Raw genomic sequence first — 57,671 nt, 5'->3', positions numbered from 1 at the left:
TAACAATCCTTTGCAAGACATTGATACAAGTTTGCTAAAAGTTGAAATAAATAAAGAAGTTAAATCCAATTCTAATGTTTTATCAATATCTAGGACAACGGATAATAATAACTTTTCTTTTATTGAGATTAAAGTTGAATATCTTTTTGATGGTTTAGGGTTTATTAAGATTCCTCCATTAAAAGTAATTTATAAAGGTGATTCCTATGTATCTTCAGAGGCTGAAGTTAGTGTGCTAAGAGCTGATGAAATAAATTCTTTCGGTTTGCCAGTTGATTTGTATTGGGATCTTGATAAAAGAGAGGTTTATGAATATCAAAGTATTGGTCTTGTTTTGCGTTCAAATTGGCTTTTAGATAGCAATTCTAATAAAATTTCTGGATTTTTGCCTGCTATTAAGGATGCAATGATTGAAAAGATGCCTATATTTGGGGATATTAAATATAGAACTTTTAATAATAAAGAAATTTTAGATGTACCTTTTTATAACTTTGTACTAACTCCTCTTAAGGGCTCAAAAAATGTTTTGATTCCCAGCTTTTCTTTTAATATTGATTCTGGTCTTGTTAGGGAAGCTCCGGAGCTTTTATTAAAAGTTAAGCCGATTCCCAAAGAGGTTAAATCTTTAGCAGTGGGAATTTTTAGAATTGATTATGAGACCCCTACTTATTCTGCAATTGAACAAGATATATTTACTATTTTAATAAAAATTACAGGTCAAGGGAATTTTCCGCATTTTTACTTTCCAGAGATTGAAACTTATAATTCTAAAATTCTTAATAAAAGGAAAAATTATAGTTTTAAGCCCTCTAAAGATGGGTACAAGGGCAGTATTTCTCAAATTTATACAGTTAAGCCTGGCACTAAAGGTAGTGTATTTTTAAATATTGGTGATTTTAGTTATTTAAATCCAGATAATGGAACAGTTTATACTCTTAAAGGGAAAAAATTGAAGTACGAATATTCGGGAGAGTTTGATAGCATAAACAAAATACATAACAATGTAGATTCTGATTTTAAACTGCTATCTTATACTGATATTTTGAATTACAAAAATAAAACTTTTTTATTTTTTGTTCCATACTATTATTTACTTTTGATTCCAGGGTTTTTATTATCTTTGGCCATTTTAATTAACTATAAAAAATTTTTTGCAGCATCAAGTTTTGGACTGGTTATTTTAATATTGGCTGTTGGCATTAGTTTAAATGCTGTAAATGATAGTTTATTGTCAGAAAAAAATATAAATGATTTGATTGAAAACTATAATGCTAAAAATTATGATGCTGCACTTATCAAGATTGATAATATTCTTAAAAAATATCCAAATTATTCAGGACTTTGGTTAAATAGAGCTCTTGTTTTAAGTAAAATGGATAGGGATTTTGATGCTATTTATTCAGCCTATAAGGCATTTTTAGCTTCTCCAAATAATGACGCCCCCTATAAGGTTATTGGTTTAATTGAAGCTAAAAATGGAGTTACAGATAATATTCGTAACAATAGTTTTATTTTTGCTAATATTTTTTTTATTATTAGCTTATTTTTGATAAATTTTTTAGTCATATCTATTTCTTATAAATTTTTGGCAAAAAATTTAAAAAAAATAATTATATTTTTACTTTTTTCTGCGATTTGTTTTACTATGTTTGAAACATATTATTTTTATTCTGAACAACAATCTGAGGTGGGAATAATTAAAGGTGATTTAGTTTCTCTTTACAAGGTTCCTGACAACTTTTCAAGGAGTTGGAGATTTTTAAAAGGAAATGCGAGTGTTTATATCCTTGACAGCAAAGACGATTTTGTTCTTATTGAAACAAGTTATGGACTTCAAGGCTGGATTCACAAGAATTTTGTTGTATCCTTAAAAGATAATTTGATCTAAAAAATAAATATTTAAAATACTTAAAAGTTTTTAAAAAGTTTTAATTTTATTTTTCCCTGTATACTATTCTACCTTTTGTAAGGTCATAAGGAGATAGTTCAACTTTTACTTTATCACCAGGAACGATTTTAATGAAATGTTTTCTCATCTTGCCAGATAGATGGGCAAGTACAATGTGCTTGTTTTTAAGTTCTACTCTAAACATGGTATTTGGAAGGGATTCTTTTACAATTCCTTCGGTTTCAATAGCTTCTTCTTTAATATTCAAGACAACCTCCGCATTTTTCTCTGATAGGATAAATTTTACATGATTAAACATATCATTTCAATTATTCTTTTTAAGAATAAAAGCATTATTGTTTGTTTACATTATAAGAAATTGTGTATATAATTACACGAAGTTTTTTAAAAATGTAATTTATAGGGAGGTATCATGCAAAAAGCTAGTTCTGAGCATGAGTTTATTGAAGAGATAAAAAAATTTCTTTCAGCTGAAAAAAGAGAAATATTAGATTCTATTAAGTCTGTAGAAAATAGCAAAAAGGAAATAATTAATAATGATATGTATCCAAAGGATGTTGTTGATATTGCTTTTGATAATATGGATGGAAATAATCTTGAAGCGTTAGGTTTTGTTGAAAAAAGAAAGTTGAATTTAATAAATCAAGCTCTTTATAGAATTTCTCAAAATTCTTATGGTAAGTGCTTGGCTTGTGAAAAAGAGATTGCTAGAGAGAGACTTTTAGCGATTCCTTATGCTTTTTTATGTATTAGTTGCCAGACAAAAAAAGAAAAAAAGAGCAAAAGATGATACATCTTAAGTTAGTTATTTAATATTGTAATTTCTACTCGTCTATTTTTAGCCTTTAATGGGGACGATTTAGGATATTTTGGTTTTTGAGATCCCCATCCTTTAAATAGTATTTGATCTTTGTTTTTTACTTTCATTTTTATCAAATAATTTCCAATTGTACGAGCTCTTTTTTCAGAGAGCTCGTACATCTCTTCTTCTAATCCAAATTGTTCAGTATGTCCTTCTATTAGAATGTTATTTTTTTTAAATTTTTCAAGAAGTTTAGCTATAAGGTCAAGTTTTTTATATTCTTTTTGTAGTATTTGGAATGAGTCAGGATAAAATTCAATATCGAAGCTTAAATTAATACCTTTATTATTTTTTTCAACGCCAATATCTTTTATTTTTTTTTCTTGAATGTAATTTTCAACTTCAGTTTCAATGAAATTATCATTTGGAAGTTCAATTGAAACTATTCTGCCAAGGGAGTTTCCAATCATTTTAAAATGTTGGTTGTTATTCTGCTTTATTTCAAATATATATTCGTCATTGTATTTATATGTATTACCAATTTCATTGTCAAAATAAATTTTTTGTTCTACTTTTTGATAGAAAGAGATGTTTTTTATATCATATTGTGATTCATAATTCGAAAGAATTATGTGGTAATGTTTACCGTTGTTCTCTTCCTTGCCTTTATATTCGTAGTTAACATTAAATTTTACAACAAAATCTTTTATGCTGTTGTCTATTTTTGACGCTTCTATGTACTCTTCTGCGGGATATGTCCATTTTTCATTTATTTTGATAGGTGTTTTTGGAAATCTTGGAATGCCTCTAACAGAGGGTCTTTTTTGATTTGCTCCTATTATATATTCTCCTTGTTTATTTACACCGAAGGTTTCTTCGAACTCTTCATTTAATAGATAAGGTTCATTAATGTTTTCTCTTTTTAAGATTCTAAAAAAAGCTTTAATGTTTGCAAATTTTTCTTTTGTGTCTTTTATTTCACTTGAAATTTGAATATTTGTTGTAGAACTTGAATTGTAATGGCCGTTGAAATAAACTTTTTGATTATCTTTGCCTTCTAATCTAAACTTTGTACCTTTAATGTATTTGAATTCAAAGATTTCAGAAGACAAAGCTAAGCTTTGGACTAAAAATAATAGCAACAATAGCATGGCTGCTTTTATATTCATTAATAGATTTTATCATAAAAGCATTTAATTTCTAAATTTTTCTTAAAATTGCTATTTGATATTTTGTTCTGATCTAATATTTATTATAATTTATAACACAATAGGCAATTATTTAAATTATTAATTAATAGGGGTTTTTGTATGAAATATAAAAAAATAAGAATTAATTTAAATTTAAAAAGAAAAAGTGGTATTTTGCTTAACATAAGTTCTTTGCCATCTAAATATGGTATTGGAGATTTGGGTAAAGGGGCTTATAAATTTATAGACTTTTTGTTTGCATCTTCGCAAAGCTATTGGCAAATGTTTGCTTATTCTCCTATTGATTTTACAAGATCTCCTCCCTATTCAATTTTTTCGGCTTTTGCTGGCAATGTTTATTATATTGATTTAGAGGCTCTTGACAAATTTATAGATTCAGATTTAAACCTTTTAAAGGAAAATGAAACAAGATACTCTGATTTAAAAAAATTAAGCTTTAAAGATAAATTTCTTAAAGAAGCTGCTTTAAATTTTATTAATAGAGCTTCGGTTGATGAGGTTAGAAGCTTTGAAAAATTTAAAAAAAAGTCTTCTTATTGGCTTTTAGATTTTGCAAGTTTTGTTGCATTTAAAGAATATTTTTTAAAAGATTCAAGGGATGCTTTTAATGTTCTTTTTGATAGAGGAATTCTTATAAGAAATGAAAAAGACTTATTTAAATTGAGAAATATCCTCTCAAAAGAGATTAAAGTGCAAGAGGTGTTGCAGTATTTCTTTTTTTCACAGTTTCAAGCTTTAAAGCGTTATGCAAATGATAAAGGAATTGAGCTAGTTATGAACTTGCCTCTTTTTATAGCGTATGATTCTGCTGATGTTTGGGCGCATCAAAAATATTTTAAGTTAAGATTTGATGCAAGCAAAGATAAGGTTGCAGGAATTTCCCCAGATTATTTTTTAGAGCAAGAGCAAGCTTGGGATAGTCCAGCTTATAGCTGGAATGTTTTAAAGAATGTTAAGTATGAATGGTGGGCAAAAAGGATTGGAATTTTAAGAAAGTATATAGATGTAATTAAAATTGATCATTTCAGAGGTTTTGTTTCTACTTGGGAAGTTGGTGTTGGTGAGGCTTATGCTTTTAATGGGTTGTGGGTAAAGTCACCAGGACGAGATTTTTTTAATTTTATTTTAAATGAAATTAAAGATTTAAAAATTTGGGTTGAAGATTTTGAAAATGATCTTGAAGATGTTTCAAGATTAAGAGATTTTTTTAATTTTCCAGGAATGAGAATAATGAAGCTTGCTTTTGATTTTGATTCGGACAATCAGAATCTTCCTCATAATTATATTAAAAATTGTATAGTTTACACAGGAATTGGCGATAATAGCACAATACGAGAATTTGTTAATTCTTTAGATGATTTGCATAAAAAGTATATTTTTGATTATTTAAATACAAATGAAGATTTTGTTGTTTGGGACATGATAAGAAGTGCTATGAGTAGCGTTTCTGATAGTGTAATAATACCGATGCAAGATTATATTAATTTAGGAAATGAATTCAGGGCAAATATTCCAAAAAACACTTTAAACAATTGGATTTTTAGATTATTAGAAAGTGATTTAGATGCTACTTTGAGCAAAAATATAAGTTTTATTACAAGGCTTTATGGTAGGACTTAAGATTTTTAAGAAAACACTTGTTATAATATTTTTAAATTTAATTGATATTCAATTAGTTAAATAAAAATCATTGTTATTTAATATTTTTTGATTTGCAAGTATTATGTATTAATGTATATGAAAATTTTTATCTATTGGATAGTTATTTTCTTCTTTTTTATTTATAAAGTTTTTAGTATATATTCATTAACTGATGAAGAATTTTTTAAAAAATATAGTTTATTTTTTGTTCATAAAGGATTTTTGAGCAAAAATATTAATGGGAAAATAACTAAAGTTCAAGTTAATGGGATAGATTCCAGGTGGGTTTATCCTTTCCGTAAGCTTGTTCCTAGTCGAATTACCTCGATTTATGAAGATATTTATTCTTCAAGTTCATTTTTAACTACAAGTGATAATCTTTATGTTTCTTATGATTATTCAAAGAATTTTAGAAAATTAGTGGGAATTAATAAATTTAACAGTAGTGCGTATATTACATCGAGCGCCTTTTCTCAAGGAGAGTATAAGCGTATTGCTATTGGAACCGCGATTCATGGCATTTATCTTAGTGTTAATGGAGCTGCTAGTTTTAAAAATTTAAATCATTTAATTCCTCAGATTTATCTGGGTGCAGGGTATTACGACATTATTAGCGCTGTTGAATTTTCAAGAGAAGATACAAATAATTTATATTTTTCTTCTGGAGTTTATGGAGATATTTTTTTAATTAGTCAGGAAAGTGGATTTATTAAAAAAATTTCTTTTCCTTTTAAAAAGCAAATAGTACGTATTTTAGATTTATCTAGCAAGAATGTGAAAAAAATTTTAGTTAGAACATATGATAATCATTTTTATTCTTATTTTAATGAGCAATGGTTATTTATTGGAAAATTATCTTTGCAAGATCAGGATTTTGTTGAAAAATCACAAAGAATGCAGCTTGCTAAAAATAAAGGGTCTATTTATTTAACAGCGCATACATTGAGTAATAACAGGGCAGTTGATGAAAGATTTAAATTTATTAAAGATACAGGCATGAATGCTGTTGTGATTGATTTTAAAGATGATAATGGTAATTTAACTTATTCTAGCAAGCTTTCTTTGCCCAATAGATTAGGATCTATTAAAAACTTAATTGATGTTTCTTATATTCTTAAAAAAGCTAGAGAACTTGGAATTTATGTTATTGCTAGATGTGTTGTATTTAAAGATGCAAAATTGTATTATTATAATAATTTTAAGCATGCTCTTTGGAATAAACGGACGAATAAACCTTGGGCTCATTTTATTAAAAAAGTTGATTCTAGTGGTCTTGTGAAATATATGCAAGTAGAACATTGGGTAGATATTTTTTCTCCTGCCATTTGGGAGTATAATCTTTCTATTGCAAAGGAAATACAATCTTTTGGAGTTGATGAGATACAGTTTGATTATATTAGATTTCCATCAGATGGTCCTATATATTTTGCAACCTCAAAAATGAATAAGTATGAGATGCGCCCCGTTGATGCTCTTGAGTCTTTTTTGATTATGGCAAGAGAACAGCTTTATATTCCTATTTCTGTTGATATTTATGGGTACAATGGTTGGTTTCCTACTAATAGCATTGGGCAAAATATTGCAATGTTGTCAGATTATGTTGACGTCATATCTCCTATGTTTTATCCTTCGCACTATACTAATGATTTTTTGCCAAGCAATTTTTATTATACAAAAAGAGCTTATAAAATTTATAAAGAGGGGAGTGATAGAACATTTATGTTTTCTTTAGATGGGGTTGTCATTAGGCCTTACGTTCAAGCTTTTTTATTGGGAAAAGAAAGGTTTGTGGATGATGAGGTTTATTTAAAGTATTTAAAGTTTCAGCTTAAAGGAGTTAAAGAGTCGCTTGGTAGTGGCTTTAGTCTTTGGAACGCATCTAATGTTTATTATATGGTTAAAGGTAATTTAAAAGAATATTTAAATTCTTTTTAATTGTTCTTTCTTGTAAAGGAGATTTATTTGGAACATTTAATTCATTTTTTTTATGTAGGATTTGGTATTTTTTTATTGTATCTTGGTGGTAATTTACTTTTAAAAAGTTCAGTTAGTATTGCTACTTATTTAAAAGTTCCAACACTTTTAATAGGAGTTACAATAGTATCTTTTTCAACAAGCGCTCCAGAGCTTTTTACAAGCTTAGTGGCGGCTTTTAAGGGTAAAAACGAAATTGTTGTTTCTAATGTTATTGGTAGCAATATTATTAACATGTTACTCGCTCTGCCTTTAGCGGGATTATTTTTAAGGATTAAGGCAGATTTTAAAAGGCTTAAGCTTTCTTTTATGTTTTTGTTTTTATTAATGCTTCTTCTTTTGCTGCTTTCATTTGATTTTAGATCTTACTCTTTTTTTGCAGCACCTTATAATCGTCTTAGCTCATTAAGTATCTTAATTTTGTTTTTATCATATCTTTTATTCTTTTACAAAGAAGAAAAAGCGCATTTCAGCTTGGAAAATCCTTCTCAAGAAGGTGCAAGCAATTTAAATCAGAGTTTAAATTTTATATTTTTTAATACGTTAAGCTTTTTTATTAGCATGTATTTTCTTTATTTGGGATCGAAATTATTGGTGGATGGGGCTCTTTATATTGCCAACAATGTTTTTAATGTTAGTGAAAAGTTGATTGGAATTATAGTTGTAGCTTTCGGGACAAGCGTTCCCGAGCTTGTTGTATCTCTTTTTGCAATAATTAGAAAAGAGTCAGATATTGCGTTTGGAAACATTATTGGTAGTAATATTTTTAATATTGGGTTTATTTTAGCTAGTAGTAGCTTTTTCAAACCTATCTTGTTGCAAGATATTTATATTTTAGATTTTAGTATAATGGTGTTTATAACTTTAGTTTTATTCTTAGTGGTTAAATTTAAAGGGGTTTTTAGCAGAGGTATTTCTTTGATTTTTTTGCTTTTATATGTTTTTTATAATTTAATGTTATTTAACTTTTATTGATTATGTGATCTTAATTTTAGCTTATTAATATATTTTTAATGTAATATGTTTTATTATTTAAATGTAATAAAAGGAACAATATGAAAAAATTACCAGAAATTTTTTATATGAGTGGCAAAGAAGTAGATATTTTGATTTCTCAGCTAGGAATATCTTCTGATACCCAAAAATCAATTTTGAAAACGATTTTGTCTTATAAAAAGGATGCTATAGATTATTTTTCTTTTATAGAAGAACATTCTGTAAGAATACGAGGTTTAAAAGGGGAGCTTGATTTTTTATTTCGCAAACTTTATGAAGTTAAAAGAGGAATAGTTACTAATAAAATAGTAGCGGATGGAGAATTTTTGCCAGATAGCATAATTTTGACCGATGAGGCCAGTTATGATTTTTATTATTATTCTATTGACGATTTATTTTTGAAAACTTATGTAGGAATAGAGCTTTTTAGTTTTTTGCTTACTGTTAAGAATATAGAATCTAGTTTATTGGTTTTCCAGAATGAATTTATAACTATTATAGATTCAGATATTAACTACAAATTTTTTGAAACAAAATCACAATTTAAGGAAATATTAGTTTGGAGATCATTAATAATTCCATCGAGCAGGGCTTTATATTTTATTGAGTTTGTTAAAAAAATATTTTTTAATATTGCTTCTAATAATATTGTAAAAGATGTTTTCGTTAGAATAAAAGGATTAAAGCTTGGTGATTATGAGAGAGCCTTAGAAGAGGGTAAGAATATTATTGGTGCTATTGCTAAAATTCTCTCTGGCATTATTGAAATTAAGGATGAAGTTCTTGGCAAGAAAGGAATCACTTTTTCAAAAAATTATTTTATTTTTTTGGAATTTCTTAATCTTTTTATTAAAAATGAAAAAGACTTAGAAGAGCTTAAGACTGTAGAAGCTATTAAAATTGACGAATCTTTAAAAGCAATTGAAAAGACTTTGGAATTTAAAAAAGGTCCAATTGATAGAGAAGAGTTTTCTAGTATTCTAAAAGTTTATTCTGAAGGTCTTAACGATCCTGAAAATTTTTTATTAGTTGCTAATATGTACTTTTTTGAATCTAAAATTCATGATATTTTGCCAAAAATATTTCAAGTAAAAGAAAATTTTTATTTGTATAAACCTTTTGCATATGAGTTTTTTCTAGAAGAATATGAAAAGGTTTTACAATTTCTTAATAGTGAATTGAGGACCAGTATATTTAAAATTCTTAGTTTTGGGGATGATCCTTCTTCTATTTTTACAGAAGAGGGCTTAGAAGAAGTTATATCTAGATTAGTATCTAGATATATTATGAATGAGTATTGCTTAAAAAATAAAGTCAAATTTCTTGACCTTATTGTTTCTCATTACAGAAGAATTTATAAAACACAAAATGTTCAAGTCCATCTTAAAGATTTGATTAAAGTTGAAGCAGCAAAATATTTTAAGAATAGTAACGAATTACTACCTTTGTATAAAATATATAAACTTGATTTATATTCACTTTTGAATGCTGCTTACAAAGATTTAAGTTTGTTTAAAAGAATTGTTTTGTTTTTGACAGGTAAACATCAAAGCTATAAAGAGGCCTTGTCTAGATTGGATTTTAGAGCTGGTTTAAATAAAAATGGAAGTGGTCTTTTTGATTCAAACGAAAGAGTTAAAAGACAATTGGAAAAAATTAGAAAACAAAGAGAGGAAATAAAAGCGCAAGTTAGAAATTCTTTTCCCAAAAAAGGTGCAACGTCTAAGCAGGCAGTAAATAAGAACTACACAAAACAAGAGCAAGATGAAGCATGGGTCAAATTTAGTGATAGGATACAAAAAAAATAGTCTTTATAAGTTGGTGGATTTATTTATTAAAATAAATCCTTTGGCTTTCTTGCTGTATTTTTTGAAGTTTGACATTCTGCATAATGTCTTATTTTCCCATTTTCAAATTTTGATTTCATTACAATTTTTCCTCCCCATCGGCTTATTAGTTCTTTTGAACCCACTCTTTGAGCGTTTTTAGAAATTTTTGCCATTTTGAAGCTCCTTTTGATAGATTTATTGTATAATAAAATTTATCAAAATAAGGTTGATTTATCAAGGAATTTATTCATGTTATTTATAATATTTTTTATAAGCTCTTCTCTTTTTGCAAAAGAAGTTTACTATAGGTTTGCAGATTATTCTATTAATTACAACATAGTAGGTAAATATAAGATTACAAAAGAAGAGTCTGAGGAAGAGTTTGGATATAAATTTACTTATGATCGCAATAATAATCTTATTTTAGTTGATTATATTGGTAAGCTTAGCATTTTAATGCCTTCTTTTTTTAATGCAAACCAAATTAAAATAGAAAGATCTAAGAACAGCGAAAAGCGCATATTCCTAAATAGGGGACTTGCTTTTAAAAATAATAATGGTGTTTACATTGAGCATATAGAATATATGAATGATGGCAGGATTAAAAATATTTTTAATTATAATAGATCTAATGAAATGGTTAGGGATAGATATGATGTTTCTTATTATCATTTTTTATACGATAATGAGAGAGAGTTTAGTGTTTATAGATTTAATGAATCAGGAATTCAAATTAAAGATTTAAATAATGTGTATTTTACAAAGATTAGTTATGATCATTCCAAGCTTGTTAAAACGGCTTTGTATTACGATGAGAATGGTTATATTGCAAGATCAAAAAACGGTACTTGTGGGTTTAGATTGACTTATGATGCGAATCATAACCTTATTAAAGAGGAATATCTTGATAAATCAGCTTACACTGTTTCAAATCCATTTTCTGTAGCTACTAAAATATATCATTACGATGTTGATGGAAAAGTTATTGAGATTTTAAATTATGATATTAATAACAATTTAACCCCTGATGAAAATAATGTAGCAATTTATCGTTATGAATATTATTTTAAAAATAAAGATTGTTATTATAAAGAATATAATTATGACAATAATAATAATTTAACAATCAGTCAAAATGGTTATGCCATGAAGAAGACTATTTTTTATATCCAAAATAATGAAAAAAGGATAATAAACTATAGTAACAAAATCAATAAAAACTATAATAGAGACATTCCAACTGTTTATGAAGAGAAGTATGAAATAATGGATAATTTTAAAGGCATTGCTATTTATAGTTATAAATATGATGACAAGTTTTATCTAATAGAAAATATTTTTTTTGATAAAAATTTTAATTTAATAGCCGATTTAAAAGGTGTAATGATTTACAGATACTCTTACGACAAAGAAGGATTTTTGATTGCTCAAGAGCATTTTGGCGGTGATTTTATTAATCCAATAGATGATTTTGAAGGAGTTTCAAAGTATAAATTTAGTTACGATTCTAATGGCAATATGATTTCAAAGAAAAATTACTCTAAGGATGGAGCTTTGGTTGCTGATTGTAATTTTGTTTTTGAATATTTATATGAATATGATAAACAAAATAGACTTATTTCTCAAAAAAATTTTGGCAGCTTAGGACAATTGCAGGATGATATTCATGGAGTTAGTGTCTATAAATATGAATACAATAAATTTGGGAAAATATCAAAGCAGTCAAATCATGGTCCAGATTTGAGATTAAGAGATGATGTTGGGGGATTTTCAATTTATAAGTGGATTTATGATACTAGAGGCAATTTAATAGATTTCCAAAAATTTGATTCTTTGGGCAATTTAATCTAAGTATTTTCTTTTCTCATATTTTCCTATATTACATAGTAATTCATAATGACTTCTTTTAGAAAATTTACTCATTTTATCTATACTTAATTTTTCTGATACAATTTCTACTTTTGAACCTATTCTAACTTTTAAGTTTTTAGGAATTTCTACTATTGTTAGGTTCATGCAGACCTTTCCCTTTATTTTACATTTTTGATTGTTTATTAAAAAATAAAAATTATTATTTATATTTTGAGGTATTCCATCAAAATATCCGATTGGAATAATTCCTATTTTCATATCCTCTTTGGCTTGAAATATGCCCGAATATGAAATTTTTTCCCCTTTTTTTACATTTTTGATAAATATTACTTTTGAAAATAAATTTAATACGGGTTTGAAATTTAGGGTAGTTTTTTTGTTTTTTAGTGATTGACAATAACCGTAAAGAATAAGACCCGGTCTTACCATATTAAATTGTGGATTTAGTTTGTAGTTGATAATGTGCCCCGAATTAGAAATATGGATAAATTTTGGATTTATATTTTTTTGTTTAAGTGTTTCCAAAACCAATAAAAATTTTTCTATTTGTTTTTGTGTAGTTTTAAAGTTTTCTGTTGCCGGAAGATGTGAGCAGATCCCTTCTAGTTCTAGAAATTGTGAATTTTGAATATATGTAGCTATTTCAAGGGCACTATCTATTCTTATTCCATATCTATTCATGCCAATATCAATTTTTAAGTGAACTTTTATTTTCTTTTTTTGGAATGCACATTCTTTTTCTATTAAAAATAGATATTCAAAATCTGCAACAAATGGTAATAACTCAAGTTTAATCAAATTTTTAATTTCTTTTTTATCTACTTTAATGTACATCAATATTTTTATATTTTTATCAATTTTTTTAAGTGTTTTAGCATCTTCAATATTAGAAAGTCCAAAATAATTTATTTTTTTTTCTTTAAAAAATTTAAAGATATTTATAAGTCCGTGACCATATGCGTCGCCTTTTAGGGTAGCCACTATTTCTTTTTCACCAATTTTATTTTTAATTAAATTTAAGTTATGTTCTAAATTATTTAAATTTATTATTATTGTTTTGTTACTACTCATTTTTTTATTATCATATATTTAGCTCTCTTAGAGAAGTAAGAATCTTTTTTCTATTGATTTGTGATTTATTCTATAATGGGTATTGGGAATTTTTTTATTTGGGTGCCTTTAAAATGTAATCTCAATTGTTTTTGGAAATCATTATATATTTTAGGGTTAATTCTAATTTCATATATTTTAGTTTCTTTATTTATATTATTTTCTACTGTTATTGCTGCCAAAATATAATACCAGTTGTTATTCTTGTAATATTCTGCAATTGTTTTTGAGAGAGATTCAGTTCTTAATGTACCAAATGAATAAGCATCTTTTGCGAGCTCTTTTTTTGATTGCTGCTTTCCACTGGTGAGGCTGCTTAGATAATTAATAAAATTGCCTTTATCTGGACTTAAAAATTTTAATTTTGTAATTTTATATTTCCTAGAAGCTTCGTTTGATAGGTCAAACGAAATAATAGCAGAAGATCCAATTTTTGAAAATGCATTTATAAATGAATAGCTAACCCCAATGAGTTCTTTTATTGGGGCTCCATTTAAATCTACTAATTCCATGTAAGGCTGGCTAACGGCGATATCAACAGATGCAAGTAAAAAACTTTGTTTTAATTTTTTAATCCTTGGTTTTATATTTTCTTTTACAATATAATTTTCATTTTCGAAGATATTAATTTCGTTTTGAGAAAAAATATTTTTAGCTAGAGAAAGAATTATTACAGTTAAAATAAATTTTTTAATGATCATAAAATATTTCCTTTCGTTTATATTTATATATCTTCAAATAGATCTCCATTTGTCTCTTTTAAGATGGGATTTTCTTTTAATACTTCTTTTACAAAGTCAATAATTAATTTTGAATTAAGAGAAATTTTATAAATTTCAGTCTTTTGAGTAATCTTGTTTTTAACGGTTAAATTTGCAAGCATATAATTCCAATGACCATTTTGATATGTTAATTGAAAAGCTTTTCTAAGTTCTTCGTCCATCAAGATTCCAAATGGGTATGCAGTAACATATCCTTCTTCTTGTGAATTTTCAACAACTAGAAGAGGATTTTTAAGTTCTAGGTTGGAACCAGCTGTTATAAGTTTAATATCCTCAATTTCATATTCTTTATCTCCATTTTCAGTTGTTTCAAAAAGTATTAATAGTGATGTGAAACTACTATATTCATCATTCATTTTTATAGGAGATAGTATATAAGAATATCCAAATTTGTTTTTAAATTCTGGCATTGCTTGTCCATATTCATCTAAGATTGTCATTGCCTTTGTTTTTATCCAAGTTACGTCATGATTTTCATTTACTACTGGCAATTTTTTATTCAAAATTTTGCCTGATAGTAAATGTAATTTTCCATCGTTTAAGGGCAATTTTTCATCGCTTATTTGTTTTCCAATCTCGCCGTCTTGTTGTACAGGTTGTGGCTTTTTAAAAAAAGCGCAACTCAGCATTAACATAAGCACTGCCATTAATTTTAAACGTTTATTTATTCTAAATGTCATTATATCTTCTTCCTTTATACCATTTTATGGTTTTTATTGAGCGGTAATTAAAACCATATTAAATTGTAATAATAATATAGAATACTTATGTCAAAGTCAAGTTGCTTTTTAGTATTTTTATTCTTTAAAAATTATATTTGCAATATTACAATAAAGGTATTTCTGCTGCTAAAAAATGAATTATTCCTATAATGATTGATATAATGCCAATTAACTGTTGATTATTTTCAAGTATTGATTGAAATTTGCCATATTTGTTATTATTTTGAACTTCTGTAGGCAATTTTTGTTTTAAAAACAAGATAAATCCAATTAAAAATAAACTTATAGCTGGAATTAAATTTCCAATTATTGGCAATTTGTAGGGCTTGATTATTTCAAGAGCGCTAGTTATTAAAAATAATAATCCAAAAATGCTTTTTACCTTTTTGTTATCGTTTATTAAATTTACAAAATCTTCAAAAATTTTAAAAAATTTTATTTTTTCTATTAACATTGGGAATGCAAGTATTATTCCTCCCAAGATGTTAAGCAAAACAGATATGAAGTATATTTGCATCATATTTTATCCCCTAGGTTTTATTCTTTTGTTATAAAAAATATTTTTATTACTATTGCTCTTTAGTATTATACTTAATAAACTTTCATTTTGATAGATTATATTAGCATATGTTGTGAAGTTTTTACTGCTTATGTAAAGCATATTGCTTTCAATTAATCTATTGTCCAGATAAATATCTAGCTTGGCTTTTCCTAGGTTGGAGATTTTTTGTGTTTTTATGTTTATTTTTAGCGATAATTTACTTTTATCTTGTTTATAGCTTATTGTCATTTTGATATTGTTTTTATTATTTTCGAGATTTTGAATTCTAGGAATTAGTAAAATTTTAAAAAATAAAAGAATTATAACAAAGATTAATCCAACAATGATATGTTTTTTCATTTTTTTTTGGTATTCAATTTCTAGTTGTTGATTGCAATTAATCTTTTTCATTATATTTGCAAATTTAACCTTTTTATAATTATTATTTTAATAATGTATTTAAATTCCACCAGTAAACACTAACACCAGTTTTCCCTCCGTAAAGTATGCTAAGTATTCCATCTTTAGATAAACTTTCAGAGAGAAATATTAAATTTGGAGGCTCAATTAAAGCTATTTGATTTTTAATTGAGCCTTTATTGTCTAATTTCCATATTAAATTGTTAGATAAATTTTTCATGTTAGTAGATGCTATTATTTTATCTTTTTGTATTTTTATAATATTTATAAAGCTTTCCTGTTTATCATCTAGTAAGTTCTTAGGAAGAGCAATTTTACTTATTACTTCAAATTCTTTGTTTTTTTTAAAACTCATTTTATAGATATATTGATCTTTAATTTTAATTCCAAGATCGTTTATATTTTCATTGTCGCCAATGTTTTCATAGTAGGTGATTTTTACATAAAGAGTTTTTTTGTTAACTTCAAAAAAAACCTTGTCTATTGAGATATTGTATTTTTTCTTTTGATTGTCTATTGTTTTTAGTAGGTTTTCATTGACGTAAATTTTATAAAGCGGAGAAAGTTCTTTATTATAAGAATATATTATATAGCCTTCGCTATATATTGATATTATTGCAATGTTGCCATTTTCATCAACGTTAACATCGTAAATTTGTGGAAATGGCGTTCCGTTTAAACCTTCTTGACCCAAAATTTCTACAGACGAGTTTTTGTTTAGTATTAGTATTCTCATGAAGTATGCAATATTTTCTTTTTGATTAAATTTTGATTTTTTATTATTTAGTTTGTCTGCAACAATAATAAAATCGTTTAGCGGATATATTGCTTCAATTCCTTCAAAATCTATTTTTTTTATTTTTAAATCGGGATTTGTTTTAAATATTCCATTTTGATAAGTTTGTATTAGTTTTCCGTATGAGTTAAAAATCATTAATTTATTTGTTTTTATTTCTGCAATGTAAACTAGTCCATTATACGTTTTGATATCAAATTTTGAATTTGTAAATTTGTTATCCAGGGGCATTATTGCACCAGGAAGTGTTCCAAATGGTATTTTGAATTGCTCTTCTCCTAGTTCGTTTAAAGTTTTAGTATTACATGATATAATTGTAAAAAGTAAGCTTAATGTAAGAGAATTATAGTATTTTTTCATATTTTTATATAATCATTTAAAATGAAAAATGACTTTAAGTCAATTATTTAGGAGAATTAATACCTATCATGTTAAAAGCAGTACTTGAGCCAGCCATTGGCTCAAAAAGTAAAAGAGATTTAAAAGATTATCTTCCAACTTTAAGGAATATTAATAAGCTTGAGCGTTGGGCATTATTGTTAGCGGATGAAGATTTTTCAAAAGAGACTCAAAAGCTTAAATATGAATTAAAATCGGGTAATTCTTTAGAGAATATTTTAGAGCGAGCTTTTACTCTGTCTAGAGAAGCTGCTAGAAGGCGTCTTAAAGAAAGGCCTTATGATGTGCAAATTATTGCGGGGCTTGCTCTTCACGAAGGTAAAATAATAGAGATGAAAACGGGGGAAGGAAAAACTCTTTCGTCAGTTCAGGCAGCTTATTTAAATAGTTTGACAGGAGATGGAGTTATTATTGTTACTGTTAATGACTATCTTGCGGAACGTGATTCTAATTGGATGAAGCCAGTTTTTGATCTTTTGGGTGTTACTGTGGGGGTTGTTCTCTCTAATATGGATTATGAGCGAAGAAAAGATCAATATGCCAAAGATATTACTTATGTTACAAATAATGAACTTGGATTTGATTACTTAAGAGATAATATGCGTTATGACTTAAATGAAAAATGTTTAAGAAAGTTTAATTATTGCATTATTGATGAGATCGATTCTATTTTGATCGATGAGGCAAGAACCCCTCTTATTATTTCAGGGCCTACTGAGGGCAATACCAATGCTTATCTTGAGGTTAATTCTCTTGTGTCGTTTTTAAAAGAGTGTTCTAAAGATTCCAAGTCAGGCGATTATCCTTTAGAAATAGACGATCTTGATGGTGATTATACTATTGATGAAAAAGCAAAAAGAATTTCTTTTACTGCTAAAGGACTTAATAATCTTGAGCAGCTTTTAGTTTCTAAAGGCATTATTAGTGGGTCTCTGTATACTGATTCAAATTTTAATTATGTTCATTATATGACTCAAGCTTTGAAAGCTCATTTGCTTTTTTTTAAAAATAGAGAATATATTGTCGGTGATTCTGGAGTTGAGATTGTAGATGAATTTACTGGTAGAGTTTTAACAGGACGAAGATATTCCGATGGGCTTCATCAAGCTATTGAGGCTAAAGAAGAGGTTAGGGTTGCTAATGAAAATAAGACTATGGCAACCATTACTTTTCAAAATCTCTTTAGAATGTTTGATAAAATTTCTGGTATGACGGGTACAGCTGATACAGAAGCCAAGGAATTTCATAAAATATATAATCTTGATGTAGTTGTGGTTCCAACAAATAGATTGTTAGCACGAATAGATGAAGAGGATACTATTTATTATACGGAAGAATTTAAGTTTCATGCTATTACAGATGAGGTTTATAAAACTTACAAGAAGGGGCAGCCAGTTTTAGTAGGAACTGCTTCTATTGAAAAATCTGAGATTTTATCAGCTATGTTTAAAAATAGAGGTATTAAGCATGAAGTTCTTAATGCAAAAAATCATTCTCGGGAAGCATTTATTATTGCTGAGGCTGGAGCGAAACATGCGGTTACAATAGCAACAAATATGGCTGGTCGTGGTACGGATATTAAACTTGGAGGCAATATTGAGCACAGGGTTAGGAAAAAAATTGGAACTAATGTAAGCCTTGAAGAATTTCAAGAGGCTGTTAAAAATGAAAGAGAAAATTACTTAAAAGACTATAATGAGGTTAAAAGTCTTGGTGGGCTTTATGTTATTGGTAGTGAACGTCACGAATCAAGGCGAATAGACAATCAGCTTCGTGGGCGTAGCGGTAGACAAGGTGATCCTGGACGCTCAAGATTTTATGTGTCGCTTGAGGACGATTTAATGCGTCTTTTTGCTGGAGACAGCCTAAGGTCATTAATGGGTAAGCTTGGAATGGCAACTGGAGAACCTATTACACATTCTCTTTTAACCAAATCTTTGATTAATGCCCAAAAAAGAGTAGAAGACAGAAATTTTGAAATTAGAAAGCATTTATTAGAGTATGACGATGTTATTACAAAGCAGAGAGATTTTATCTATGCTCAGAGAAATTCTATTCTTGAAGATACAGCTATTAAGGATCGTATTCTTATTGCTTTAGAAGAATATCTTAGTTTTTTGCTTGAGGGGACAAAAGGCGGCTCAGTTTCAAGTGTTTTTTTAAATGAAATAAATTTAATTTTTGCCTATATGCTTGAGAGTCTTGGTTCTATTGAAAATATTAATTCCCTTGATTTAAAGGCTAAGCTAATGCAAATAGCAAGGGCAAATTTAGATGAAAAGGAAAATTTGATCGGCAGGGATCTTTTTAATGGATTTTTAAGATATGAATATTTGAAAAATATTGATTTTAAATTTCAAGAGCATCTTGCAAATTTAGACTCTTTAAGAGAGGCTGTTTATCTAAGGTCTTATGCTAATAAAAATCCAATTACAGAGTACAAAGAAGAGGGGTTTTTAATATTTAGCGAGCTTATTAAAGACATTAAAGTTTCTACCATAAGGCGTGTTCTTCAGTTGAAATTGGACAGCAATTCTTCCGATTTTAAGTCAGTAAAGAAGTCTAAAAATGTTAATTCAATTCATAAAGAACTTTCAGGAATTCTTATTAATGAAAATAAAAATGTTTCTAATGTTCAAGTGGTTAGAAGTTCTCCTAAAATAGGCAGAAATGAGCCTTGTTATTGTGGAAGTGGGAAGAAATATAAAAATTGTCATGGCAAAAGTTAGAATAGGAGGTTTTTATGTTTAAACTGCCAGAACTTGGTTATAATTACGATGCTGTTGAGCCTTATATTGATGCTAAAACTATGGAAATTCATCATAGCAAGCACCATAATGGTTTTGTAATGAATTTGAATTCTATTTTTGAAAAAATGGGAAAAAGTTATTTAAAAGACGTGTCAAGCATATTAAAAAATATTCATGATTTTCCAGATGAATTTCAAACCCCAATAAGAAATAATGCTGGGGGCTATTCGAACCACACTTTATATTTTAGAAGTTTGAAACCAGGAAACAAGAGCAATCTTTTAGAAAAGTTTGAAAATGATGTTAATACAGCTTTTGGAAGCCCGGATGTTCTTAAGGCTAGCTTGAAAGATACCGCAATGAAAATTTTTGGAAGTGGTTGGGCATGGTTAGTATTGTGTCCTGATAGTGGGCTTAAAGTGATTTCAATGCCCAATCAGGACAGTCCTTTAATGAAGTCTTATAAGCCGATTTTAGGTATTGATGTTTGGGAACATGCCTATTATCTTAAATATCAAAATAGAAGAATTGAATATGTTGATGCATTTTTAAAGGCTTTAAATTGGGAAGAAGTTTCAAAAATTTACAATGAAGCTAACAATTAGCTTTACTTTATAAAGATAAAATTTTTAATTTTAGAGCCAGTATTTTATTCTAAAATGTTAAGTAATTTATTTTAAATCATTATTAAAGTTTTCTCTTTCTATGTCGTTAAAGTATTCTACCGTTCCGATTTTTAATTCATAAGTTGCCTTTTTGTCAGATACTATGATTGTATTTTTGTGTAATTGAAGCGCGCTAATTGTCCACATATGATTAACACCTTTTTCAATAGCATGCTTTAATGCTCTTGCTTTATTGTGTCCATTTACTATTATTAAAATTTCTTGTGAATCCATAATTGTTCCAACTCCAACAGTTAGAGCACTTTTAGGAACTTTGTTCACATTGCCTTCAAAAAATCTTGAATTAGCAATGATTGTATCTTGAGTTAAAGTTTTAATTCTTGTTCTTGATGTCAAGGAGGAGCCTGGTTCGTTAAAAGCGATGTGTCCATCAGGCCCTATTCCACCCACAAAAAGCATGATTCCCCCAAAAGATTTGATTTTTTTTTCATACTCTTCACATTCTTTTTTAAGATTTAAAGCATTTCCATTTAGTATGTTTATGTTTTCTTTTTTAATATCAATGTGAGAAAAAAAATTTTTCCACATAAACGAATGGTAGCTTTCGGGATGATTTTTTTCAATTCCTATGTATTCATCCATGTTAAAGGTTATGACATTTTGAAATGAAATTTTTTCATCTTTATATAATTTAATTAAATTCTTGTACATGCCGATTGGAGAACTTCCTGTTGGAAGTCCAAGGATAAATGGCTTTTCTCTTGTTGGAGAAAATTCTTTAATTTTTTGTGCTACGTGATTGGCTGCCCACTTCGATATGTCTTCATAAGTAGGTCTGATTATTAATCTCATTGCGATCTCCTTAAAATGGGTTAAAGTTAGAGATTGTTAAAAATTATTTTAGATTCTATCATTGTTAATTTTAAATTGAAATCTTTATCTAAGACATTGATGTTTGCATCATATCCATGGCATATTAATCCCTTTTTATCAATATTAAGAATTCTTGTTGGATTGTAAGAGCTTGCTTGAACAGCATCACTTAAACTGTAGCCGAATTCTACTAAATTTTTAAGACCTTGTATCATTGTAAGCGTTGATCCAGCTATTGTGTTGCTTTTCACACTGTGGAATAAGCCATCCTCTGCAATATAAACTTCATCTCCGTTTGCAATTAGTTTTCCAGAAGTTTGAAAATTTGGAGTAAGTCCGTCAGTTACAAGGACTATTTTACTTATATCTTTAAGCTTTCTCATCATTAAAACTAATTTTGGGTGTATATGATGACCATCTGCAATAATTTCACAAGAAACATCACCATGTATTAATACTGCTCCTATTGCATTTGGATTTCTGTGGTCAAGTTTTGACATTGCGTTGAAAAAATGGGTCGTATGAAGTATTCCAACTTGAAATCCTTCGATCATATTTTCATATGTTGCGTTTGTGTGTCCTGCTTGAAGGTTTATATTGTTTTCAAGGCAAAACATTGCAAGTTCTCTCATTCCTTTAAGCTCGGGAGCAACAGTCATTGTGCTTATATGTGTTTTTTTTTGGCCGTTTGATCCTGTAAATATTCCACCAGCTGCATCTATTAGTTTTTGCATAACTTTAATGCTCGGTTCGTGAAGATAAGAAACAGGGTGTGCGCCTCTTTTTTCAGGGGAGAAAAATGGCCCTTCAAGGTGAAGTCCTAAAATTTTAGCACCCTTTTCCTTGCCAATTGCTGCTGTACAAGCTTTTATTGTTTGAATCATTTCATCTATTGGTCTTGGATAAAGAGTTGGTAAAAATCCTACGACACCGTATTGTGCCAAATGCTCTGACATTTTAAGTATTGATTCTGTTGAGCACTGGTCTGTCCCATAACCGTGAAATCCATGAATATGGCTGTCGTAAAGTCCAGGAGTTATATAGTTGCATTTTGCATCAATCATTTGATATTCCCTGAGATCCATTTTTTTAAGTCTATCAGATGTTACAATATCAAAAATTTCATTATCTTTAATAAGGACCGCTGAATTATCTAGTTTGTCGTTTCCAGTTAAAACGGATTTTGAGTTGAATAAGCAAAAATTTGGCATTTTCATATTCCTTTTAATTTATTTTACTATAAACATTAACCTTTTTTAAAGTTTTTGCTTTTTTATATTTTTCTATTTTTAAGCTCTTTGATGCTTAAAGTTTATGTTTTTAAATTTATATTTTATTTTCAATTTTATTAATGATATAATGTGCTCTGGAGGATGTCATTATGGCATCAGGATTTTTTGTTCCTGGACTTGAGAGTAAATATAATACTAAAGAAATTCGTGAATCTATGCTTAAGCCCGATAGAGCTAAAATTGATTCTTCTTTTAAGAAACTTGAATCTTTAGAACAAGAAAAAAGCGCTTGGCAGTTAATTAATAGAAAAATCTCTGCTTTAAATTCTCTTGCAAAAGAAATTACGTCACTTAACAGTCCTTTTAATCTAATGTCAGGGAATTCTAGTAATAGCGAAGTTTTAACCTTGTCTACTCGGTATGGATCCAAGAATGAGACTCATAAATTAATTGTTGATCAAATAGCGTCAGCTGATGTGTTTTTATCTTCAAATTTTGATCCTAAAAAAGTTACAATCCCAGAAGGAGATTATATATTTTTAGTTGGGAAGAAGGAAATTAATGTAAAAAGTAATGGCAACATTGATTTGCTTGTTAAGGATATTAATAACAAGGGAAAGGGCTTTTTATCTGCAAAAATAGTAAAAAGTGATAAAAATGGGAATAGTCGTTTTATTTTGCAGTCCTTAAAGGAAGGCAAAGAGAATAAACTTGTTATCAAAGGGGAAGGATTGTCTTTTGCTAAGCAAATTGGCATTTTAAGTGAACTTAAAACTAATTTTAATCCTACCTTTTCAGATATTGTTGTAAATCAATCTAGTAGTAATAATAGACTTGTTTTTGAAAACAATAGCCTTGTTTTAAATCCGCTTTCAGAGGTGTCGATTGAAATTCCTGAAGATATTGAAATTACATCTAGGAGTAAAATTAAATTTAAAGTCAAGTATTTTGATACAGGTTTAGAAGAGCCTGACAGTAAGATTATTTTTAATCCCGGAGAAGCTACATTTAAGGATGCAAAAGTTGACAGTGAATATAGTGTAGTTGATCTTGGATCTGATTTAAAAACTCCTTTGGAAAAAAAATATATTCAAATGAATATGGTTAAAATATGCAATATAGAGGGTTCTCTAGAGCTTCCTTCAATAAATATTTCAAATAACTTTGAAGAAGTTGAAGCTGATGTTGGAGCTTTTTCTAATTTACAAGAAATAAATATTGAAATTACAGCAAATAATAAAGTAATTGTGATTAGCAATGTCGAAGTTTTTGATCCCAAAAATAGAGATGGCCATTTACCAATAAATGCTAAAAGTTTTGCCGAGAATGCAAAAATTATATTTGATGGAGTACATGTTGAGAGAGATTTAAATGTTATTAATGATTTAATTCCAAATGTGACATTAAGTTTAAAAAAAGCTTCAAGTGATATGGTTGAGGCTAAAGTTGAACCTGATTACGAGGGAATTAAGAGAGTCCTTTTAGATTTTATTGGTGCTTATAATGAGGTTATTGCTGAGATTAATATTGTAAGTTCCAATGAAGATCAACTTGGAAATCAAAAGTCCAATATAGTTGAAGAGCTGACTTATCTTAGTGAATCTCAAAAAGAAGAGGCTTATAAAAATTTAGGTGTTCTAAGGTCTGAATTTTTATTGAAAAATCTTAAATCTAGACTAGAATCAATAATTTTTAAGCCTTATGTTACTAGTGATCCTAATTTTTCAATAATTAATCAGATGGGAGTGTTTACCAACTCTATTTCTTCTTCTGGGGGACTTTCCAGATATTTGAGACTTGATGAGAAAAAGTTTGATGAATCGATTCGCAACAACATTGATAATGTTAGAGAACTTTTTTTATTTGACCTTAATGGCGACAGAGTCTATGATAATGGGATTGCCAAAATGCTAGGAGATTGTTTAGCGCCTCTTGTGACTTCTGGAGGAGTTATTTATAATAAAATAAAAAATTACGATCTTAAAATTGTTAATCAAAAAAATAAAGTTGAAGATTATAAAAAAAAGTACGATGATAGAGAGAGAAAAGTAGAAGGCGAGCTTAATATCTTAGATTTTACCGTTAAGCGAATGAAAGATCAGGAAAATACATTAAAGGCTTTTGATTTTAATCAAAGAAATAGATAATAACAATTATTTTTAATGCTATTGTTATCTGCGTTTCTTTTTTTTAATTTTTTGTGCTATTCTTTTTAACAGGTAAAAGGATTTGCCAAAAATAAATAATTAAACTTTATCATGGAGGAATGATATATGATTATAAATCATAATACATCAGCTATTAATGCTTCAAGAAATAATAGTATTAATGCTGCTAATCTTAGTAAAACTCAAGAGAAGCTTTCTAGTGGTTACAGAATTAATAGAGCTTCTGATGATGCTGCTGGTATGGGGGTTTCTGGGAAGATTAATGCTCAAATAAGAGGTTTATCACAAGCTTCTAGAAACACTTCAAAAGCTATTAATTTTATTCAGACAACAGAGGGAAATTTGAATGAAGTAGAAAAAGTTTTAGTAAGAATGAAAGAATTAGCAGTTCAATCAGGTAACGGTACATATTCAGACGCAGACAGAGGTTCTATACAAATTGAAATAGAGCAACTTACAGACGAAATTAATAGAATTGCTGATCAAGCTCAATATAACCAAATGCACATGTTATCAAACAAATCTGCTTCCCAGAATGTAAGAACAGCTGAAGAACTTGGAATGCAACCTGCAAAAATCAACACACCAGCGTCACTTTCAGGATCTCAAGCTTCTTGGACCTTAAGAGTTCATGTAGGAGCAAATCAAGATGAAGCGATTGCTGTAAATATTTATGCTGCTAATGTTGCAAATCTATTCTCTGGCGAAGGATCTCAGGCTGCTCAGACTGCACCTGTTCAAGAAGGTGCTCAACAAGAAGGAGCTCAACAGCCAGCACCTGCTACAGCGCCTTCTCAGGGTGGAGTTAATTCTCCTGTTAATGTTACAACTACAGTTGACGCTAATACATCTCTTGCTAAAATAGAAAATGCTATTAGAATGATAAGTGATCAAAGAGCAAATTTAGGTGCTTTCCAAAATAGACTTGAGTCTATAAAGGATAGTACTGAGTATGCTATTGAAAACCTAAAAGCATCTTATGCTCAAATAAAAGATGCTACAATGACAGATGAGGTTGTAGCATCTACAACTAATAGTATTTTGACACAATCTGCAATGGCAATGATTGCGCAAGCTAATCAAGTTCCCCAATATGTTTTGTCATTACTTAGATAAAATTTTGATTTAATTAGTAAAAATTATTAACAAAAGATCCTTGTAAAGGATCTTTTGTTTTTTATTTAGGATCGGCAAAAATTTAATAATTTTAGTATAATTTATGATAATGTGTTATTAAGTATAATGCAGGCTTATTGAGGAGTTTGCTTTGAGTAGGGTTACTGTTAAAATTAAAGATTGTTATAAAGTATTTTCTTATTATGTTGGCAAAAAGCAGATAATTCAAGCTATAAAAGATTATGAAGATGGTAAAGATAGAATGCAAATTTACAAAGAATCTTCTATTTTTATTGCAAATGCCAATATTAATCTTGATGTTTATGAAAATGAAATTTTAGTTATTATGGGAATGTCAGGTTGTGGCAAGTCTACTTTAGTTAGGTGCTTAAATGGTATTTACAAAATAGATTCAGGATCTATTTTGGTAAATAACATGGAAATGAATGCTATAAATCGCAAAGATCTTTCTAATTTAAGAAAAGATAAATTTGCAATGGTTTTTCAAAACTTTGGACTTTTTCCTCATATGAATGTATTGAGAAACGTTACTTATGGACTTGAGGTCAAGCATATCCCTAGGAAGATTAGAGAAGAACGTGCTATTGAGGTATTAAATCTTGTAGGACTTGAAGATTCAAAGTATAAGTATATTAATGAACTTTCTGGAGGGATGAAACAAAGAGTAGGAATAGCAAGGGCATTAGTAGTTAATCCTGATATTCTTTTAATGGATGAAGCTTTTTCGGCGCTTGATCCTTTAATTAAAGGAGAAATGCAGGAAGAACTTTTAAGGTTAGTAGCTAAACTTAAAAAAACAGTTGTGTTTATTACCCACGATTTAATTGAAGCTTTTAAATTGGGACACAGAATTGCTTTCATGAGAGATGGAAAAATTATTCAAGTTGGTAAACCTTTGGAAATTTTAGCTAATCCTAGTACAGATTTTATATCTCATTTTATTAAAAATTTACCTGTTTTAAATATTTTAAAAATAAAAGATATTTTAAAAGATGATTTTGATTTAAACTCTGGCAGTGATAATGGTTTAAATGTTGTTATTAAGTATCAAGGTGAAAATTTTAGTTTATATGATAAAGTTCTTAATAAAAAATATGAAAATCTTGTGTCATTAGATTTAGAGCTAAATGACGAGATAAAAAAAATTGTTGAATACTTGAATAAGCAAGACTATTTAATAATAAAAGAAAAGGGAGCTATTGTCGGATATATTAATTTAAATGAAATTTCCGATTTATTGTCAAGATAGGAATTTATGAGTAAAGATTTTTTTATATTAAAAATAGATAATTTTTTTGATTTTTTGGTTGATAATTTTTCAACTTCTGATGGGGTAGGGTTTTCTAAAAGTATAATTTTTTTATATGAAAGTTTAAAAAATTTATTTCTTTTTGTTAATCCCATTATTTTTATTTTGACTGCATGTTTACTAAGTTTGGTTTTCTTGAAAAAGAGATTAGTATTTTTAATTTTGCCCGGATTCTTTTTTATTTTGTATTTTGATCTTTGGGAAGCTTCAATGGATACAATAGCTATTATATTTGTTTCTGTATTTGTTTCTGTTATTTTGGGAATTCCTATAGGTATTTTGGGGGGATATTTTCCAAGATTTTATGTTTTTTTAAAACCCATTCTAGACTTAATGCAAGCCATGCCCCCGTTTATTTACTTGATTCCCGCCATACCTTTTTTTGGAATGGGTACAGCTTCTGCTATTTTTGCTACAATAATTTTTGCCATGCCTCCTGTTATTAGATATACAAGGCTAGGGATTGTTCAAGTTTCAGATGAAGTAATAGAAGCTGCCAAGTCTTTTGGCAGTAGCAATTTGCGCATTCTTTTGCAGGTTCAGCTCCCTCTTTCTCTTCAGAGTATAATCGAGGGCATTAATCAGTCAATAATGATGGCGATATCTATGATAGTAATTGCTGCAATGGTTGGATCGTCTGGTTTAGGCAGGACTGTAATTTATTCCATAGAAAGATTAAATTTTGGTGAGGGCTTAATATCTGGATTAGCAGTTGTTATTATAGCTATTATTTTAGACAGGGTTATGCAATCTATTTTTATTAAATTTAGCTATTTAAATACAGATCATTATGGTGGAAAGAAAGAAAATAAATTTAAAAGATTTTTAGAAATATATAATAAATAAATGGGGGGTATTTGATGAATTTTATATATAAATTATTTATTGGATTTTTTATTTTTCTTATATTTTTGTCTTGTGATGAAAAAAAGAGTTCAAAGAATTTGAAATCTGTAAAAATTGGATATGTGAATTGGGGTGGAGAAACAGCAGCTACAAATGTATTGAAGGTTGTTTTTGAGAAAATGGGTTACAATGCAGAAATATTTTCAGTTACTACATCCGTAATGTATCAATACTTAGCAACTGGAAAAGTAGATGGCACGGTATCTTCTTGGATTCCTACAGCTGATAAATTTTATTACGAAAAACTGAAAACAAAATTTGTTGATCTTGGTTCAAACTATGAGGGAACTATTCAAGGGTTTGTGGTGCCAAGCTATGTTCCAATTTCTAGTATTAGTGAGCTTAAGGGAAAAGGGGATAAGTTTAAGAACAAAATGATTGGCATAGATGCTGGTGCGGGAACTCAGATTGTTACAGAACAAGCGCTCGATTATTATGGATTAAGCAAAGAGTATGAGCTAGTTCCTTCAAGTGAGAGCGTTATGCTTGCAAGTTTGGATTCTGCAATAAAGAGAAATGAGTGGGTTTTAGTTCCTTTATGGAAACCCCATTGGGCTTTTTCTAGGTATGATATTAAGTTGCTTGATGATCCTGATTTAATTATGGGAGGAATTGAGAGTGTGCACACTCTTGTTAGACTTGGTCTTGAAAATGACGATCTTGATGCATATTATGTTTTTGATCATTTTTATTGGAATGATGATTTAATATTACCTTTGATGGATAGAAATGATAAAGAACCAGGTAAAGAGTATCGAAATGCAGTTGAATTTGTTGAAAAGAATAAAGAAATTGTAAAGATGTGGGTTCCAGAAAAATATAAGACTTTATTTGATTAATCTTTTTTGAAATTCTTTTAAAGATGTTGAAATAGGATTGTATTTAGGAATAAAATCATTTCCTCCTTTGAATAATGCATTACATCTTATTATTCTTAGTGTCATTAGTATTAGCGCTGTTAGAAAATTGTATTTTTTAAGGCATTCAATTGAATATTTTGAGCAAGTAGGTTTGTATATACATTGTAGTCCAAATACTTTAGAAAAAGTGTTTTGGTATATTCTTATTAAAAAAATAAAAATATAATTTAAGATAAAGAAAATTTTAAAAATATTCATATTTAGAATTGTATTATAATATAATGATTAATCAAGTGAATTAAAAATGTTAACTAAGTTTTATAACTTTAAAGTTTTTATTTTTATTATAAAGGAGGCTTTAAATTAAAAAATTTTTTTTAATTTTTATGACTGTCTCTTTTTCTTTTGCTGAAATTATTCAAATATCACCCAAACAAGCTGTAAATATGGCTTTAGAAAATAGCTTGGATTCAGAAAATGCTCAATACAAGGAAAATATAAAAAAACTTTATAAAAATAATGCATGGAATGTTTTTATTCCAAATGTTAACCTTAGCTCTACACTTAGTAGAAATTCTTCTGTTTTGAGTGAACTTGAGCGAGATTATTGGGGCTTGGGGTTTGGGGTTGCTATTAATCTTTCTTTGTCGCCTTCTGTTTTAAAGAGAATGGAACTTGTTATGTTGGAGTATGAAAATGCAAAAATAGAAAGGGAAAGTGCTGTTCGTAATATTAAGCTTAATGTTCTTAAGGCTTACAATCAGTTAATAGCTCTAAAGAGTATTTTGAAAGTTTTTGAGAGTCAGATACAAAACAGTAAGCTAAAATTTGAACAAGCTAGAATTGCTTATAATAATGGACTAATATCAGAAATAGATTTCCTTGATGCACAGCTTAAACATAAAAAATCTCAGCCAGACTTAGATGGTCAGATTATTAATTTTGAAAAATCAAAAGAAATTTACAAATTATTAATAGGATTAGATCCGGATCAAGATTTTGAAATTGTTGGGGAATTGCCAGACGATACAATAGATTTCTCCTTATTTAATGAAGCTTTAAATTTTAATGAATCATTAGAAATCAAGGAGTTGAATATGCGCTTAAAAATGACAGAACAGCTTATTGACTCTCTTTGGTTAGATACTTTTTTACCAAGTCTTTCGTTGTCATTTTCTTACTCTCCTTATAGGTCATTTAATGAAAATTCTAAAGGTTTTTCAAGTGGATTTTCAGCATCCTTCAGCTTAAATTATGGTTTAACTGAAATATTTCCATTTTCAAAGAGTTTTACAAAAATACAAGATAGTAACTATCAACTAAAAATATTGCAAAACAATATTGAAGGTAAAATTAGAAATTTAAAGTCTAGCATTGTTCAAAAAAGAAAGGATATTAGAAAATATAAAACGATTCTTGATGCTTCTAAAATTAATGTAGAATTAGCTAGTAAAAATTATCAAATGGCATTTAATGCTTTTAATTCCGGAATCATAGATCTTTCTAAATTGAATGATATTGAGATTGCTTATAAGCAGAGTGATTTGAAGCTTATTGAGGATAAATTGAATTATTCCAATTCCATACTTGAATATAAAGATTTAATAAATTCATTAGATTAAGAGGTATTTTTATGAATTTGATTTTTAATATTAACTTATATTTTAAAAAATATTTTTTAGTCTTAGTTTTAGTTTTGGTTGCTTGTGTCAGTAAGAATAAGCTAGATGACAAAAATATTAATAAGTATAAAGAAAGTGCTTATAGATTTCCAGTAATTGCCATAAAAATCAAAAAGGGAACCTTGAGCGATTATTTGTCTTTAAATGGAGATATAGATACAAAAGTCAAGGCAGATATTTTTCCAGATGCTGCTGGTAAAATAACCTCTTTGAGAGTAAAACTTGGAACTTATGTTAAAAAAGAGCAAGTAATTGCAACCCTTGATCCTTCAAGACCCGGTTCTGTATATTTGAATAGTCCAGTAAGAGCGCCAATCTCAGGATATATTTTAAATATTAGAAAAAAAATTGGCGAAACAGTTAATCCTCAATCCAGTATAGCAGTAGTAGGAAGGACGGATGCAAAGCAAATTTTAACTTATGTGTCTGAGAAATACATTTCAAATATTAAAGTTGGAAATGATGCTATTATTGAGGTTGGAGCTTATCCTAATGAAAAGTTTAAAGCTAAAGTTTCAGAGATATCTCCTGTTTTAGATTCTAAAAGTCGCACTATTGAGGTATATCTTACACCTATTGGTAGTAATTTAGATAAACTGATTATTGGTATGTTTTCTAAAATTAAACTTATTACTAAAAGTTTTAGAGATGTAATTAAGATTCCAAGAGAAGCTGTTGTTGAGCGAGAGGGTAAGCAATTTGTATTTAAGCTTGATTTAGAGGGCAAAAGCGTTCAAATGTTACCCGTTACAGTACTTTTTGAAATAGATGGCATTGTAGCGCTTTCGGGTGAGGTTAAAGAGAATGATTTAATTGTAGTAGAAGGTATGTCTACTCTTTCTAATGGAACTCCAATAAATTTAGTAGATACAAAAAAAAGTCTTTCAGCTGAAAGCAATATTTAGTTTATTGGGAGATGTGTTATGTTGGTTAAGAGAATAGTTGGCAAACCAATAACAATGTTGATTTTATTTTCATTGGTAATGATGATAAGTTTATATACTTTTTCAAGATTAAAAATAGACCTTTTACCTGGAATTGATATTCCTCAAATAAGTATTCACACCGCTTATCCCGGTGCTTCTCCTAGAGAAGTTGAAGAGAGTGTTTCTAGAGTTCTTGAGAGTGGTTTAAGTTCTGTAAAGAATTTGAAGAATATATATAGTACTTCTTCTAAAGAAAGTAGCACTGTTTCACTTGAATTTTATCATGGAACTGATTGGGACTTAGTTTTAAATGAAATTCGAGATGCTCTTGAATTGGTAAAATCTTTATTGCCCAGTAAATCACAGGCCCCCAGAATTTTTAGATATAATCTTAAAAATATTCCTGTAATGGAAATTACTATTAATTCTGTAAGGCCTGTTTCTGAGCTTAAAAGATATGCTGATGAGGTCATTAAACCTGGGCTTGAAAGGCTTGATGGAGTTGCAATTGTTACTGTTAATGGTGGAAGTAAAAAACGTGTTTTAATTGAAGTTTCCCAAAACAGATTAGAGTCTTATGGACTTTCTTTGTCGAGAATATCTTCAATTATAGCATCTCAAAATTTAGAACTTTCAGCTGGTAATATAATAGAGAATAACCTGGAATATTTAGTTCAAGTGTCTGGAAAATTTAAATCGATTGAAGAAATAGGTAATGTAGTAATAGCTTATAAGATTCCCGCCATTTCTTCTGGCATAAATTCATCTGCTATTGAGATAAAACTTAAAGATATTGCCAATATTAAGACCGATTTTGAAGATTTATCAGAATATGTTGAATATAATGGATTGCCTTCAATTTCTTTATCGGTTCAAAAACGTAGTGATGCCAATTCTATTGCGGTTTCTAATGTTGTTGTAAGAGAAATAGAAAAATTGAAATTATCTATGCCTAAAGATATGAAATTGGAGATTGCTTCTGATAGTACTAATTTTATTAAAGCGTCCATTTCAACGGTTGTAAATTCAGCTTACTTTGGAGCCATACTTGCAATATTTGTTATTTTTTTCTTTTTAAGAAGCTTTAGGGCTACAATAATTATTGGAATTTCTATTCCAATAGCAATTATTCTAACCTTTTGTTTAATGTATTTTTTAAATATTTCTATTAATATTATGAGTCTTGCAGGGCTTGCGCTTGGAATTGGAATGGTTGTTGACTGTTCAATTGTTGTAATAGACAATATATATAAATATAGGCAAAAAGGAGCAAAGCTTATTTCATCTTCTATTCTTGGAGCTCAAGAGATGATGCTGCCTATTACATCTTCAACTTTTACCTCTATTTGTGTTTTTGGTCCATTTCTTATTTTCAAATCAGAACTTGGGGTATATGGAGATTTTTTTAAAGACTTTTCATTTACGATTGTTATTTCTTTAGGAGTTTCTCTTTTAGTTGCGATTTTTTTAGTTCCTGTTTTATCAAGCCATTATGTCGGTTTATATACAAGTTTTCAAAAAAATATTAAGAATGCTTTTATTAGGAAAATTGATACTTTTTTTGCTAGGATTTATTATTTTTTAGAATTTTTGTATATCAATTTATTAAATATAGTTTTAAATCATAAATTGATTTTTGGGTTGATTGTTTTTTTTAGTTTTATTGGTAGTTTGTTTTTAGGATTATTGCTAGATGTGACAACTTTTGCTAGAGGTAAAGAGAACTCAATTGTTATTAATTTAAATTTTCCTAATAAAACTAATTTGGAATATGCAAAATTTTATTCGAATAAATTTTTAGAAATTGTAAAAAGTGAGGCTAAGGGATACAAAAGTATTATTTCTACTTTAAATGCTGACAGAATAACTTTCAATATATTGTTTCCCCTTAAGGAAGAGTCAAGAGGCAAGTTGATTCAAAGTATAGATTATGATGCTATTAAGTATAAAATTATGAATCGCATTGGAAATCTTTATCCCGAATTTAATATTGAGCCTTCCAGTGGCAATGCTTTAGGTGGTGGAGATGCTATTAAAATTAAAATTTCAGGTAATGATTTTGAATATATAAAAGATTATGGAAAAATTTTAGTTTCTATGTTTAAAAAAGAAATTCCTGAACTTGTAAATCCAAGGCTTAGTATAAATGATTTGCAGCTTCAAATTGGCGTTGAGATAGATAGAGCGCTAGCTTATAATTATGGCATTGACATGAATACCATTTTAAGTGAATTAAAGGCTAACGTTAATGGTGTTGTTGCTGGGCAATATGTAGAGAATGGGCTTAATTATGATATTGTTCTTAAGCTTGATAGAATGGATGTTAAAAATTTAAAAGATTTGGGAAAAATATTTATTACAAGTCCATCTGGAGTTAAAATTCCTTTTTCATCAATAGCTACCTTTGAAAAAACTAATAAAGCCGAATCTATTTACAGAGAAAATCAAGCTTTAACTATATATCTTAATGCAAGCATTTCTCCAAATGATAATTTAACTCAAGTAACCGCAAAAGTTATAGATTTTATTAATAATAAGGTACCCCATAAAGAAGGCACAGTGCTTAAGGTTGAAGGAGAATATGATGAATTTTCAAATATTATGAATCAGTTTAAAATAATAATTACAATGGCTGTTATTGTTGTGTTTGGTATTATGGCTTCTCAATTTGAATCTTTTTTAAAACCATTTATTATTATTTTTACAATTCCTTTAACGGCAATAGGGGTTGTACTCATACATTTTCTTGCAGGAGAAAAACTTTCTATTTTTGCTGCAATTGGAATGCTTATGCTTGTTGGTGTTGTGGTAAATACGGGAATTGTTCTTATAGACTATACTGGTTTATTGATCAAGAGAGGATTTGGACTAAGAGAATCAATTATTGAATCTTGTCGTTCAAGGCTTAGGCCAATTTTAATGTCTTCTTTGACTTCAATAATAGGGCTTATTCCTATGGCATTTTCTAGTGGGAGTGGGAATGAACTTTTAAAGCCAATTGCATTCACTTTTATTGGCGGAATGACAGCTAGTACATTTCTTACTTTGTTTTTTATTCCCATGCTTTTTGAAGTTTTTTCCAATATTGTTTCAAGTTTCAAATCTAGGTTAAAAAGGGTGGTGCCTAATTTAGATGTTGAAAAATCATTCAAAATTAATAATTCGACTAAAAGTAGTTATGATAATCTATTTGAAGAAGATGGGGATTGATATGACTAAATTTCATAGGTATAGGATTGAAATAATTTCCAACTTATCTTTAGAGCTTGATATTTTAGAATGTATGGAAAAAATAGAGCAAGAGCTAGGAGAGCCTATATATTATTCTAAGATAGAAAATGTTTATGGGAAAGGCAAGAAGGGGGAAAAACATGGCAATGGTGTTTGGCCTGAAGAAAATTTTATTCTGATTATTTATACCTCCAATAAATCTATTGTTAATAGATTGAAGAATATTGTAGATGATTTGAATCGTTCTTACCCTACAGAGGGGATTAATTTTTTTATTTTGGAAAATTAACCTTTAAGATTATAATTTCACTTGCTGTTTTGGGTAGCAAGTTTTTGAATAATAAAAATTATGTTTTAATATTTGAGCGTAAAAATATAATTTTTAAAAGGATCAAAATTTTCTGCTAAGTTCGCAAAATTCTTACCCAAGAGAATATTCTATTTATTCAGGAGTGTTTAATTATTTTTTGAAATATTAATATGAGAAGTAGAAGGCAGCAGCATTTTGAGAAAAAATTACTTGCTAGAATATTAAAACGAAAATTTACTTTTGGATTCTAAATTATTTTTTTATTAAATATTTTTTAAACTTTGTTTTAATTTTTTAGGTTTTTATTCTTATTGGCCTTTTGTATGTTTTTATAGTAGGGATCTTTATAAATAATTTTTTATGAATTTATGGTTATTAATGATATAATAAACCATATTAATTTTGTTAAAAGGAGGATTATATGTCAATAGCAAAGGCATTCTTTGAAGTGGCTGATCAGCAAAAGGATAAAATTGCTCAAATATATAAAGTTTGCAATGGATATACCCATGTTACTTATGGCGACTTAAAAAACAATGTTTTAAAGCTTGCTTCCTTTTTAAAGTCAATCAATGTTAAGCATCAAGATAAAATATTTATTTGCTCTGAGAATAGGGCCGAGTGGGCGGTTATAGATTTTGCAATTTTATCTTTGGGTGCTGTTGATATTCCAAAAGGTTCTGATGTTACTCTTTTTGAAGCCGAAATTATTTTTAACTCTGTTCTTCCAAGTGTAGTTGTTTTAGAAAATTTAAATCTTCTTAATATGTTTGTTCAAATTCAATTTGCAGTAAAACCGATATTTATTATTATTGAAAATTTGAACAAAGAAGATAGGCTAAAGTATAGTGATTTTGAAATTTATACCTATGGCGATTGTATTTCATTTGGTGACAATTTAAGAAAAGATTCAGAAATTATTGACATTGCAAGTAAAGTTGATTCTAATGATATGGCAACAATAATATATACTTCTGGAACAACAGGCAATCCAAAGGGGGTAATGCTTAGCCATGCTAACCTTCTTTACCAGGTTTCTAGTTTTAGTTTAATGGTTGATACGCAAGTGGGACAAATATTTATGTGTATTTTGCCAATTTGGCATTCCTTTCAAAGGTCTTTTTCTTACAATATTTTTCTCAAGGGTATGGTTTGTTTATTTTCTACCATTGTTCCAAGGGCAATGCTTGATGATATTAAAAATATTAATCCCCATTATATTGCAGCTGTTCCTAGGCTTTGGATTGCAATAAGGCAAAATATTAATAAAGAAGTTTCTAAAAAGCCGTTTATTTCTAGAATAATTTTTCATTTTTTTATAAAATTGGCATTTCTTAGTGATATTTGCTATAGGATAGTAATGGGGCTTTATCCAGACAATGGTTTTAATTTATTTTTTCCTATAAAGAAAATTTTGGGAATATTCGGGTTAATCAGCTTATTTCCTTTTAAAGCTTTGGGGAATATTTTGATTTTTAATAAAATAAATAAGATCTTAGGCAATAATTTTGTTGTTGGGATTACTGGTGGTGGGAGCATGCCTTTATCTGTTTCTAGATTTTTTAATTCAATTGGCATTGAACTGGCTAATGCTTATGGATTGACAGAAACTTCACCCGGAGTGGCTTCCAATAAGCATAAAAAAGTGATTATTGGGACTTGTGGTAAAATTTTACCTGGAACTGTTGCTGAGATTAGAGATGCTGATGGCAACAAGCTTAAAAAGCCTGGAAAAGGAATTTTATTTGTAAAAGGGCCCCAAGTAATGCTTGGATATTACAAGGATAGAGAAGCAACTTGTAGGATTATTGGTCCTGATAGTTTTTTAAACACAGGTGATATTGCAAAATTATCTAAGGATAATGTTGTTCAAATTATTGGTCGAGAAAAAGATACAATTGTTTTGAACAATGGAGAGAATGTTGAGCCTGCTCCAATTGAGATTAAGCTTGAAGAATCAATATTAATAGAAAAAGCGGTTGTTGTAGGACAAGATCAAAAATTTTTAGGCGCTCTTATTCTTCCAAATTTTGAAGAAATAAATAAATATCTAGAAAGTGTTGGGCAAAAAATTTTTGATGCTAATAATAGACGTCAAGTTATTTCAAATAATATTGTTCTTAAAGCTATAAATGATGAAATAAAAAAATTAATCAATAGAACTAACGGATTTAAACCTTTTGAGCAAATATTGAAGTTTACCCTTTTAGAGAAACCATTTGAAGTTGGTAAAGAAATATCGATTAAAATGGATATTAAGCGAAGCTATATTTTAAATTTTTATAAAAATGAAATTAAAAATTTATTTATTTAATTATTTTAAATACAGTTCAAGCTCTACTATGTCTTCTAATTTTGTATTGGGAGGTATGCTTTGCTTATAGACAAATCCAGCGCCATTTATTTTGATTTTTATGGTGTTTTTATAGTATTTTAGTATGTCTATTGCTTCTCTTTTGGAAAGATTTATAAAATTTGGCAAGTATGCCTTGTTTTTATAATTGGCGGCAGTTTTAGGAATCTTGATTTTTGATGGCATTTTGATTTTTTTATATGCGCTTGTGTTTTGTTGATATTCAATAAATTCTATTATTTCTTTTGCCATTGGAGCTGCTATTCTTGTTCCATATATTATTTTTTTTGGATATCTGTATACAATATAAATAATATATTTTGGTTGTTCTGTGGGGTATATTGCTAAGATGGAGGATGTATAGTCTTCTTCTGAGTATTTTCCGGTTTTTCTATCAATGGCCTGAGATGTCCCGCTTTTTGCAGAAATGTCAAGATTTTTAATTTTAAGGTTTGGAATTCCACCTTTATTTACAACTTCTCTCATCATTTTTAAAACTTTTTGTGCTGAACTCTTGGATATTGCTCTTTTTATTTCTTCTTTATCAAACTCTTTAATACTTTCTTCTTTATCGTTACTTATTTTTTTTATTATTCTAGGTTTCAACATTATTCCATTGTTGCCTAGTATGCTTGCAGCTTGTAATATTTGAACTGCTGACACTCCTATTTCTTGTCCAAATCCAATCGTAGCTTTACTTCTTCCTGACCATTTTGAATAATGATTTAAGAGCCCTTTTGTTTCCCCGGGAAATGGAAATCCAACTTTTTTTCCAAATCCAAAATCTAAAAGTTTTTTGTAAAAGTATTCATTGCTAACTTTGTCAGTAATGTAAGCTATTCCTACATTTGATGAATAAATTAAAATCTCTGTAGAGTCGATGTATTTATAGGGAGGATTTAAGGTTTTGATTGTAATTTTCTCTCCTGATGGAAATTGTTTTTGATATATTCCATTGTCTAAAAATTTTTCTTCTAAATTTAATTTTCCACTTTCTAATATTATTGCAACTGTAAAAATTTTATTAATGCTTCCAGGCTCATAGGTTAATGATGAAGAAAGGTTTTTTCGTATTTCTTCAGGATATTCAGAATAAAAGTTTGCATCATATTGAGGGAATTGAACCATAGATAATATTTCTCCATTTTGGGAGTCCATTACTAAAGTAATTAAACTTTCAGGATTATTTTCTTTAAAGTATTTTTTAGCTATTTTGCTAACACCTTGTTGTATATTCATGTCTATTGTTAAGTAGATGTTGTTTGTTTCTAATTCTTCATTTAAAAATTGTTGCTTGGTTTTATCTTTCACTAAGATACTATTTAGAGAAAATTCAATGCCCTCAAGGCCAAGATTATCTGTTCCCACAAATCCAGTAATATTGCTTGTGACATGTCTAAAAGGATAAATTCTTGTGTAATCAGGATATAAAGCAATGTTTGAGAGCCTGCCTTCAGCTTGAATTCTTTTGATTAAATCTGACTCTTCTCTTTTTATTTTTCTTTTTATATATAAAAACCCTTTATTGGAAGAAAGCTTTTCCTTTAAAATTCTTGAATCAATTTGGAGTATTGCGCCAAGAGTTTCAGATGTATTTACAATATTTTCTATTTTTTGAGGGTTTGTTCCAATTGAGTAGGACTTTGAAGAGAATGCTATTGGTTTGCCATTTCTATCATAAATTGTTCCTCTTCTTACAATATCATTTGACTTTAAAGATATAATGTTGTCTGGGCTGTTATTTAAGACCATTAATGTAAAATATTTGTAAATAGTTAGCAAAGTTATACCCAAAGATATTATTAATATTGTCTTTATTCGATATTTGTTGTTAAGTATTTTTTTGGTCATTGATTTTGGACCTCTTAAATTATTTTATGACTATATGAAATAAAAAATTATTCATTTTTTTTTGCATCTATATTATTATATGTTATTATATTCTGAAAAAGTAAATTACTATATAGCAGAGGGTATAATATAATGGATGTTAAAACTTTAAAAGGCTTTAAAGATTATTTACCAAAGGATTCTTTGATTCGAATTCATATTGTTAAGCAGATATTTAGCGTTCTTAATTCTTATAATTTTGATTTAATAGATACTCCAGTTCTTGAATATTCAGAGTTGCTTTTAAAAAAGAGTGGGGACGAATCTGAAAAGCAAATTTATAGGTTTAAAGATCATGGAGGCAGAGATGTTTCCATGCGATTTGATTTAACTATTCCTTTTGCCAGATTTGTTGCTACAAATATTTCTGATTTGAAATTTCCTTTCAGACGTTCTCAATTTGGAAAAGTTTTTAGAGGAGAAAATTCTCAAAAAGGCAGATACAGGGAATTTATGCAATTCGATTTTGATATAGTTGGAGAGGATGGCTTTAGAGCTGATGCTGAGATTCTTTCTGTTGTTTATTATGGACTTGAAGAGATTTTTTTGAATTTTATAGAAGGCATTAATAAAAAATTTATTATCCATTATTCTCATCTTGGTATATTAAATTCTTTTTTTGAAAAGTTAGGAATCAAAGAAGAATCTATTTTTATTTTAAGAAATATTGACAAAATAGATAAAATAGGAATTGATAAGGTTAAAGAGGCTTTGCTTCTTAAAATCGAAAAAGAAGCAGTAGATTCAATCTTAAGTTTGGTGAACTTGCAAGGTGCTTTTAAAGACAAAATACAAGCCTTAAAAAGCATTTTAGGCGATAACGAGTCTGTTAAAAGAGTAGAAGATGTTTATAGACATCTTAGTTTATTAAAAATTCAGGATTCTTTCAACCTAAATCTTAAAATATCGGGTGGGCTTGATTATTATACAGGGATTGTTTTTGAATCTGAGGTTTTTGGTAGTAATATGGGCAGTGTTTGTAGTGGGGGAAGATATGATAATTTGGTTTCTTCATACTCAAGCTCCATTCAAAAGGTATCAGGAGTTGGTGGATCTTTTGGTGTTGACAGAATAAAGGATATAATTGATCTTGAACAATTTAGTTATATTAAAATATTTGTCACTAAGGCCAGATCTAAAGTTTTAATTGTAAACCTAGATAGTGCTTTGCAAAATTATTATTATGAACTTGCTACTAGGTTTAGAAATCATGATTACTCTAAGGTTAAAAATATTTCTTGTGAAGTCTATTTTAAAAATAAAAATGGTAAAAATATTAAAGAGCAAATAGAATATGCTTTAAATAAAGAGATAAGATTTTTAGTTTTTGTTGGTCAAGAAGAATATAAAGAAAATAAAATTAAAGTAAGAGATTTAACAAAAAAAGAGGAGTTATTGCTTTCTTTTGAAGAGGTAATCAATGTTATCAAATGTAATGAAAAGCTACTGTGCACTCCTTTTTAATCTTAAATGTTGATTGTCTTGAAAAATTTTGGCAAAGATATTAAGATTAATTTGCATTTTTATCTATTTTCCTAATTGTGATTGCATTTAAGATAAGTTTGTTCTTTTTATATTCTATTTGTCCAAGTATTTCAACATTGTCTTTAAAATCAATATCAATATCAAAGGTTGTTTTTGTTGGAATAATTCCTGAGAGTACGTTTTTATTGTATCCTACATAAAAGTCAAACTGAATTATGTTATCTTTTTTTTCGACGTTATTTACTACTCCTTCCCATTTTACATATACGTTTGCATAGATTGATGGATCTTTTTTAATATCTTGTAAGTTTAGATATTCATTAAAGCTAATAAAATCTGGCCTTGAGATAAAACTCGCAAGATTTTTGGCTTTTAGTTTTATGGATTCCGATGCATTTGAATTTAATATTTTATTTATTTCTACTCTTGCGAAATTATCTTTTCCTGTTTTTAAATAAATTTTGATTTTTTCGAAAGAATTTTTAATTTCATCGCTGGTTAATATTAATATAAATTGACCTTCTTCATTTTTTATTTTTTCCTTGTTATTTATTTTAATGTCGTCAATGTAAGCAGTAATATTGTTTAATTTTTTTTTTATTTCTGCTTTTCGATTTATGGATGTTGTTATTTTTTGTTCATAAAAAATAAAATAGATTGCTAATATTGGAATAAATACAATTCCTCCAATGGCAATTGTTATGATTAGCTTTGTTAAATTTTTATCTGGTATTGCTTTAATTATTGGGAATAATTTTTCATATAGGTTGTTGTTTTTTAAAAAAACAGATCCTTCAACAGGGTTTTTTCGAATAATTTCAAGAGACAGCTCTGATCGATCTACTTCTTGATTTTCTTCTATCATTTTAAGCCATATTTGAATAGCTTTTTCTTCTTTGCCTTGACTTACTAAAAGTATAGCAATAGCTTGTTTTATATTTGATTCGCCAGGGTTTAAAGTGTAAGCTTTTTTAAGATATGTTTGAGCATTGCCAAGGTTTCCAATACGAAGATAAGACATTCCCAAGACATAGTGATACAAATAGTAGTTTTTGTAGAAAAAAATTTCTTTTTCTAGGAGCTTTATTGCTTGTGAATATTTTTTTGAATTATAGTGATAAATAGCCTTATTAATAATTTTATTAGGTTTCATATAGCTAGAATTTGACCCCACAATTTTCTTTTTAATATTATAATATAAGATTTTATTTTAAAAGAATAATAAATAGAATATTGTTATTTTGCCCTAATTTCTTGTTTGACTAAAAATTGATAAATGATATAATTATATAGAGTTTAACGGGGGGGGTTGTATATATTTTTAAAATGGTGGGGATGTGTCATCAGAAAGAATCGTTGAATTGATTAAAGAGATTTATTTAGATTTTAGAAAAGGTAATTTCAAAGAAGCTTTATTAAAGTCCGAAGAAGCTCATTCTCTTGATTTTGATAATATTGAAATTTTAACAGCTTTGAAAAGCTCTGTTTATTGGAATGGTCAAGTTGAAAGCCTTGATAGAATAGGACAAGATTATGAAAAGGCAGAATTTTTAATAAGAGAGTGGAATAATTTTGCAGGGCGATATTTGAAAAAGATGGGTTGTAGTTTTTTACAAGGTCGTAATTCTATAAAATATTTTGTGTTTCAGACTTGTCTTTACATATATAAAAATATATACAAATTTCATCCAGAAAATTTGGACCTTTTAATAAAAATTGCTAAGTCTTATAAAGGCATGGGAAATTACGAGAGAGCAATTAATGTCTTTTTACAAATATTGGGAGATGCTAAGGAAAACTCAGATGTTGTTGCAGAGCTTGCTGATTCTTATGCGCTGGTTGATGAAATTAAAGAGGCCAAAGTTTTATTTAGAGAGGCTTTTTTTATTAATCCTCAAAAAATAGATATATATTCTCTTGAGTCCGATATGATTTTAAGATTAATAGATCTTATTAAGTCTGACAGAAACATTTCAGATGATCTCATAAAAGAATGGATTCCTGTTTATGGCTCTCTTAATGGTGTTTTTAATGTTAAAAGAGAATTAAGACCAATAGAGCTTGGGCAGCTAAAGCAGTCTGTTTATAGTTTGCGCAATGAACTTAAAGAAAAGTCTTATAGATCAATAAATGAGAGCATGTTACTTCCAAGGCTTATTAATAAGTATTTTTGGCTTATTGATCATTATGTAAGTATAAAAGAGGATAGGGCGCGTATTGATGAGATTTTGTTATACATAAAAGAAATAGACTTAGGGATTTATCAACAGTATGTAAATTAGTTGCTTGATGCTAAAAATCAATATTAGGAGAGTTTAATGTCTAATGTTACCATAGAAAAATTAGATAGTATTTTACAAGAAGATAAGTGGACAAGAATAGTTGTTAATAATTATTCTCTTGCTAAAATAAAAGAATTGGATGATTTGATAGATAATATAATTGATGAGGGGTTAACAGAAGATGTGCTTGATATTTGCGGAAGGCATTTAAAGGATGTTAAAAAAAGCATAGCGGGTCTTTATATTTCTGGAATGCTTATATATAGTAGGCGACCTTTAAATGATATGAATTTGCTTGCTGTTATTGATTTGTTTTCTCAAAACTTAAAATGGGCCCTTGTTGAACATATATGCAATGAAATGCTTTCTATTTCTGAAAATAAGCATGCGCTTTATACTCTTGCAAAAATATATGCCCAAAACAATGAAAATGATAAGCTTCCAAGTATTTGGACCAGAATTGTTGAAGCAGATATTGATGACACTGTGTTTGTAAGGCAACTTGCTACTTATTATGAAACTATTGATTTGCAAAAATCAATTTTTTATTTTAGAAAGGCTATTTATCGTTTTATTGATAAAAAACAAATGTCAGGAATCAGAGAAGTATGGGCAAAGCTTATTCATTATGTTTCAGATGATTTTGATTCTTTTTTGCTTATTTTGCAAAAAATTGAAAAAGATCTTGGATTTAAAAAGGCTATAGTTCTTTATGAAGATTTGTTTGATCATTATTCGTTGACTGATAATGTTGATGAGACAATAGAAATTTTAAAAGGCATTTTAAAGCTTGACAATAAAAATCATAAGGCAAGAGAAAATTTAGTTAAATTTTTAAGAGAAAGATATAAAGATGTAAATAATATTGAGGATTACCTTGCAAAGTCTGATATTGAAAACTTAGATAAAAATTTTGTTGATGTATATTCAGATTTTGAAAAATATTTGTTTTTTGCAAAGGGTAACTTTGTTTATCACCAGACTTGGTCTGTTGGAATAGTAAGGGATGTGAATGATCATGGCATTACAGTTGATTTTGTTTCTAAAAGAGGCCATTTTATTGGTTTTGATATGGCAATGTCAGCTCTTTCTCCTCTTAGCAGAGAGGACATTAGGGTATTAAAGGCTGTAACACCCAAAGAAGAACTTGCAGATAGAGTAAAAAAAGATATTGAGTGGGCTATAAAAGTTATTATAAAAAGTTATAAAGCTATTGATTTGAAGGGAATAAAAAAAGAGTTGGTACCAAGCTTAATGACTCAAAGTTCATGGAATTCGTGGAGCTTGAAAGCAAAGCAAATCTTAAAGGACAATCCCCATTTTGTTATGGATTCTGGTAAGCTTGATTGTTATATATATAATGAGAGATCTTCCAATTTGAATGAAAAAATGTATGATAAATTTAAGATTGAGAAAGATTTTTATAAAAGATACGAGATATTTATAAATTATTGCAATGTTAAGGGAATTGTTAAGGATTTGCATATTGAAGAAGAGATGCTCAATTATTTTTTAATTTATGTTAACAATTTTACAAAGGTTGATCATCATGTTATAAGTTCTTACGTTATTCTTAAATCTTTAAGTAATTTTTCTGAAGAATTATCATTAAAAGTTAATATAGAAAAAAATGTTAATTTAGAATCTCTTTTAAAGGAGTATTCAAAAGGAATAGTAGATCTTTTTGATTCAATTTTGAATGCAGAAATTAAAAAAGAATTGATTGTTTTAATTAAAAAAGAACTTAGTAATTGGATTTTGTACTATAAGGAGCTCTTCCCCCATTCTGTTAATAAGAAATTAGTTGAATCCCTTTACAAAGAAGACCCCAGAGAAGTGGAAAAATTATTTAATTATGTTATAAAAAATTATAAGATTTATAAAGATGCTTATATTTGGATTTTAAAGCACTGTAAAACCTATTCTATTAAACTAAGTTATTCAGATTCAGAGCTTTTAGCTAATTTAATTAAAATTTTAACAGACAGTGTTATCAAAATTAATAATAAAAATAATTCTGTTGCAAGCAAAAGAATTTATAAAATGGTAATTAATCTTTTAGTTAAAGATAGATACCTTAAATCAGTCTTAGAGTGCTTGAGAGACGAAGAGCTTGCAAAGAGGGTTTATATGACTTGTTTTTATGTCAAAGATTTTCCCCCAAAGGATCTTTTAGAGATTAAATCTATAATAAGGCAATTATTTGATTCAGTTGAGTTTGAAGATGAAAAGATGCAGCTTACAGGCGATAGAATGGAAATTGGATTTTTAACCATATTAAGTTCTTTAAATAAAAAGCAAAAAGAGCTTAAGCATTTAAAGGAAGTTGAAATTCCAGAAAATTCTAAAGAAATCGGGAAAGCTCGTGAACTTGGCGATTTAAAAGAAAATGCCGAATATCATTCTGCCAAGGAAAAACAACAGTTTTTGACAAAAAGATTAAACTCCTTGATGTTGGAAATAGAGAATGCAAAAGTTATAGATACTAAAGATCTTCAAAGTTCTGTAGTTGGTTTTGGGACCAAGGTTGTCATTTTAAATGAAGTTACAGGTAAAGATGAATCTTATTTAATACTTGGACCTTGGGAATCAAACCCCGATGAAGGTATTATTTCATATAAATCACCTTTTGGAGAAAATTTACTTGATTCTAAGGAAGGAGATAGTCTCGATTTTATTATAAATAATACTAATTTTAGATATTTTGTAAAGAAAATAGAACCCATAAAATTTAGTTAGGAAAAATTTAAGAATGTCAAAGTTAAAGGAAAAAAGAGGAAAAATCGTTGTTAGCATGGAGAGAGTGAAAAAAGAGGAAGCTATTGAGCTTGCAAGAGTTCAAATAGAAAAAACTTTTGGGAAGGGAAGTCTTATTAAGATTGGGGAATCTTCTGTTGGAAAAGGCATAAAGAGTATATCAAGTGGATCTATTGTATTAGATGAAGCTCTTGGCATTGGTGGATATCCTAGGGGGCGAATAATAGAAATCTTTGGTCCTGAGTCGTCTGGCAAGACTACTTTGACTCTTCAAGCGATTGCTGAAGTACAAAAAGAAGGAGGCATAGCTGCTTTTATTGATGCTGAACATGCTCTTAATCCTGTTTATGCAAAAGCTTTGGGAGTTAATGTTTCAGAACTTTGGCTTAGTCAGCCTGATACTGGAGAACAAGCTCTTGAGATTGCCGAACATTTAATCAGAAGTGGTGGGATTGATTTGATTGTAGTTGATTCTGTAGCAGCTTTAACCCCTAAATTAGAGATAGATGGAGAAATGGGAGATTCTCAGATTGGTCTTCAAGCAAGATTAATGAGCAAGTCTCTTAGAAAGATTACAGGCATACTTTCTAAATCTAATACTTGCATTATGTTTATTAATCAAATAAGAATGAGGATTGGCATTATGTTTGGCAATCCAGAGACTACTGCTGGTGGGAATGCTTTAAAGTTTTATTCATCTCTTAGACTTGAGGTTCGAAAAATAGAACAAATAACTAGATCAGGCTCAAGTGATGATGTTATTGGCAATAAGATTAGAGTTAAGATTGTGAAGAATAAGGTTGCTCCACCTTTTCGTAAAGTAGAATTGGTAATTTATTTTGGGAAAGGCATTTCTAGAGAAGCTGGCATTTTAGATGCTGCTCTTAAGCATAATTTAATACAAAAAACAGGCTCTTGGTATTCATTAGGAAATAATAAGTTAGGACAAGGGAGAGAGAGTGTTGTTGAGTATCTTAATAAAGAAGTAGAACTTGCAAATGATTTGGACAAAAGGCTTAGAAAAATAATTTTCAATAATTTTGATCAAGAGGATGTTAATTTTATTAAACTTAAGGAAGATTAATTTAGATAGTAGGTAAATTTTAAATGTCAGAATTAAGTAGTTATTCTATCAGCCTTGATAATTTTACAGGTGGAATAGAACTTTTTTTTGAATATGTTAGTATGAATAGGCATGTTTTAAGAACTTTGAGTTTAAATCAAATAATTGAAGAATTTATAGTTGTTTCAAGTGATCTTAATATAAGTATTAGGGGATTGATCGATTTTTTTTATCTTGCTAATAATTTGTTTTATTGGAAAACCCAAATTTTATTTCCATTAAAGCTTGAATACAAAGATAAAGCGGAGCGCAAAGTTGTGGAAAGGTTAATAGATCATAGCAAGAATAGAGAAAATGGAAAATTACAATTAAATCAAATAAAGAATTTTAAATTCTATGACTCAAAAATGATTGAAGATTTTATCTTTGGTAATAGTGATAATTTTGTTAAAAATATTAATGCTATTTCTAATGATAATAATAAAAAGAAAAATTTAAAGAAAAAGTCTAGTGTATTAAAAGAAAAAGTTATTAATAAAAAATTTAAAGTTGTTTTTAATAAATATGAATTAAAAATTTTTGAGAAAAAGATGAAAATTATTTCTATCTTAAATAAAGAGAGCAGTGTAATTTTTGATTCTCTTTTAGATTTTAATGCCGATAATTATTCTTTTGAGAGATTTTCTTATTTTTTAGTATCTCTTGAGTGTAAAATGCTTAATATTATAAATTTAGGATATTTGGATACTAAATTAGTATTGTATCGAGGTTGTAAAATTAATGATTGCACTTAAATCCCCCAGAGTTCAGGTTTTTTTAGCCGAAAAGGGAGTAGGGTCAAGAAGATTTTGTGAAGAACTTATAAGAAAGAAGCTTATAAGAGTTAATGGTTCTATTGCTAAGCTTGGGGATAAGGTATCGCCAGGAGACAGAATAATTTATAAGAAACAGATTTATGTGTTTAAAGACTTTCAAAGTAAGAATAAGATTTATCTAGCTCTTAACAAGCCTAAAAATTATTTATGTTCTAATTTTGATGTTAATGGAAGAAAGTTGGCAATATCGTTGGTTCAGCCTTTATTTAAAGAGCGTATATTTTCAATTGGCAGGCTTGATTTTAAAAGCTCTGGACTTTTATTATTCACTAATGATGGTGAATTTGCAAATGATATTATTCATCCAAGGCGAAAAGTCGAAAGAGAATATATTATTGAATCGAAAAAAGATATTGATGAAAATTTGCTTATTTCTTTTAAATCAGGTATAAAGGTAAAAAAAGAGTTTTTTAAATTAAAATCTTATGAAATTTTAAATAAAAATTCTGCTAGATTGATTTTAGACGAGGGGAAAAATAGGGAAATAAGAAAAGTGTTTTTAAGTAAAAATATTTTTTTAAAAAAAATTCATAGAATTAGAATTGGCAATATTAATTTGGATAATTTAAAGGAAGGTCAAGTAAAAATCATTCCTTTAGTTAAGATAAATAGGTTAAAATCCAGGCTGGAGAAGTCAAATGATAATAGCAATTGATGGACCTTCAGCATCGGGAAAAAGTTCAATTGCAAGAGAGCTTGGCGTAAAACTGGGATATAAATTTATTAGCTCTGGTTATCTTTATAGGATAATAACTTTAATTGCCCAAAAATTTCTTATGAGTAGCTGTGATTTTATTAGTGAGGATAGGCTTTTAAATTTGATTCTTGAAAATGATATAAGTTTTAATGATTCCAGCTTTTTTCTTAATGGAGAGAATGTTGAAAGTCAAATTTTAAACGATAAGATTGATTTTCAAGTTTCTTTTTATTCTTCTTATGTTGGAATAAGAAACATTGTGAATAAAAAATTAAGAGAGGTTGTTAAATTTAGCAATGATAATTATATAATAGAAGGTAGAGATATTACTACTATTGTTTTTCCAGAATCTGAATTCAAAATATATCTTGATGCTTCTGTTAAAGTTCGAGCTTTGAGACGATATAAGCAAAGAAATGGGAATGAGACTTTAGAAGAATTAGAGCGTACTCTTAAAATAAGAGATGATGTTGACAAGAGAAAACAATATGGTAAGTTAAAGTTATCAAAAGGGGTTTTTTACCTTGATACAAGCTACAAAGGATTAGACGATGTATGTAATATTATAATAGAAAAGTTTAATTTGAAAAAGGTAAGAGAGAGGTGAGAATGGAAAATCAAAAAGATTTACAAGAAAATTATTTGAAAGTACTTGAAAGAGTAGAACTTGGAAGTCGTGTTTCTGGAACGGTTATTAACATTATGAAGGATTATGTTCTAGTAGATATTGGTTATAAATCGGAAGGCTTTATTAAAATTGAAGAATTTGAAAATGTGCCCAAGATTGGCGATAAACTTGAGGCAATCGTTGTAAGAATAGGCGGAGAATTGGGCCTGATTTTAAGTGTTGAAAAGCTTGATTCTTTAAATTTTCAAGATAAAGTAGATGAATATATTCAAAATAAAAAAGTAATAAAAGGTAAAGTTTTGGCTGAGCTTGCAAATGGCTATAAGATTCAAATTAATGAAAATGTTTCTGGCTTTATGCCTTTTTATTTAAGCTCCAAATCTAAGGATGAAAAATTAAAAAGAGGTCTTATTGTTGAATTTTATATTCTTGAAGCAAGCGAATCGGACGGCTTGAGACTTATTCTTGATAGACGCACTTTAGAAAGAGAAAGAGATCTTGCCAAGAGAATAGAGTTAGTAAGTTCTTATAATGAAGAAGATGTGGTTGATGGTGTGGTTGATCGCATTACAGAATATGGTGCAATTGTAAAAATTAAAAATTTTGTTACAGGAATTTTGCACAAAAGAAATATTGCCTTTAATCAAGTTGAAAATATTGAAGATTTTGTTAGAGTTGGCGATAAATTAAAGTTGAAAATTATTAAGATAAATCTGCAAACAGGTAAAATGGAACTATCTCTTAAGGCCCTAAAAGCAAATCCTTGGGATTCTGTAGATATTAAATATAAAATTGATAGCATTGTAAAAGGGAAGGTTGTAAAAATTTTACCCTTTGGAGCTGTTATTGAGCTTGATAGCGAATTGTCAGGGTTTTTGCATATAAGTAATTTTTCTTGGATAAGAGTAATAAAGAGTCCTCAAGAATTAATAAAACTTGGCCAGATGGTAGAAGTTAAGATTTTAGAGGTAGATAAAGAAAATCAAAAAATATCGTTGGGTATCAAGCAGATCAATGAGAATCCTTGGGAGAGGTTAACTGAGAAATATCCTATTGGAAAGGTTATTCAAGGGGTTGTTACTAATATTACAAAAACAGGTGCTTTTGTAAATATTGAAGAAGGTATAGATGCTTATGTGAGTAAGTTTGATATTTCTTGGCTCGAAGAGATTGATCCTGAAGAATATTTCAAGATAGGCGATTTAGTGAATGGCAAAGTGCTTGAAGTTGACAGACGAAAGAGGAATGTTAGACTAGGAATTAAGCAGCTAGAAGAGAGCCCTTGGGAAGATTTTTCTAAAAGTTATAAAAAAGGTGATGCTATTGAGGTTGAGATTGTAGAGAAAAAGTCAAAAGGCTTTCAAGTTAGAGTTTATAATAAAATAATGGGATTTATTAGTAAAATTCAGCTAGGAGATACAAAAGAATCCAGTTTGGAAACTTTTGAAAAATTAAACATTGGAGATAAGCTTAAAGTGGTAATAACAAGTATTGATTCTAAAGACAGATCAGTACTTCTTTCTTATAGGGAGTATGAAAATCAAAAATCAAGAGAAGAGATTTCTTCTTATTTATTTAAGGGCAACGATGAGGAATCTTATAAGCCATTTGAAAGTTTGTTAAAGAGGGATGAATAATGACCAAGAACAATCTTTTGGTTTTCTTTATTGCTATTATTTTTGTGTTTGTATCTGTTATTGTTGTTTTTTATAATTCTTTAGGCAAAGATTATGTAAAGAGTGGTGGAGAAATAGTAGAAAATCTTGAAAAAGATTTAAATGACTATTTGAAAGAAAATGATACCAAAGAAAAAGAAAAAATATCTCTTAGGATAAAGGAACTTATTTCAAAGGAAAAAGAAATTTCATCTTACTTTATTTCAAGGTTTTATTTGGCTAGAGCTTTCTATTTACAAAGTCAAGTACAGTACGATGAGGCTATTAAGGATTTAGATATTGTTATTAAGGCGAAAGGCATTGAGAGCGAAATTGCTTTTATTAATAAAGCCGCAGTTTATGAAAAAATGGGATTAAAAGAAGATGCTTTATTGGTTTATGAGGAGCTTATTAATAGTACTAGTTTAGGATTTTTAAAGGTGAGAGCTCTTTTGAGTAAGGCAATATTGATTGAGGAAAAAGATAAAGATCTTGCTGTAAAAGTATATGAAGAGATTGTTAAATTCCCATATGAAAATAATTTATATATAAATATAGCAAATAATAAAATTTTAGAACTTAAGCAAAATTAATTTGTATTTTTTTGGGGGAGGTTTTATAATTTTTTTTATCTTATGTTTTGTATTTTGTCTAGGATTTTTTGGATGTGGTCTTGACAATATTTTAATACTTCCATCTCCAGAAAAGATTGATAATCGAATTTCAAGAGATTCTGTGGCTTTTTTTTTGCCAGCAGGTTATTTTTCTGATCAAGCAGCTGAAAAATTAAGGGGTTTTGATATATATTATAAGTTTTATCCGGAAGGCTCCAATTACCATATAAGCAGTTTTCGAAAAAGCGTTGAAAAAGATTTTGAAGCCTTAAAGGGTGTTTTTGACAATGTTAGTGAATTTAATAATAGAGGGTTTTATAAAATAAATTTAAATCCCACTGCTTATTCAGGTAAGCCTGTTTTTAAATTAAATAAAGAATGGGTCGATAGTAAATTACCTTTATATTTTGAAATAAATTTTGGAGAATTAAGAAAAGATGTTCCTGGTGAGGCTTTTATTATTGTGAGAAATGGAAATACTTCTTCTTCCCCTGTTATTCTTGAAAAGCAAAACATATATAGATCCTACATTGACAAAGGGGAATATATAGGTTTTTCAAAGTCTATTAAAAAGTCTAATCTTTTGGATAAAGAGAAAAGACCAATTGATCTAAAGCATATAAATGACGATTTTTTTACAAAAGATATTTCTCCTAAATATAATTTGGCAATTTTTGTTATGGGTGTAGGCAGTATTGTTGACGATGCTTATAGCGTTCTTATTGATCTTGGAGATTTATCGGGATTTAGTTTATCTAGCTAGTTGGATTTAAGGGGTAAGTATGATAGTATTTTTTTCTCATTTGATTTTAACAAACATTATTATTTCTTTTTTGGTAAGCTTTTTTGTTATGTTTTTAAACATATTGAATTTTAAGTTTTTAGTAGTTTATTTAATAAGTTTTTTAGGTGGCATTTTATTTCTGTTTTTTATCCCTTTTTTCTATTCTGATTATTATGAAAGGCGAATAGATCTTATTCTTTATTTATTTCCTATTTTGGGTTCAGTTATTTTAATAGGTTTGATTAAATTCTCTGAAAGAAATAGGAATGACTTGTAAAAGAATTATTTTTAAAAGGGCTAGGTATCAATATCAATTTAGCTTTTAATGTTTTTTATTAATATAATTTGTTGATAATTTTGTTAAAGAGAATGATGTTTATTTTTAATATAGTGGACTTATTAATTAGATTGTTTTATTATATTTTTATAAAAGAGGGGATAATTTCCGCTATGTGTTGTCATAGTGAGTAAGAGAGAAGGATAATAGGAGGTTGATTTGGCAATTATTACGATGAAGAGCTTGTTGGAGGCTGGAGTTCATTTTGGGCATCAGGTAAAAAGGCTTGATCCTAGAATGAAAAGATTTATTTTTTCTGAGAGAAATGAAATACATATTTTAGATCTTCAAAAGACTTTGCAGGGAATTAAAGATTCTTATGAACTTGTTCAAAGGGTTATAAAAGATGGCAAAAAGGTTCTTTTTGTTGGAACCAAAAAGCAAGCTAGTGAGATAATCGAACAAGAAGCAAGAAGAAGTGATATGCCATATGTTAACAATAGATGGCTTGGGGGGATGCTTTCTAATTTCAATACAATTAGAAAATCTGTTCAAAAATTAAAAAAACTAGAAAAGATGGAAGTTGATGGAACTTTTGACATGATAAGCAAGAAAGAGATTTCACAACTTAATCGTGAAAAATTTAAATTAGCTAAAAATTTAACAGGCATCAAAGATATGGAAACGCTTCCTGGCGCTATTTTTATCATTGATCCTAAGCGAGAGCAAATAGCTATTAATGAAGCTAGAAAATTAAAAATTCCCATTATTTCTGTGGTTGATACAAATTGTAATCCAGATGTTATTGATTGTCCAATTCCTGGGAATGATGATGCGATTCGTTCTGTTGCTTTGTTTACTAAAATAATATCTGATGCGATTTTAGAAAGCGATAAAGAGGTTGGTATTCAAATAATTGAAAATTTGAATGAAGAAGATTTGATGAAAGAAATTGAAATTAAAAATGATAAAAGTGATTCTATTGAAGAAGGGAGGAGTAATTTATGAGCATTATTAGTCCTCAAGATGTAAAAAGGCTTAGAGAAGAAACCAATGCTGGTTTTGGAGATTGTAAAAAAGCTTTGTCTGCTGCTAGTGGAGACTTTGAATTAGCTAAAAAAAAGCTTAGAGAAATGGGAATTGCATCTGCTGAGAAAAGACTTGACCGAGATGCAAAAGAAGGTAGAGTATTCTCATATTCAAACAATATTCATGCCGGACTTTTGCTTGTTTCTTGTGAAACAGACTTTGTTGCCTTAAATCATAATTTTGTTAATTTGGGAAATTCTTTAATTAAGGAATTAGTAGAGAGTGGAAGAAGTTTTCCAACTGCTTCTCAAGAGTTAGAGCTTAAAAATTTAGCAGCTACGATAAAAGAAAATATTCAGGTTAAAAAAATTTTTATTACCGAAATTCAATCTAATGAATTTGTAAAAATTTATTTGCATGGTGAACAATCTAAGATAGGTGTTTTGGTTAAATTAAAGGTAGATGACTTTTCTAAAACTGAAGATAAAATGTTTCAAAATTTTGCTATGGATTTAGCTTTACATGTGGCTGCGTTTGCTCCTATTTATTTAGGAAATGACGATGTTTGTCCAAATTATATTAAAGAGCAAGAAGAGATATTTGCCAAACAATTAGAATTTAGTGGTAAGTCAGAAAGCATACTAAAAGGTATAGTTGCAGGGAAAATAAAAAAACATCTTGCTGAAATTTCTCTTCTTGAACAAAGTTTTGTAAAAAATGATAAAGTCACTGTTAGGGAAATGTTGGAAGAGATTTCCAAAGCAATTTCAAGCAAGATAGAAATAGTTGAGTTTAAGTATTTAAGAATAGGGTAGATAATGTACTGCTTTTTATCAGCAAGGAGGAGTTTATATGGAAGATTATAAGGCTTTTCTAGATGAAAAGATGAGCAAGGTTCTTTTATCGCTTGATAATGAATATAAAACATTAAGAACAGGTAGGATTAGTAGTAATGTTTTTGATAAAATTTTTATTCAATACCATGGTCAAAAAACGCCCATAACTCAAGTCTCAAGCATCAGAATTCCTGAAGCAAGGCTTGTTGTTATTCAACCTTGGGATAAAACCATTTTGAATAAGATAGAACAAGCCATACTTAATTCTGATCTTTCTATGAACCCTTCAAGTGATGGTTCTGTTATTAGAATTAAGGTTCCAGCCTTAACCAGTGAAAGGCGGCAAGATATTGTAAAGCATGCTAAAAAAATAGCGGAGGAACATAAAGTTTCAACTAGAAATATACGACAGGATTTAAACAATAAGGTTAAAAAGCAAGAAAAAGAATCGGAAATCACAGAGGACAGTTTAAAAAGAATTTTAGATGATATTCAGAAATCTATAGATATTTATATTAAAAGGATAGATACGATTTTAGAATCTAAAATTCAAGAAATAATGGAAGTTTAAAATCATGAATAAAAGGTCTCTTCCAAGTCATGTTGGAATCATCATGGATGGCAATAGAAGGTGGGCTTTAGGCAAAGGATTATCTTCTTTGGAAGGTTATGAAGAGGGGCTTAAAAGAGCAAAAGAAATAGTTAAGCATTCTTTAAAGGTAGGTATCAAATATTTATCTTTTTATGTATTCTCTACTGAAAATTGGAAAAGAGATGATTGTGAGATAGAAAAGTTAATGTTTTTAATTACCCACTATTTGAGGGCCGAATTTAATTTTTACAAAAAAAATGGAATAAAAATAATAGTTTCAGGAGATGTTGAGTCTTTAGGTGAAGAAGTAAGAAGTTCAATAAAAGATTCTGTTAGCTTTTCTAAAAATTTTAACAATCTTGTTTTAAATTTAGCAATCAATTATGGGGGCCGCAATGAAATACTTAGAGCTGTTAAAAAATTTGTTTCAAGTAATTTTGATTTAGAGTCTTTAAATGAGAATGCTTTTTCCAATTTTTTAGATAATCCAGAGCTGCCCGATATTGATCTTTTAATACGTACGGGCGGGAATATTAGAATAAGCAATTTTTTCTTATGGAGGATTGCTTATTCCGAATTAATTTTTTCAAATGTTTTGTGGCCCGAATATTATGACAATAGGTACAGTAAGGATTTGGAATGTTTTCAACTTAGAGGGAGAAATTTTGGGAGATGATTTGTTGAGTAAGGGTAAGAGATTCGCTTTTTTTGCAAGATTGGGAACATTTCTATTTTTTGTTCCTTTGATTTTATTTTTAATATTTTTAGATTTTAAAAATTATTTATTTCTTAATATTTTAATTTTTATATTTAGTGGTTTTGCGGCAAAAGAAGTCAACGATTTATTAAAATTTAAATCGTCAGGACTTTCAGGTATATTATCTTTTTTTTTAGGATTTGTTCCTCCAATTTTAACATATATTCACTTCAATGTTTTTTATTTAGGCATGAATGTGGTATATTACTTGGTTATAGCGTTAGTGTTTAGTAATTGGATTGTTAATTTAGTGTTTATTAAAGAACATGAGATTGGAAACTTTTTATCTCAGGCAACGTCAATACTTTTTATACTTATATATCCTGGGGTATTAATGTCTTTTATAGTTTCTATTACAACTTTGCCTAAGGCTCCATTTTTAATGTTAATACTTTTTGCGATGGTAAGCGGAAACGATACTTTTGCATATCTTTTTGGCTATTTTTTTGGGAAAAATAGCTATCGTCCTACTATTATTAGTCCAAATAAGACATTAATGGGTTTTTTTGGGGGTATTTTATTTTCTGTGCTTACTGCTATATTTGCGGTAATTTTTAAATTAATAAGTTTAAGTTATGGGGAATCTATTATTTTTGGCATTTTGATTGGAGTTTTTACTATTATTGGAGATTTGTTTGAATCTGGATTAAAGCGAAGTGCTGGAGTAAAAGATTCTGGGAAAATCATTCCTGGTAGAGGTGGGGCTCTTGATTCGATTGATTCTTTTCTTTTGACAGGCCCGATATTTTATTTATACTTATCTTAGTGATTTTTGGAGGGAATTTTTATGTATATTCTTTTTAGTGTACTGGCTCTTAGTTTTATAATATTTATTCATGAGTTAGGGCACTTTTTATTTGCTAAACTTTTTAAAGTTAAGGTTGAAGTTTTTTCTGTGGGTATAGGTCCTAGCATATTAAAGTTTAAAATTAATAATACTGAGTATAGACTTTCTCCAATCCTTCTAGGAGGATATTGCAAGCTTAAAGGATTTGATCACTTGGAAAAGGAGCTTAAGGCAAACAAGGAATTAGAAGCAGATAAAGATTCTTTGTTTGGAATTTCGCATTTTAAAAAAATTTTAATATATTTTGCAGGTCCTTTATTTAATTTGATTTTTTCATTTATTGTTTTCATTTTTATAAGCATGATGGGTGTTATATATTTTGATTATTCTTCAAAGATTAGTATTTTAAATAAAAATTCTTTTTTAAAAGATAAATTTAGAGATGGCGATATTATATTAAAAGTTAATAATAAAAAAATTGAATATTTTTCTGATTTGAGAAATAGTATTCCAGAGGGAAAATCTACAGCTACATTTGATGTTTTAAGGGGAAAAGAAAATATTACTTTTGAAGAGACTGTTAGTTCGAAAGATTTTTTAAAAGAAATTGGTCCTTGGGTTGATCTTGTGATAGCAGATGTAGTTTTAAATTCGCCTGCTAAGATTGCGGGAATGAAATCGGGCGACAAAATAATTAGCGTTGATAATATTCTTTTGAAAAATAAAAGAGATTTAGATGATTTGCTTAAGAATTTAAATTCAGATGTTGTAGAGATTGAGTTTGCTAGGAATGGAGAAATTTTTTCTTCAAAATTGCTATTTCAGGATAAAAATAAAATGATTGGCATATATTTTTCACCGCCTTTAAAAAGGATAATTAAAGAAGATAATGTTTTAAACGCCGTTAAAAATTCTTTTTTTAAAGTTGTAAATGCTTTGCAAGACATTTTATATTCAATTTTTTTATTGATAACAAATTTTTTAAATACTTCTAAGAGTGTATCAGGCCCTGTTGGAATTGTAGGCATTCTCTCTTCATCCTATTCTTTGGGACTATTGTATTGGATTAATAGTATTTCTGTTTTGAGCTTAATTCTTGCTGGTATGAATCTGTTTTTTATTGTAATACCTGTTTTTGACGGGGGACAAATTTTTATAAGCTTTATTGAACTTTTACGTGGAAAAAGATTTAAGGCCAAAACCATTTATTCTTTTTATAGCTTTGGTATTTTTTTAGCGCTTTTTCTTTTTGGCTTAGGCCTTTTTAACGATTTAAAGGGGGTTTTACATATATTA

The 57,671-nt window shown here is 28.4% G+C and carries 50 protein-coding genes (2 of these 50 running past the window's edge); 36 read left to right on the top strand and 14 right to left on the bottom strand.

The genetic code is table 11. From position 1 onward, the window contains the following. A protein-coding gene (locus tag BG_RS00815) for an SH3 domain-containing protein (protein WP_044007951.1) crosses the window boundary here: on the top strand, window positions 1-1,888 show its 3' portion. The gene continues 119 nt to the left of window position 1, outside the view; 1,888 of the gene's 2,007 nt are visible here — the last part of the coding sequence; the start codon falls outside the window, past its left edge; its stop codon occupies window positions 1,886-1,888. 46 nt (window positions 1,889-1,934) lie between these two features. On the opposite strand, the gene infA is transcribed toward BG_RS00815, so the two are convergent. Further along, complete coding sequence (gene infA, locus BG_RS00810) at window positions 1,935-2,156, bottom strand: translation initiation factor IF-1 (RefSeq protein ID WP_002556767.1); 222 nt, start codon at window positions 2,154-2,156, stop codon at window positions 1,935-1,937. A gap of 165 nt (window positions 2,157-2,321) precedes the next feature. On the opposite strand from infA, the gene BG_RS00805 reads away from it, so the two are divergent. Continuing rightward, the gene (locus BG_RS00805; protein ID WP_011193518.1) at window positions 2,322-2,699 is read left to right on the top strand and encodes a TraR/DksA family transcriptional regulator; all 378 of its coding nucleotides are present in this window, start codon (window positions 2,322-2,324) and stop codon (window positions 2,697-2,699) included. A gap of 11 nt (window positions 2,700-2,710) precedes the next feature. Here BG_RS00805 and BG_RS00800 read toward each other — a convergent pair whose 3' ends face one another. Further along, complete coding sequence (locus tag BG_RS00800; RefSeq protein ID WP_011193516.1) at window positions 2,711-3,880, bottom strand: OmpA family protein; 1,170 nt, start codon at window positions 3,878-3,880, stop codon at window positions 2,711-2,713. Between the two features lie 141 nt (window positions 3,881-4,021). Between BG_RS00800 and malQ the strand changes: the two genes are divergently transcribed. The 4 genes from malQ to BG_RS00780 all read left to right on the top strand — a co-directional run bounded on the left by malQ (window position 4,022) and on the right by BG_RS00780 (window position 10,341). After that, window positions 4,022-5,542, top strand: a complete 1,521-nt coding sequence (gene malQ, locus BG_RS00795; RefSeq protein ID WP_011193515.1) for a 4-alpha-glucanotransferase — start codon at window positions 4,022-4,024, stop codon at window positions 5,540-5,542. 111 nt (window positions 5,543-5,653) lie between these two features. After that, window positions 5,654-7,498 carry a putative glycoside hydrolase gene (locus BG_RS00790; RefSeq protein ID WP_011193514.1) on the top strand — a complete coding sequence of 615 codons (1,845 nt, stop codon included), beginning with the start codon at window positions 5,654-5,656 and terminating at the stop codon, window positions 7,496-7,498. Window positions 7,499-7,525: 27 nt separating this feature from the next. Next, a complete protein-coding gene (locus tag BG_RS00785) occupies window positions 7,526-8,512 on the top strand; it encodes a calcium/sodium antiporter (RefSeq protein ID WP_011193513.1) in 987 nt (328 codons plus the stop codon). Between the two features lie 80 nt (window positions 8,513-8,592). Continuing rightward, window positions 8,593-10,341: a hypothetical protein gene (locus BG_RS00780; RefSeq protein WP_011193512.1), complete on the top strand. Its 1,749-nt coding sequence runs from the start codon at window positions 8,593-8,595 to the stop codon at window positions 10,339-10,341. A 26-nt stretch (window positions 10,342-10,367) separates the two neighbouring features. On the opposite strand, the gene BG_RS04780 is transcribed toward BG_RS00780, so the two are convergent. Beyond that, window positions 10,368-10,535, bottom strand: a complete 168-nt coding sequence (locus tag BG_RS04780; protein ID WP_011193511.1) for a hypothetical protein — start codon at window positions 10,533-10,535, stop codon at window positions 10,368-10,370. A gap of 76 nt (window positions 10,536-10,611) precedes the next feature. On the opposite strand from BG_RS04780, the gene BG_RS00775 reads away from it, so the two are divergent. Further along, window positions 10,612-12,213, top strand: coding sequence for a hypothetical protein (locus BG_RS00775; RefSeq protein ID WP_011193510.1), 1,602 nt, complete (start codon window positions 10,612-10,614; stop codon window positions 12,211-12,213). Here BG_RS00775 and alr read toward each other — a convergent pair. The 6 genes from alr to BG_RS00745 all read right to left on the bottom strand — a co-directional run bounded on the left by alr (window position 12,205) and on the right by BG_RS00745 (window position 16,965). After that, a complete protein-coding gene (alr, locus tag BG_RS00770) occupies window positions 12,205-13,323 on the bottom strand; it encodes an alanine racemase (RefSeq protein WP_095205636.1) in 1,119 nt (372 codons plus the stop codon). The genes BG_RS00775 and alr overlap by 9 nt on opposite strands. Before the next feature lie 47 nt (window positions 13,324-13,370). Next, window positions 13,371-14,045 (bottom strand): S2/P23 family protein, encoded by a 675-nt coding sequence (locus BG_RS00765; RefSeq protein ID WP_011193508.1) that lies wholly within the window; start codon window positions 14,043-14,045, stop codon window positions 13,371-13,373. 23 nt (window positions 14,046-14,068) lie between these two features. Then, window positions 14,069-14,806, bottom strand: a complete 738-nt coding sequence (locus BG_RS00760) for a S2/P23 family protein (protein WP_011193507.1) — start codon at window positions 14,804-14,806, stop codon at window positions 14,069-14,071. Between the two features lie 145 nt (window positions 14,807-14,951). Then, entirely contained in the window at window positions 14,952-15,368 is a 417-nt protein-coding gene (locus BG_RS00755) for a hypothetical protein (RefSeq protein WP_011193506.1), read from the bottom strand. A gap of 3 nt (window positions 15,369-15,371) precedes the next feature. Next, window positions 15,372-15,800 (bottom strand): hypothetical protein, encoded by a 429-nt coding sequence (locus BG_RS00750; protein WP_011193505.1) that lies wholly within the window; start codon window positions 15,798-15,800, stop codon window positions 15,372-15,374. 31 nt (window positions 15,801-15,831) lie between these two features. Beyond that, a complete protein-coding gene (locus BG_RS00745; protein WP_011193504.1) occupies window positions 15,832-16,965 on the bottom strand; it encodes an LIC_12708 family protein in 1,134 nt (377 codons plus the stop codon). A 68-nt stretch (window positions 16,966-17,033) separates the two neighbouring features. Between BG_RS00745 and secA the strand changes: the two genes are divergently transcribed. Then, complete coding sequence (gene secA, locus BG_RS00740) at window positions 17,034-19,733, top strand: preprotein translocase subunit SecA (protein ID WP_011193503.1); 2,700 nt, start codon at window positions 17,034-17,036, stop codon at window positions 19,731-19,733. Window positions 19,734-19,747: 14 nt separating this feature from the next. After that, window positions 19,748-20,359, top strand: coding sequence for a superoxide dismutase (locus BG_RS00735; protein ID WP_011193502.1), 612 nt, complete (start codon window positions 19,748-19,750; stop codon window positions 20,357-20,359). Between the two features lie 66 nt (window positions 20,360-20,425). On the opposite strand, the gene nagB is transcribed toward BG_RS00735, so the two are convergent. Beyond that, window positions 20,426-21,232 (bottom strand): glucosamine-6-phosphate deaminase, encoded by an 807-nt coding sequence (gene nagB, locus BG_RS00730; protein WP_011193501.1) that lies wholly within the window; start codon window positions 21,230-21,232, stop codon window positions 20,426-20,428. A gap of 26 nt (window positions 21,233-21,258) precedes the next feature. Next, the gene (gene nagA / locus BG_RS00725) at window positions 21,259-22,464 is read right to left on the bottom strand and encodes an N-acetylglucosamine-6-phosphate deacetylase (protein ID WP_011193500.1); all 1,206 of its coding nucleotides are present in this window, start codon (window positions 22,462-22,464) and stop codon (window positions 21,259-21,261) included. A gap of 170 nt (window positions 22,465-22,634) precedes the next feature. On the opposite strand from nagA, the gene fliD reads away from it, so the two are divergent. From fliD to BG_RS00700, 5 genes are all read left to right on the top strand, one after another. Continuing rightward, the gene (gene fliD / locus BG_RS00720) at window positions 22,635-24,632 is read left to right on the top strand and encodes a flagellar filament capping protein FliD (protein ID WP_011193499.1); all 1,998 of its coding nucleotides are present in this window, start codon (window positions 22,635-22,637) and stop codon (window positions 24,630-24,632) included. A 126-nt stretch (window positions 24,633-24,758) separates the two neighbouring features. After that, window positions 24,759-25,769: a flagellin FlaB gene (gene flaB / locus BG_RS00715; RefSeq protein ID WP_011193498.1), complete on the top strand. Its 1,011-nt coding sequence runs from the start codon at window positions 24,759-24,761 to the stop codon at window positions 25,767-25,769. Between the two features lie 151 nt (window positions 25,770-25,920). Continuing rightward, window positions 25,921-27,039 carry a glycine betaine/L-proline ABC transporter ATP-binding protein gene (locus tag BG_RS00710; protein ID WP_011193497.1) on the top strand — a complete coding sequence of 373 codons (1,119 nt, stop codon included), beginning with the start codon at window positions 25,921-25,923 and terminating at the stop codon, window positions 27,037-27,039. A 6-nt stretch (window positions 27,040-27,045) separates the two neighbouring features. Further along, window positions 27,046-27,945: an ABC transporter permease gene (locus BG_RS00705; protein ID WP_011193496.1), complete on the top strand. Its 900-nt coding sequence runs from the start codon at window positions 27,046-27,048 to the stop codon at window positions 27,943-27,945. 14 nt (window positions 27,946-27,959) lie between these two features. Further along, window positions 27,960-28,844 carry a glycine betaine ABC transporter substrate-binding protein gene (locus BG_RS00700; RefSeq protein WP_011193495.1) on the top strand — a complete coding sequence of 295 codons (885 nt, stop codon included), beginning with the start codon at window positions 27,960-27,962 and terminating at the stop codon, window positions 28,842-28,844. Here BG_RS00700 and yidD read toward each other — a convergent pair. Next, entirely contained in the window at window positions 28,833-29,123 is a 291-nt protein-coding gene (gene yidD / locus BG_RS00695) for a membrane protein insertion efficiency factor YidD (protein WP_083802090.1), read from the bottom strand. The genes BG_RS00700 and yidD overlap by 12 nt on opposite strands. 128 nt (window positions 29,124-29,251) lie before the next feature. On the opposite strand from yidD, the gene BG_RS00690 reads away from it, so the two are divergent. The 5 genes from BG_RS00690 (at window position 29,252) to BG_RS00670 (ending at window position 37,328) form a co-directional block, all read left to right on the top strand. Beyond that, complete coding sequence (locus tag BG_RS00690; protein WP_011193494.1) at window positions 29,252-30,487, top strand: TolC family protein; 1,236 nt, start codon at window positions 29,252-29,254, stop codon at window positions 30,485-30,487. Window positions 30,488-30,498: 11 nt separating this feature from the next. Beyond that, window positions 30,499-31,452, top strand: coding sequence for an efflux RND transporter periplasmic adaptor subunit (locus tag BG_RS00685; RefSeq protein WP_011193493.1), 954 nt, complete (start codon window positions 30,499-30,501; stop codon window positions 31,450-31,452). A gap of 18 nt (window positions 31,453-31,470) precedes the next feature. Next, complete coding sequence (locus tag BG_RS00680; RefSeq protein ID WP_011193492.1) at window positions 31,471-34,683, top strand: efflux RND transporter permease subunit; 3,213 nt, start codon at window positions 31,471-31,473, stop codon at window positions 34,681-34,683. A 1-nt stretch (window position 34,684) separates the two neighbouring features. Then, window positions 34,685-34,993, top strand: coding sequence for a PG0541 family transporter-associated protein (locus BG_RS00675; RefSeq protein ID WP_011193491.1), 309 nt, complete (start codon window positions 34,685-34,687; stop codon window positions 34,991-34,993). 442 nt (window positions 34,994-35,435) lie between these two features. Beyond that, entirely contained in the window at window positions 35,436-37,328 is a 1,893-nt protein-coding gene (locus BG_RS00670; RefSeq protein WP_011193490.1) for an AMP-binding protein, read from the top strand. Here the strand turns inward: BG_RS00670 and BG_RS00665 are convergent, their stop codons facing one another. Beyond that, window positions 37,329-39,218, bottom strand: a complete 1,890-nt coding sequence (locus BG_RS00665) for a PASTA domain-containing penicillin-binding protein (RefSeq protein WP_011193489.1) — start codon at window positions 39,216-39,218, stop codon at window positions 37,329-37,331. 132 nt (window positions 39,219-39,350) lie between these two features. On the opposite strand from BG_RS00665, the gene hisS reads away from it, so the two are divergent. Then, on the top strand, window positions 39,351-40,721 hold the full coding sequence (gene hisS / locus BG_RS00660; protein ID WP_011193488.1) for a histidine--tRNA ligase: 1,371 nt from the start codon (window positions 39,351-39,353) through the stop codon (window positions 40,719-40,721). A gap of 46 nt (window positions 40,722-40,767) precedes the next feature. On the opposite strand, the gene BG_RS00655 is transcribed toward hisS, so the two are convergent. Then, complete coding sequence (locus BG_RS00655) at window positions 40,768-41,895, bottom strand: tetratricopeptide repeat protein (protein ID WP_011193487.1); 1,128 nt, start codon at window positions 41,893-41,895, stop codon at window positions 40,768-40,770. Window positions 41,896-42,079: 184 nt separating this feature from the next. On the opposite strand from BG_RS00655, the gene BG_RS00650 reads away from it, so the two are divergent. The 16 genes from BG_RS00650 to rseP all read left to right on the top strand — a co-directional run. Next, window positions 42,080-43,024, top strand: a complete 945-nt coding sequence (locus tag BG_RS00650; RefSeq protein ID WP_011193486.1) for a tetratricopeptide repeat protein — start codon at window positions 42,080-42,082, stop codon at window positions 43,022-43,024. A gap of 36 nt (window positions 43,025-43,060) precedes the next feature. Next, window positions 43,061-45,763 (top strand): transcription elongation factor GreA, encoded by a 2,703-nt coding sequence (greA, locus tag BG_RS00645; RefSeq protein ID WP_011193485.1) that lies wholly within the window; start codon window positions 43,061-43,063, stop codon window positions 45,761-45,763. A 13-nt stretch (window positions 45,764-45,776) separates the two neighbouring features. Next, window positions 45,777-46,865, top strand: coding sequence for a recombinase RecA (recA, locus tag BG_RS00640; RefSeq protein ID WP_011193484.1), 1,089 nt, complete (start codon window positions 45,777-45,779; stop codon window positions 46,863-46,865). Window positions 46,866-46,888: 23 nt separating this feature from the next. Beyond that, complete coding sequence (locus BG_RS00635) at window positions 46,889-47,638, top strand: hypothetical protein (protein WP_011193483.1); 750 nt, start codon at window positions 46,889-46,891, stop codon at window positions 47,636-47,638. Then, window positions 47,625-48,374, top strand: coding sequence for a pseudouridine synthase (locus tag BG_RS00630; RefSeq protein ID WP_011193482.1), 750 nt, complete (start codon window positions 47,625-47,627; stop codon window positions 48,372-48,374). Before BG_RS00635 ends, BG_RS00630 begins: the two co-directional genes overlap by 14 nt. After that, on the top strand, window positions 48,358-49,023 hold the full coding sequence (gene cmk / locus BG_RS00625; RefSeq protein ID WP_011193481.1) for a (d)CMP kinase: 666 nt from the start codon (window positions 48,358-48,360) through the stop codon (window positions 49,021-49,023). Before BG_RS00630 ends, cmk begins: the two co-directional genes overlap by 17 nt. A 2-nt stretch (window positions 49,024-49,025) precedes the next feature. Next, window positions 49,026-50,681 (top strand): 30S ribosomal protein S1, encoded by a 1,656-nt coding sequence (locus BG_RS00620; RefSeq protein ID WP_011193480.1) that lies wholly within the window; start codon window positions 49,026-49,028, stop codon window positions 50,679-50,681. Beyond that, the gene (locus BG_RS00615; RefSeq protein WP_011193479.1) at window positions 50,681-51,292 is read left to right on the top strand and encodes a tetratricopeptide repeat protein; all 612 of its coding nucleotides are present in this window, start codon (window positions 50,681-50,683) and stop codon (window positions 51,290-51,292) included. Before BG_RS00620 ends, BG_RS00615 begins: the two co-directional genes overlap by 1 nt. Before the next feature lie 88 nt (window positions 51,293-51,380). Then, window positions 51,381-52,076, top strand: a complete 696-nt coding sequence (locus BG_RS00610) for a hypothetical protein (RefSeq protein WP_095205646.1) — start codon at window positions 51,381-51,383, stop codon at window positions 52,074-52,076. Between the two features lie 19 nt (window positions 52,077-52,095). After that, complete coding sequence (locus BG_RS00605) at window positions 52,096-52,374, top strand: hypothetical protein (RefSeq protein ID WP_011193476.1); 279 nt, start codon at window positions 52,096-52,098, stop codon at window positions 52,372-52,374. Window positions 52,375-52,593: 219 nt separating this feature from the next. After that, window positions 52,594-53,382 (top strand): 30S ribosomal protein S2, encoded by a 789-nt coding sequence (rpsB, locus tag BG_RS00600; protein ID WP_011193475.1) that lies wholly within the window; start codon window positions 52,594-52,596, stop codon window positions 53,380-53,382. Further along, on the top strand, window positions 53,379-54,218 hold the full coding sequence (tsf, locus tag BG_RS00595) for a translation elongation factor Ts (RefSeq protein ID WP_011193474.1): 840 nt from the start codon (window positions 53,379-53,381) through the stop codon (window positions 54,216-54,218). The genes rpsB and tsf overlap by 4 nt, the downstream gene beginning before the upstream one ends. Before the next feature lie 37 nt (window positions 54,219-54,255). Next, window positions 54,256-54,810, top strand: a complete 555-nt coding sequence (gene frr, locus BG_RS00590) for a ribosome recycling factor (protein WP_011193473.1) — start codon at window positions 54,256-54,258, stop codon at window positions 54,808-54,810. A gap of 4 nt (window positions 54,811-54,814) precedes the next feature. Continuing rightward, complete coding sequence (gene uppS / locus BG_RS00585) at window positions 54,815-55,507, top strand: polyprenyl diphosphate synthase (protein WP_011193472.1); 693 nt, start codon at window positions 54,815-54,817, stop codon at window positions 55,505-55,507. Then, window positions 55,497-56,354, top strand: coding sequence for a phosphatidate cytidylyltransferase (locus BG_RS00580; RefSeq protein ID WP_011193471.1), 858 nt, complete (start codon window positions 55,497-55,499; stop codon window positions 56,352-56,354). The genes uppS and BG_RS00580 overlap by 11 nt, the downstream gene beginning before the upstream one ends. Before the next feature lie 21 nt (window positions 56,355-56,375). After that, window positions 56,376-57,671 carry the 5' portion of an RIP metalloprotease RseP gene (gene rseP / locus BG_RS00575; protein ID WP_011193470.1) on the top strand. 6 nt of this gene lie beyond the right edge of the window, so 1,296 of the gene's 1,302 nt are visible here — the first part of the coding sequence; the start codon lies at window positions 56,376-56,378; its stop codon lies beyond the right edge, outside the window.

It is taken from the genome of Borreliella bavariensis PBi (assembly GCF_000196215.1).
Taxonomy (GTDB): Bacteria; Spirochaetota; Spirochaetia; order Borreliales; family Borreliaceae; genus Borreliella; species Borreliella garinii.
Note: the sequence above shows the minus strand (reverse complement) of the source record. Positions and strands in the feature narration are given on the sequence as shown.

Coding starts and splice junctions, on each gene's coding strand:
- BG_RS00805 (WP_011193518.1), top strand. CDS start 2,322: ATGCAAAAAGCTAGTTCTGAGCATGAGTTTATTGAAGAGATAAAAAAA.
- BG_RS00800 (WP_011193516.1), bottom strand. CDS start 3,880: ATGAATATAAAAGCAGCCATGCTATTGTTGCTATTATTTTTAGTCCAA.
- malQ (WP_011193515.1), top strand. CDS start 4,022: ATGAAATATAAAAAAATAAGAATTAATTTAAATTTAAAAAGAAAAAGT.
- BG_RS00790 (WP_011193514.1), top strand. CDS start 5,654: ATGTATATGAAAATTTTTATCTATTGGATAGTTATTTTCTTCTTTTTT.
- BG_RS00780 (WP_011193512.1), top strand. CDS start 8,593: ATGAAAAAATTACCAGAAATTTTTTATATGAGTGGCAAAGAAGTAGAT.
- BG_RS04780 (WP_011193511.1), bottom strand. CDS start 10,535: ATGGCAAAAATTTCTAAAAACGCTCAAAGAGTGGGTTCAAAAGAACTA.
- BG_RS00775 (WP_011193510.1), top strand. CDS start 10,612: ATGTTATTTATAATATTTTTTATAAGCTCTTCTCTTTTTGCAAAAGAA.
- BG_RS00765 (WP_011193508.1), bottom strand. CDS start 14,045: ATGATCATTAAAAAATTTATTTTAACTGTAATAATTCTTTCTCTAGCT.
- BG_RS00760 (WP_011193507.1), bottom strand. CDS start 14,806: ATGACATTTAGAATAAATAAACGTTTAAAATTAATGGCAGTGCTTATG.
- BG_RS00755 (WP_011193506.1), bottom strand. CDS start 15,368: ATGATGCAAATATACTTCATATCTGTTTTGCTTAACATCTTGGGAGGA.
- BG_RS00750 (WP_011193505.1), bottom strand. CDS start 15,800: ATGAAAAAGATTAATTGCAATCAACAACTAGAAATTGAATACCAAAAA.
- BG_RS00745 (WP_011193504.1), bottom strand. CDS start 16,965: ATGAAAAAATACTATAATTCTCTTACATTAAGCTTACTTTTTACAATT.
- secA (WP_011193503.1), top strand. CDS start 17,034: ATGTTAAAAGCAGTACTTGAGCCAGCCATTGGCTCAAAAAGTAAAAGA.
- BG_RS00735 (WP_011193502.1), top strand. CDS start 19,748: ATGTTTAAACTGCCAGAACTTGGTTATAATTACGATGCTGTTGAGCCT.
- nagB (WP_011193501.1), bottom strand. CDS start 21,232: ATGAGATTAATAATCAGACCTACTTATGAAGACATATCGAAGTGGGCA.
- nagA (WP_011193500.1), bottom strand. CDS start 22,464: ATGCCAAATTTTTGCTTATTCAACTCAAAATCCGTTTTAACTGGAAAC.
- fliD (WP_011193499.1), top strand. CDS start 22,635: ATGGCATCAGGATTTTTTGTTCCTGGACTTGAGAGTAAATATAATACT.
- flaB (WP_011193498.1), top strand. CDS start 24,759: ATGATTATAAATCATAATACATCAGCTATTAATGCTTCAAGAAATAAT.
- BG_RS00705 (WP_011193496.1), top strand. CDS start 27,046: ATGAGTAAAGATTTTTTTATATTAAAAATAGATAATTTTTTTGATTTT.
- BG_RS00700 (WP_011193495.1), top strand. CDS start 27,960: ATGAATTTTATATATAAATTATTTATTGGATTTTTTATTTTTCTTATA.
- yidD (WP_083802090.1), bottom strand. CDS start 29,123: ATGAATATTTTTAAAATTTTCTTTATCTTAAATTATATTTTTATTTTT.
- BG_RS00690 (WP_011193494.1), top strand. CDS start 29,252: ATGACTGTCTCTTTTTCTTTTGCTGAAATTATTCAAATATCACCCAAA.
- BG_RS00685 (WP_011193493.1), top strand. CDS start 30,499: ATGAATTTGATTTTTAATATTAACTTATATTTTAAAAAATATTTTTTA.
- BG_RS00680 (WP_011193492.1), top strand. CDS start 31,471: ATGTTGGTTAAGAGAATAGTTGGCAAACCAATAACAATGTTGATTTTA.
- BG_RS00675 (WP_011193491.1), top strand. CDS start 34,685: ATGACTAAATTTCATAGGTATAGGATTGAAATAATTTCCAACTTATCT.
- BG_RS00670 (WP_011193490.1), top strand. CDS start 35,436: ATGTCAATAGCAAAGGCATTCTTTGAAGTGGCTGATCAGCAAAAGGAT.
- BG_RS00665 (WP_011193489.1), bottom strand. CDS start 39,218: ATGACCAAAAAAATACTTAACAACAAATATCGAATAAAGACAATATTA.
- hisS (WP_011193488.1), top strand. CDS start 39,351: ATGGATGTTAAAACTTTAAAAGGCTTTAAAGATTATTTACCAAAGGAT.
- BG_RS00655 (WP_011193487.1), bottom strand. CDS start 41,895: ATGAAACCTAATAAAATTATTAATAAGGCTATTTATCACTATAATTCA.
- greA (WP_011193485.1), top strand. CDS start 43,061: ATGTCTAATGTTACCATAGAAAAATTAGATAGTATTTTACAAGAAGAT.
- recA (WP_011193484.1), top strand. CDS start 45,777: ATGTCAAAGTTAAAGGAAAAAAGAGGAAAAATCGTTGTTAGCATGGAG.
- BG_RS00635 (WP_011193483.1), top strand. CDS start 46,889: ATGTCAGAATTAAGTAGTTATTCTATCAGCCTTGATAATTTTACAGGT.
- BG_RS00630 (WP_011193482.1), top strand. CDS start 47,625: ATGATTGCACTTAAATCCCCCAGAGTTCAGGTTTTTTTAGCCGAAAAG.
- cmk (WP_011193481.1), top strand. CDS start 48,358: ATGATAATAGCAATTGATGGACCTTCAGCATCGGGAAAAAGTTCAATT.
- BG_RS00620 (WP_011193480.1), top strand. CDS start 49,026: ATGGAAAATCAAAAAGATTTACAAGAAAATTATTTGAAAGTACTTGAA.
- BG_RS00615 (WP_011193479.1), top strand. CDS start 50,681: ATGACCAAGAACAATCTTTTGGTTTTCTTTATTGCTATTATTTTTGTG.
- BG_RS00605 (WP_011193476.1), top strand. CDS start 52,096: ATGATAGTATTTTTTTCTCATTTGATTTTAACAAACATTATTATTTCT.
- tsf (WP_011193474.1), top strand. CDS start 53,379: ATGAGCATTATTAGTCCTCAAGATGTAAAAAGGCTTAGAGAAGAAACC.
- frr (WP_011193473.1), top strand. CDS start 54,256: ATGGAAGATTATAAGGCTTTTCTAGATGAAAAGATGAGCAAGGTTCTT.
- uppS (WP_011193472.1), top strand. CDS start 54,815: ATGAATAAAAGGTCTCTTCCAAGTCATGTTGGAATCATCATGGATGGC.